Annotated in this window: 58 protein-coding genes and 1 other RNA gene (2 of these 59 only partly in view); 26 read left to right on the top strand and 33 right to left on the bottom strand. The window is 65.9% G+C overall.

What is annotated here, in order from left to right:
• Positions 1-93, top strand: the 3' portion of a protein-coding gene (locus tag C4S73_RS13975) for an aminotransferase (protein ID WP_103873111.1). It extends 1059 nt beyond the left edge of the window; the window shows 93 of its 1152 coding nt (coding positions 1060-1152); its start codon lies beyond the left edge, outside the window; it ends in the stop codon at positions 91-93.
• Between the two features lie 24 nt (positions 94-117).
• Here the strand turns inward: C4S73_RS13975 and C4S73_RS13980 are convergent, their stop codons facing one another.
• The 6 genes from C4S73_RS13980 to hisF form a co-directional block, all read right to left on the bottom strand.
• Entirely contained in the window at positions 118-1512 is a 1395-nt protein-coding gene (locus C4S73_RS13980; RefSeq protein ID WP_103873112.1) for a tetratricopeptide repeat protein, read from the bottom strand.
• A gap of 54 nt (positions 1513-1566) precedes the next feature.
• A complete protein-coding gene (locus C4S73_RS13985) occupies positions 1567-1917 on the bottom strand; it encodes a RidA family protein (protein ID WP_103873113.1) in 351 nt (116 codons plus the stop codon).
• 72 nt (positions 1918-1989) lie between these two features.
• Positions 1990-2436 carry a YqaA family protein gene (locus tag C4S73_RS13990; RefSeq protein ID WP_103873114.1) on the bottom strand — a complete coding sequence of 149 codons (447 nt, stop codon included), beginning with the start codon at positions 2434-2436 and terminating at the stop codon, positions 1990-1992.
• Complete coding sequence (gene coaA, locus C4S73_RS13995; RefSeq protein WP_103873115.1) at positions 2436-3410, bottom strand: type I pantothenate kinase; 975 nt, start codon at positions 3408-3410, stop codon at positions 2436-2438. Before coaA ends, C4S73_RS13990 begins: the two co-directional genes overlap by 1 nt.
• 52 nt (positions 3411-3462) lie before the next feature.
• A complete protein-coding gene (locus tag C4S73_RS14000) occupies positions 3463-3783 on the bottom strand; it encodes a phosphoribosyl-ATP diphosphatase (RefSeq protein ID WP_103873116.1) in 321 nt (106 codons plus the stop codon).
• A gap of 3 nt (positions 3784-3786) precedes the next feature.
• Positions 3787-4551, bottom strand: a complete 765-nt coding sequence (gene hisF / locus C4S73_RS14005) for an imidazole glycerol phosphate synthase subunit HisF (RefSeq protein WP_103873288.1) — start codon at positions 4549-4551, stop codon at positions 3787-3789.
• Positions 4552-4738: 187 nt separating this feature from the next.
• On the opposite strand from hisF, the gene C4S73_RS14010 reads away from it, so the two are divergent.
• Entirely contained in the window at positions 4739-5533 is a 795-nt protein-coding gene (locus tag C4S73_RS14010) for a transporter substrate-binding domain-containing protein (protein WP_103873117.1), read from the top strand.
• A gap of 169 nt (positions 5534-5702) precedes the next feature.
• Here the strand turns inward: C4S73_RS14010 and hisA are convergent, their stop codons facing one another.
• The 7 genes from hisA to argB form a co-directional block, all read right to left on the bottom strand.
• A complete protein-coding gene (gene hisA / locus C4S73_RS14015) occupies positions 5703-6458 on the bottom strand; it encodes a 1-(5-phosphoribosyl)-5-[(5-phosphoribosylamino)methylideneamino]imidazole-4-carboxamide isomerase (protein WP_200828017.1) in 756 nt (251 codons plus the stop codon).
• Positions 6446-7102: an imidazole glycerol phosphate synthase subunit HisH gene (hisH, locus tag C4S73_RS14020; protein WP_103873118.1), complete on the bottom strand. Its 657-nt coding sequence runs from the start codon at positions 7100-7102 to the stop codon at positions 6446-6448. Before hisH ends, hisA begins: the two co-directional genes overlap by 13 nt.
• Positions 7099-7584, bottom strand: a complete 486-nt coding sequence (locus tag C4S73_RS14025) for a DUF2628 domain-containing protein (RefSeq protein WP_103873119.1) — start codon at positions 7582-7584, stop codon at positions 7099-7101. The genes hisH and C4S73_RS14025 overlap by 4 nt, the downstream gene beginning before the upstream one ends.
• Positions 7585-7710: 126 nt before the next feature.
• Positions 7711-8298 (bottom strand): imidazoleglycerol-phosphate dehydratase HisB, encoded by a 588-nt coding sequence (gene hisB, locus C4S73_RS14030; RefSeq protein ID WP_103873120.1) that lies wholly within the window; start codon positions 8296-8298, stop codon positions 7711-7713.
• A gap of 96 nt (positions 8299-8394) precedes the next feature.
• A complete protein-coding gene (locus tag C4S73_RS14035; RefSeq protein ID WP_103873121.1) occupies positions 8395-9591 on the bottom strand; it encodes an O-succinylhomoserine sulfhydrylase in 1197 nt (398 codons plus the stop codon).
• Positions 9592-9712: 121 nt separating this feature from the next.
• Positions 9713-10447, bottom strand: coding sequence for a pyrimidine 5'-nucleotidase (locus C4S73_RS14040; protein ID WP_103873122.1), 735 nt, complete (start codon positions 10445-10447; stop codon positions 9713-9715).
• A 278-nt stretch (positions 10448-10725) separates the two neighbouring features.
• Positions 10726-11622: an acetylglutamate kinase gene (gene argB, locus C4S73_RS14045; RefSeq protein WP_103873123.1), complete on the bottom strand. Its 897-nt coding sequence runs from the start codon at positions 11620-11622 to the stop codon at positions 10726-10728.
• 193 nt (positions 11623-11815) lie between these two features.
• Here argB and C4S73_RS14050 point away from each other — a divergent pair, with 193 nt between their 5' ends.
• Positions 11816-11998 (top strand): YegP family protein, encoded by a 183-nt coding sequence (locus tag C4S73_RS14050; protein ID WP_103873124.1) that lies wholly within the window; start codon positions 11816-11818, stop codon positions 11996-11998.
• A 10-nt stretch (positions 11999-12008) separates the two neighbouring features.
• On the opposite strand, the gene C4S73_RS14055 is transcribed toward C4S73_RS14050, so the two are convergent.
• From C4S73_RS14055 to C4S73_RS14085, 7 genes are all read right to left on the bottom strand, one after another.
• Complete coding sequence (locus C4S73_RS14055; RefSeq protein ID WP_103873125.1) at positions 12009-12392, bottom strand: DUF423 domain-containing protein; 384 nt, start codon at positions 12390-12392, stop codon at positions 12009-12011.
• 106 nt (positions 12393-12498) lie between these two features.
• Entirely contained in the window at positions 12499-13152 is a 654-nt protein-coding gene (gene yihA, locus C4S73_RS14060) for a ribosome biogenesis GTP-binding protein YihA/YsxC (protein ID WP_103873290.1), read from the bottom strand.
• 21 nt (positions 13153-13173) lie between these two features.
• Positions 13174-13806, bottom strand: a complete 633-nt coding sequence (locus C4S73_RS28910) for a CatB-related O-acetyltransferase (RefSeq protein ID WP_103873126.1) — start codon at positions 13804-13806, stop codon at positions 13174-13176.
• A 169-nt stretch (positions 13807-13975) separates the two neighbouring features.
• The gene (yidC, locus tag C4S73_RS14070; protein WP_103873291.1) at positions 13976-15838 is read right to left on the bottom strand and encodes a membrane protein insertase YidC; all 1863 of its coding nucleotides are present in this window, start codon (positions 15836-15838) and stop codon (positions 13976-13978) included.
• Positions 15839-15875: 37 nt separating this feature from the next.
• Entirely contained in the window at positions 15876-16343 is a 468-nt protein-coding gene (gene rnpA / locus C4S73_RS14075) for a ribonuclease P protein component (protein WP_103873292.1), read from the bottom strand.
• A gap of 52 nt (positions 16344-16395) precedes the next feature.
• Positions 16396-16530: a 50S ribosomal protein L34 gene (gene rpmH / locus C4S73_RS14080; RefSeq protein ID WP_103873127.1), complete on the bottom strand. Its 135-nt coding sequence runs from the start codon at positions 16528-16530 to the stop codon at positions 16396-16398.
• A gap of 170 nt (positions 16531-16700) precedes the next feature.
• Positions 16701-17348, bottom strand: a complete 648-nt coding sequence (locus tag C4S73_RS14085; protein ID WP_160115769.1) for a dienelactone hydrolase family protein — start codon at positions 17346-17348, stop codon at positions 16701-16703.
• A 247-nt stretch (positions 17349-17595) separates the two neighbouring features.
• On the opposite strand from C4S73_RS14085, the gene ffs reads away from it, so the two are divergent.
• The 4 genes from ffs (at position 17596) to recR (ending at position 20912) form a co-directional block, all read left to right on the top strand.
• Positions 17596-17692, top strand: an RNA gene (gene ffs / locus C4S73_RS14090) — signal recognition particle sRNA small type.
• Positions 17693-17891: 199 nt separating this feature from the next.
• Complete coding sequence (locus tag C4S73_RS14095; protein ID WP_103873129.1) at positions 17892-19748, top strand: DNA polymerase III subunit gamma/tau; 1857 nt, start codon at positions 17892-17894, stop codon at positions 19746-19748.
• An 81-nt stretch (positions 19749-19829) separates the two neighbouring features.
• Positions 19830-20150 carry a YbaB/EbfC family nucleoid-associated protein gene (locus C4S73_RS14100; protein WP_103873130.1) on the top strand — a complete coding sequence of 107 codons (321 nt, stop codon included), beginning with the start codon at positions 19830-19832 and terminating at the stop codon, positions 20148-20150.
• 156 nt (positions 20151-20306) lie between these two features.
• Positions 20307-20912 (top strand): recombination mediator RecR, encoded by a 606-nt coding sequence (recR, locus tag C4S73_RS14105; RefSeq protein ID WP_103873131.1) that lies wholly within the window; start codon positions 20307-20309, stop codon positions 20910-20912.
• A gap of 27 nt (positions 20913-20939) precedes the next feature.
• Here the strand turns inward: recR and C4S73_RS14110 are convergent, their stop codons facing one another.
• Positions 20940-21647, bottom strand: coding sequence for an outer membrane protein (locus C4S73_RS14110; RefSeq protein ID WP_103873132.1), 708 nt, complete (start codon positions 21645-21647; stop codon positions 20940-20942).
• 290 nt (positions 21648-21937) lie between these two features.
• Here C4S73_RS14110 and C4S73_RS14115 point away from each other — a divergent pair, with 290 nt between their 5' ends.
• The 3 genes from C4S73_RS14115 (at position 21938) to C4S73_RS14125 (ending at position 25227) form a co-directional block, all read left to right on the top strand.
• Complete coding sequence (locus C4S73_RS14115) at positions 21938-22987, top strand: YihY/virulence factor BrkB family protein (RefSeq protein WP_103873133.1); 1050 nt, start codon at positions 21938-21940, stop codon at positions 22985-22987.
• Positions 22988-22994: 7 nt separating this feature from the next.
• On the top strand, positions 22995-24236 hold the full coding sequence (locus tag C4S73_RS14120) for an NAD(P)/FAD-dependent oxidoreductase (protein WP_103873134.1): 1242 nt from the start codon (positions 22995-22997) through the stop codon (positions 24234-24236).
• A gap of 121 nt (positions 24237-24357) precedes the next feature.
• Positions 24358-25227, top strand: a complete 870-nt coding sequence (locus C4S73_RS14125; RefSeq protein WP_103873293.1) for a VOC family protein — start codon at positions 24358-24360, stop codon at positions 25225-25227.
• A 173-nt stretch (positions 25228-25400) separates the two neighbouring features.
• On the opposite strand, the gene C4S73_RS14130 is transcribed toward C4S73_RS14125, so the two are convergent.
• From C4S73_RS14130 to C4S73_RS14155, 6 genes are all read right to left on the bottom strand, one after another.
• A complete protein-coding gene (locus tag C4S73_RS14130) occupies positions 25401-25853 on the bottom strand; it encodes a GNAT family N-acetyltransferase (protein ID WP_103873135.1) in 453 nt (150 codons plus the stop codon).
• Positions 25850-26836, bottom strand: coding sequence for a cysteine synthase A (gene cysK, locus C4S73_RS14135; RefSeq protein ID WP_103873136.1), 987 nt, complete (start codon positions 26834-26836; stop codon positions 25850-25852). The genes C4S73_RS14130 and cysK overlap by 4 nt, the downstream gene beginning before the upstream one ends.
• A gap of 84 nt (positions 26837-26920) precedes the next feature.
• Positions 26921-27373: an RrF2 family transcriptional regulator gene (locus tag C4S73_RS14140; protein ID WP_103873137.1), complete on the bottom strand. Its 453-nt coding sequence runs from the start codon at positions 27371-27373 to the stop codon at positions 26921-26923.
• On the bottom strand, positions 27370-27849 hold the full coding sequence (gene dut, locus C4S73_RS14145) for a dUTP diphosphatase (RefSeq protein WP_200828018.1): 480 nt from the start codon (positions 27847-27849) through the stop codon (positions 27370-27372). The genes C4S73_RS14140 and dut overlap by 4 nt, the downstream gene beginning before the upstream one ends.
• Positions 27850-27854: 5 nt before the next feature.
• Positions 27855-29162, bottom strand: a complete 1308-nt coding sequence (gene coaBC / locus C4S73_RS14150; protein WP_103873139.1) for a bifunctional phosphopantothenoylcysteine decarboxylase/phosphopantothenate--cysteine ligase CoaBC — start codon at positions 29160-29162, stop codon at positions 27855-27857.
• A 117-nt stretch (positions 29163-29279) separates the two neighbouring features.
• Entirely contained in the window at positions 29280-30734 is a 1455-nt protein-coding gene (locus C4S73_RS14155) for an AMP nucleosidase (RefSeq protein ID WP_103873140.1), read from the bottom strand.
• A 168-nt stretch (positions 30735-30902) separates the two neighbouring features.
• Between C4S73_RS14155 and C4S73_RS14160 the strand changes: the two genes are divergently transcribed.
• Genes C4S73_RS14160 through C4S73_RS14180 form a run of 5 tightly spaced genes read left to right on the top strand, consistent with a single transcriptional unit; the run spans position 30903 to position 33326 of the window.
• Positions 30903-31319: an ArsR/SmtB family transcription factor gene (locus C4S73_RS14160; RefSeq protein WP_103873141.1), complete on the top strand. Its 417-nt coding sequence runs from the start codon at positions 30903-30905 to the stop codon at positions 31317-31319.
• Entirely contained in the window at positions 31316-31747 is a 432-nt protein-coding gene (locus C4S73_RS14165) for a VOC family protein (protein WP_103873142.1), read from the top strand. The genes C4S73_RS14160 and C4S73_RS14165 overlap by 4 nt, the downstream gene beginning before the upstream one ends.
• 50 nt (positions 31748-31797) lie before the next feature.
• Positions 31798-32343: an SRPBCC family protein gene (locus tag C4S73_RS14170; RefSeq protein ID WP_103873143.1), complete on the top strand. Its 546-nt coding sequence runs from the start codon at positions 31798-31800 to the stop codon at positions 32341-32343.
• Between the two features lie 43 nt (positions 32344-32386).
• Entirely contained in the window at positions 32387-32869 is a 483-nt protein-coding gene (locus tag C4S73_RS14175) for a DUF1579 domain-containing protein (protein ID WP_103873144.1), read from the top strand.
• 25 nt (positions 32870-32894) lie between these two features.
• Complete coding sequence (locus C4S73_RS14180; protein ID WP_103873145.1) at positions 32895-33326, top strand: VOC family protein; 432 nt, start codon at positions 32895-32897, stop codon at positions 33324-33326.
• Between the two features lie 261 nt (positions 33327-33587).
• Here C4S73_RS14180 and ubiB read toward each other — a convergent pair whose 3' ends face one another.
• Both ubiB and ubiE read right to left on the bottom strand, forming a co-directional pair.
• Positions 33588-35144: a 2-polyprenylphenol 6-hydroxylase gene (gene ubiB / locus C4S73_RS14185; RefSeq protein WP_103873146.1), complete on the bottom strand. Its 1557-nt coding sequence runs from the start codon at positions 35142-35144 to the stop codon at positions 33588-33590.
• 130 nt (positions 35145-35274) lie between these two features.
• Positions 35275-36036, bottom strand: coding sequence for a bifunctional demethylmenaquinone methyltransferase/2-methoxy-6-polyprenyl-1,4-benzoquinol methylase UbiE (ubiE, locus tag C4S73_RS14190; RefSeq protein ID WP_103873147.1), 762 nt, complete (start codon positions 36034-36036; stop codon positions 35275-35277).
• A 105-nt stretch (positions 36037-36141) separates the two neighbouring features.
• On the opposite strand from ubiE, the gene mutM reads away from it, so the two are divergent.
• The 10 genes from mutM to C4S73_RS14240 all read left to right on the top strand — a co-directional run bounded on the left by mutM (position 36142) and on the right by C4S73_RS14240 (position 49935).
• Positions 36142-37032: a bifunctional DNA-formamidopyrimidine glycosylase/DNA-(apurinic or apyrimidinic site) lyase gene (gene mutM, locus C4S73_RS14195; protein ID WP_103873148.1), complete on the top strand. Its 891-nt coding sequence runs from the start codon at positions 36142-36144 to the stop codon at positions 37030-37032.
• 110 nt (positions 37033-37142) lie between these two features.
• Positions 37143-37916 (top strand): enoyl-CoA hydratase, encoded by a 774-nt coding sequence (locus C4S73_RS14200; RefSeq protein WP_103873149.1) that lies wholly within the window; start codon positions 37143-37145, stop codon positions 37914-37916.
• A gap of 335 nt (positions 37917-38251) precedes the next feature.
• Positions 38252-39238 carry a threo-3-hydroxy-L-aspartate ammonia-lyase gene (locus C4S73_RS14205; protein ID WP_103873150.1) on the top strand — a complete coding sequence of 329 codons (987 nt, stop codon included), beginning with the start codon at positions 38252-38254 and terminating at the stop codon, positions 39236-39238.
• 178 nt (positions 39239-39416) lie between these two features.
• The gene (rpsT, locus tag C4S73_RS14210; protein ID WP_103873151.1) at positions 39417-39683 is read left to right on the top strand and encodes a 30S ribosomal protein S20; all 267 of its coding nucleotides are present in this window, start codon (positions 39417-39419) and stop codon (positions 39681-39683) included.
• 851 nt (positions 39684-40534) lie between these two features.
• On the top strand, positions 40535-42022 hold the full coding sequence (gene dnaA, locus C4S73_RS14215; RefSeq protein ID WP_103873294.1) for a chromosomal replication initiator protein DnaA: 1488 nt from the start codon (positions 40535-40537) through the stop codon (positions 42020-42022).
• 142 nt (positions 42023-42164) lie between these two features.
• Positions 42165-43280 carry a DNA polymerase III subunit beta gene (dnaN, locus tag C4S73_RS14220; RefSeq protein WP_103873152.1) on the top strand — a complete coding sequence of 372 codons (1116 nt, stop codon included), beginning with the start codon at positions 42165-42167 and terminating at the stop codon, positions 43278-43280.
• Between the two features lie 13 nt (positions 43281-43293).
• A complete protein-coding gene (gene recF, locus C4S73_RS14225) occupies positions 43294-44421 on the top strand; it encodes a DNA replication/repair protein RecF (RefSeq protein ID WP_103873153.1) in 1128 nt (375 codons plus the stop codon).
• A gap of 109 nt (positions 44422-44530) precedes the next feature.
• Positions 44531-46369 carry a DNA helicase RecQ gene (gene recQ / locus C4S73_RS14230; protein ID WP_103873154.1) on the top strand — a complete coding sequence of 613 codons (1839 nt, stop codon included), beginning with the start codon at positions 44531-44533 and terminating at the stop codon, positions 46367-46369.
• Positions 46370-46489: 120 nt separating this feature from the next.
• On the top strand, positions 46490-48913 hold the full coding sequence (gyrB, locus tag C4S73_RS14235) for a DNA topoisomerase (ATP-hydrolyzing) subunit B (protein ID WP_103873155.1): 2424 nt from the start codon (positions 46490-46492) through the stop codon (positions 48911-48913).
• A gap of 125 nt (positions 48914-49038) precedes the next feature.
• Complete coding sequence (locus tag C4S73_RS14240) at positions 49039-49935, top strand: DMT family transporter (protein WP_103873156.1); 897 nt, start codon at positions 49039-49041, stop codon at positions 49933-49935.
• 37 nt (positions 49936-49972) lie between these two features.
• On the opposite strand, the gene C4S73_RS14245 is transcribed toward C4S73_RS14240, so the two are convergent.
• From C4S73_RS14245 to C4S73_RS14260, 4 genes are all read right to left on the bottom strand, one after another.
• Entirely contained in the window at positions 49973-50902 is a 930-nt protein-coding gene (locus C4S73_RS14245) for a glutaminase (RefSeq protein ID WP_103873157.1), read from the bottom strand.
• 94 nt (positions 50903-50996) lie between these two features.
• On the bottom strand, positions 50997-52190 hold the full coding sequence (locus C4S73_RS14250; RefSeq protein WP_103873158.1) for a diguanylate cyclase: 1194 nt from the start codon (positions 52188-52190) through the stop codon (positions 50997-50999).
• Positions 52191-52342: 152 nt separating this feature from the next.
• Positions 52343-53137, bottom strand: a complete 795-nt coding sequence (locus C4S73_RS14255; protein ID WP_244595595.1) for a class I SAM-dependent methyltransferase — start codon at positions 53135-53137, stop codon at positions 52343-52345.
• Between the two features lie 125 nt (positions 53138-53262).
• Positions 53263-54018, bottom strand: a complete 756-nt coding sequence (locus tag C4S73_RS14260) for a Crp/Fnr family transcriptional regulator (protein ID WP_244595596.1) — start codon at positions 54016-54018, stop codon at positions 53263-53265.
• A gap of 191 nt (positions 54019-54209) precedes the next feature.
• On the opposite strand from C4S73_RS14260, the gene C4S73_RS14265 reads away from it, so the two are divergent.
• Positions 54210-55085, top strand: the 5' end (the start) of a protein-coding gene (locus C4S73_RS14265) for an ABC transporter ATP-binding protein/permease (protein WP_160115770.1). The gene runs 933 nt beyond the window's last position; the window shows 876 of its 1809 coding nt (coding positions 1-876); its start codon is at positions 54210-54212; the stop codon falls past the right edge of the window.

Genomic DNA, 55085 nt, shown 5'->3' on the forward strand with positions numbered 1-55085 from the left:
GTCAAGACCGTCGTCCGCTTCTGTTTCGCCAAGCGAGACGCGACGCTGGACGCCGCGCTCGAACGCCTTGCCGATCGTAAGCAAGGGCGCTGATCGGGCAGTTCAGCACCGAGGCCGTTATTGCGCGCGGCCCAGATCCTGCGCGATGGCGCCTGCCGCAACTAGCTTCTTCTGGAGTTCGGCGATGCCAGACTTGCTGCCGGCGGCACCTGCCGCCTCGACTGCCGTCACCATCTGCGCCAGAGCCTGCTGCGCGAGCACCAGATCCTTGCGGCGCCTCGCGAGCAGCATCATCGCTTCGCCCTGATTGGCCGAGCTGGTAGCCCAGAGCAGCGGCGCTGTCTGCCGCTGGCGTATGTCCAAGGCGCGGCCATAGGCTGCGATCGCCTCCTCCAGCACGACCGTCTCACTGTAGCTGCCGCCCATGGCGACCAGTACCGAGCCCATGCGATCCTGGATATCGGCCCAGCGTTCAGGGCTCGCTTCATGCGTCCAATGTTCCGACGCGGCCTGCAGGGCGTTGAACGCGGCTTCCAGACTGGCCATGCCGTGGGTCTTGCGGCCCAGAACCGAGAGCGCGCGGCCAAGGTCGAACTGTGTCCGCGCCCAGCCCTGCACATCGGCAGCGCGGTCCATCGCCGGCAAGGCCGCGCGAAAGGCCTCGACCGCCTCCTCGATCAAACCGACATCGCCATCGGCCTCGCCGAATTGCAGCGCGAGCGTGCCAAGATGCCGCTGCAGCCGAATCCAGAGCGGCTTTGCGTGATCGGGGCGCAAATCCTCGAGCGTGGTGCGGTAGCAGGAGGCCGCTTGGCGTAGCAGGGCGGAGTCACCGTTCAGAGCGCCGAGGCCGACAAGTGCAAGGCCGAGACGCTCCTGGGTCGCAGCCCAGCGCACGGTGTCGTCGAAATTATCGAGCCCGGTGAGCAGGGTCCGAAGATGGGCGATCGCAGCCTCGTAGCCGGAGCGATCGGCGAACTCCTCGCCGAGGCGCGACAAGGCGTCGGCCTGGCGCAGTGCCAGCTCATGGCTGCGGTCGGGATCGGCGAGCCCGACGATCGCGGCCGCTTCGGCAAATCGCCTGGAAGCTTCACGGCAGCCCTCGGGCGCGAGCTGGAGCAGGCTGGTGGTGCCGCGGTCCGCCCGAGCCTCTCCGGCGGCGATACGGCGCTCGGCGGGGAGCTCGGCCAGGCCGGCAAGACCACCGAGGATATGAAGTTCGGCCTGCGCAAGCGCCTTGTCGAGCTCGGCCAGGCGACCGGCCTCGCAAGCCGCCGCAGCCGCCTGGCGCCAACCTGCAAGCACGGCATCGGCGGAGGGCTGAGCCAGATGTGTCCGCAGGGCCCGGATATCCGGCACCCTGCGGGTCAACTTGCGTTCGAGCCCGTCCGGATCGGCGCTGGCCAGATCCGTTATGACGGGCGCGACAATGGCGAGCAGGATATCGCGCGGAACCTGATATCGCTGCGAAACGCGCGCGATGACGGCCGCGAGATCGTGAGGCTTCGTCACGAGGTGACTATCTCCCACTGCGCGCTCCCGGCCGTCCGGATCAGTTGGCGCGAATCACTTCGCGGCGATGACGGCGATCTCGACCGTGAACTGCGGCGCGGCGAGCTTGGCCTCGACCGTGGCGCGACCCGGGGTCTGGCCGGCGACGATCCACTTGTCCCAGACGCCGTTCATCTCGGCGAAGGTCGACATGTCGGAGAGCCAGATATTGACCATCAGAAGCTTGGTCTTGTCGGTACCGGCTTCTGCCAGCAGGCCGTCGATGATGCCGAGAATGTCAGCGGTCTGCTCGGCGACGCTCTTGCCGGCAGCCTTGTCGGCCACCTGGCCGGCGAGATAGACGGTATTGCCGTGCACGACGGCCTTGGACATGCGCGGGCCGATACCGATACGCTGAATGCTCATGGTCAAATCTCCTGAATTGGGCGCTAGCTGGTAGCCCGAGCCGCCTGCTTTCGCAAACGGTATTGCCGCCCCTCACGCAACAGCCGCCCAGCCTGCCCAAAGCGCGCCATACCGCGTTGCTTTGCCGGCGAACACCAGCACAATGAAGCGTCCGAGCGGGTAATTCAACGTGCCCGCGACGAATGTCAGGGGGTCGCCGACGACAGGCAGCCAGGCGAAGAGCAGCGAGGGCCAGCCGAAACGCTCGAACCAGCCTTGCGCCTTGACGAGTTTTGTCGGGTCGGGCCGCAGACGGGCCGGCAGCTTTTCGATGCCGCCCTGCGCGATCAGCCGGCCAAGCCACCAGTTGAGGAGGGAGCCTGCGGTATTGGCGACGCTCGCGACGGCAAACAGCGCCAGCGGATTGACTGTCCCGGCCGCGAGCAGCCCGACGAAGACGGCTTCAGACTGCGCCGGAAGCAGTGTTGCGGCCACGAAAGCCGCGCCCGCCATCCCGGCGAGCGAGGCAAAAGCCTCCATCACAGCCGGCGCAGCGCGACCTGCTGGATGCGATGGCTCGCGCCCTTGGTCAGGATCAGGCTGGCGCGCTGGCGCGTCGGCAGGATGTTCTCCTGCAGGTTGGGCAGGTTGATCCCGGTCCAGAGCTTCTCGGCGATAGACAGCGCCTCGTCCCCGTCGATCTCGGCATATTTGCGGAAGAAGGAGCGCGGATCGCGGAAAGCCGTCTGGCGCAGTGTCATGAAGCGATCGACGTACCAGCGGTGCAAATCGTTCTCGTCGGCGTCGAGATAGACGGAGAAGTCGAAATAATCGGAGACGAAGGGGATGACCGTGCCATCCCTGGGCATGCGGCTGGGCTGGAGGACGTTCAGCCCTTCGAGGATCAGGATGTCGGGCCGCTCGACCGTGACCTGACCGTCGGGCACGACGTCATAGACCAGATGCGAATAGACCGGGGCGGAAACTGAAGGCTTGCCCGCCTTCACATCCGACAGGAAGCGCAGGATCGCGGCGCCATCATAGCTCTCGGGAAAGCCCTTGCGCTGCATCAGCCCGCGGCGTTCCAGTTCGGCATTGGGCAGAAGGAAGCCGTCGGTGGTGACGAGCTCGACCTTGGGCGTGTTGGGCCAGCGCGACAGCAGCGCCTTCAGCACGCGCGCCGTGGTCGATTTACCGACCGCGACCGAGCCGGCGACGCCAATGATATAGGGAACCTTGACCTCGGCCTCGGCCATCAGGAAGCGCTGCGTCGCCTTGAACAGGCCTTGCGTGGCCGCAACGTAAAGCGAAAGCAGGCGCGACAGCGGCAGATAGATCGCCACGATCTCGTCGAGCGAGATCGGGTCGTTGATCGATTGCAGCTTGGTCAGATCGTCGACCGAGAGCGTCAACGGCGTATCGGCGCGCAGATGCGCCCATTCGTCCCGCGAGAAGGTACGGTAAGGCGAACCCAGATCGGGATCGGCCGGCGCGGGAATCAGACGCTGGTCCATGAGGCGACCCGCATTCCAGGCTTCGAGGTTCAACGCTGACACTTCCTCGACTTCAACGGGGCCGCGCCGCCTTTTCAGCGAGCCCAGATTTGGCGGTGCGGGCCTCAAGCTGGCTCAAGACGTCTTGCAATGCAACATCGCGTGCCCTGAGCACGACTAAGAGATGATAGAGCAGATCGGCGCTTTCGGCGATCAGCTCCTCGCGATCGCCCTTCACGGCGGCGATAACGGCCTCGACAGCCTCCTCGCCGAGTTTTTTTGCAGCGCGCTCCGGGCCGGCGGCGAGGAGCTTCGCGGTCCAGGATTCCTCGGGCGAGGCGGCGGCGCGCTCGGCAATGAGGCGCTCGAGATCGGAGAGGGTGAAGTTGCTCATCGTTCAATCCAGCCGCATCGCCAGGCCCGCCGCCGCCATATGGGCCTTGGCCTGCTGGATCGTGTAGGTGCCGAAATGGAAGATCGAGGCCGCAAGCACCGCGCTGGCATGGCCATCACGGACGCCGGCGACGAGATCGTCGAGATTGCCCACGCCGCCCGAGGCGATCACCGGCACCGAAACCGCATCGGAAATGCGCTCGGTCAGGCCGAGATCATAGCCGGATTTGGTGCCGTCGCGGTCCATCGAGGTGACCAGCAATTCGCCTGCGCCGAGCGAGACGACCTCGCGTGCGAAGGCAACGGCCTCCAGCCCCGTGGCGTTGCGCCCGCCATGGGTGAAGATCTCCCAGCGGCCGGGCGAGACCTGCTTGGCGTCGATGGCGACGATGATGCACTGGGCCCCGAATTTCTCGGCCGCTTCCTTGACGAAGCCGCGATTGGTCACGGCCGCCGTGTTGATCGAGACCTTGTCGGCGCCAGCCAGCAGCAAAGCGCGGATATCCTCGACCTTGCGCACGCCGCCGCCGACTGTCAGCGGCATGAAGCAGGCTTCCGCCGTGCGCGTCACGACATCGAACAGGATGCCGCGATCCTCATGACTGGCGGTGATATCGAGGAAGCAGAGCTCGTCTGCACCAGCCGCGTCATAGGCCTTCGCGGCCGCGACGGGATCGCCGGCATCGACGAGATCGAGAAACTTCACGCCCTTGACGACGCGGCCGTCCTTGACGTCGAGGCAGGGGATGATGCGGGTCTTCAGGGTCATCGGCAGGTTCGGCCAAAGCGAGATGAGGAAGCGGCGGCAAGCCGCCCCGGTCACGCCCCTTTAAAGCATGGCGCGAACAAGTGAAATGCGCGTTTCCGCGACGGCCATGACGCTCGCTTGCCCAGCGCCGCGATCCCTGCTCTGCTGGCCCCCAAGTCGATCGTCGAACCGACAGGGGAATTTCATCATGCCGATCTCGCTGTTCCCGGCCTTGCGCCCGGCCGCCCTCGCCATCACCGCCGGGCTCGCTTTCTCAGGGCTCGCCATGGCGCAGGCTCCGACGAGCCAGCTCGACACCATCCAGAGCCGCGGCGCCCTGCAGATCTGCACGACCGGCGACTACAAGCCTTTCACACTGGCCAAGGACGGCGGCTATGAAGGCATCGACATCGAGCTGGCGAAATCGCTCGCCAAGGCGATCGGTGTCGAGGCCAAGTTCGTCGCGACGAAATGGTCCGACCTGCTGGCCGATTTCACCGCGGGCAAATGCGACATCGCGATGGGCGGCATCTCGGTGACGCTCGATCGGCAGAAGCGCGCGTTCTTCTCGACGCCCTATCTGATCAACGGCAAGGCGCCGATCGTGCGCTGCGCCGACAAGGCGAAATACCAGTCGGTCGCCGATATCGACAAGCCCGATGTCAGGGTGATCGTCAATCCCGGAGGCACCAATGAGCGCTTCGTCCGGGCCAATTTCAAGCAGGCCAAGATCGAGGTCTTTCCCGACAACGTCACCATCTTCGACCAGATCCTGGCCGGCAAGGCCGACATCATAATCGCGGAATCGATCGAGACGAAGGTGCAGGAAAAGGCCAAGCCGGGTCTCTGCGCCGTCAATCCCGACGAGCCCTTGCAATATGGCGAAATGGGTTACCTGCTGCCGCGCGGCGACGTGACCTTCAAGGCCTTCGTCGACCAGTGGCTGCATCTTGCCAAGGCGACCGGCGAATTCGCCGGCATCTACAACCAGTTCGTGCGCTGAGGGCGTAGTACATTGTCTTGGCTCAGAACCACGCCGTCATCCTGGACCAGCGGCGAAGCCGCGCAGATCCGGGATCCATCGTAGAGCTTCGCGTCCCTACGATGGATCCCGGGTCTCCGCTTCGCTACGCCCAGGATGACGACGTGTTTCCACGCAAAATCATCAAGCTCTAGATGGTCGCTATGCTGCCGGCCTTGGCCACCCGCGCCAGCGCCGTGGCCGGATCGATGCGTCCGTCATAGAGCGCCCGTCCGGTGATGGCCCCTTCGAGGATCGCGGCATCAGGCGCGCAGAGCCGCTCGATATCGGCCATCGAGGCCAGTCCGCCCGAGGCGATGACGGGGATCGTCAGGGCATTGGCCAGCCCGATCGTGCCGTCCCAGTTGATGCCCTGGAGCATGCCGTCGCGGGCGATGTCGGTGTAGACGATCGCCGCCACGCCGGCATCCTCGAAGCGACGGCCAAGATCGTCCGCGGCCAGAGCCGAGGTTTCGGCCCAGCCTTCGACCGCGACATAGCCATCGCGCGCATCGATACCGACCGCGACCTGACCCGGAAAGGCCTTTGCCGCCTCACGCACGAAGGCGGGATCGCGGACGGCGGCCGTGCCGATGATGACGCGCCGCACGCCCTTCTTCAGCCAGCCCTCGACTGTCGCCATGTCGCGGATGCCGCCACCGAGCTGGACGGGAAAGGCGACGCGGGCGAGGATCGCCTCGACTGCCGCGGCATTCATCGGCTTGCCCGCAAAGGCGCCGTCGAGGTCGACGACATGCAGCCACTGGAAACCCTGCTGCTCGAAGGCTGCGGCCTGGGCAGCGGGATCGTCATTGAAGACGGTCGCCTGGTCCATATCGCCCTGCTTCAGGCGGACGCACTGGCCGTTCTTGAGGTCGATGGCGGGGAAGAGGATCAAGGCCGCCACCCCAGAAAGTTCGCGATCAGTTTCAGGCCGAGCTTCTGGCTCTTCTCAGGGTGAAACTGTGTGCCGACGACGTTGTCATGCGCCACCATCGCGGTGACGGGACCGCCATATTCGGTCAGCGCCAGCACGTCCTCAGGCCTCTCCGGCACCAGCGCATAGGAATGCACGAAATAGGCGTGCAGCCCATCCGGCCCGGTCTCGATGCCAGCCAGCAGAGCGTGCTCATCCTGCTTGTGCAGGGTGTTCCAGCCCATATGCGGGATTTTCAGGCTTTCATCATCGGGCACGATCAGCGCGACATCGCCGGGAATCCAGCCGAGCCCCTGCGTCACCGTATATTCCAGGCCGCGCGAGGCCAGCAGCTGCATGCCGACGCAGATGCCGAGGAAAGGACGTTGCTTTTGCCGGACGACCTCTTCAAGGGCTTCGACCATGCCGGGAACGGCATCGAGCCCACGCCGGCAGTCGGCGAAAGCTCCCACGCCGGGCAGCACGATGCGGTCGGCGCGGCGCACCTCAGCTGGGTCGCTGGTGACGCGGATGGTCGAGGCGATGCCGGACTCGGCGGCAGCGCGCTCGAAAGCCTTCGCGGCGGAGTGCAGATTGCCCGAACCGTAATCGACGATGGCGACGGACTGGCTCATCGTCCGCGCGCCTCGGGGAAGAGGCCGATGATCGGCGCGGGGCCAGCAGGCTGCTGGCGCGCCGGCATCGGCAGCACCGGACGCATCGGCACCGTCTCGCCCGCCAGCGCGCGCTCGAAATAGCGCCGCTCGGCCTCGGGCAGACCACGCGCCTCGACGACATCGGCAAAACGCCAGCCCTGCCGCGCCAGCTTTCGGACGATCAGGTTCTGGCCTTCAAGGCTGAGGAACAGCGCGATCGTCACATGCGCCAGCAGCACCGCTCCACCGGCAAGGCCGAACCGGTTTTGCGCATAAAGCAGCGCGCCCCAGACCAGCACGAACAGAAAGGTCGCCAGCCAGAGCCGCTTTCCCAGCAGCCAGAGCCCGGTCAAGGCGAAGGCCGACCAGGAGAAGCTCTCGGGCAGCAGCCGTGCCTGCTCGATCTCGTCCCGCGGACCGCCGGAGCCCGGCGGCGGGATCATCACCGTATAGAACGCCATGTCAGATCCCTTCAGATCACGTCACGTTCGGACGGTTCCGTCCCAACGTCGAAGAACGCGATCGATTCCAAAAGCCGAAAGCATTGCTCATGCGGAAAACCGGTTCTCACTTTTTCGCGCAATGTTCTACAGCGCGCCCTTGGTCGAGGGCACGCGCCCGCCCTCGCGCGGATCGACCTCGAGAGCCTGACGCAAGGCGCGCGCCAATCCCTTGAAGCAGCTTTCGGCGATATGATGGGCATTGTCGCCATAGAGCGTCTCGACATGCAGGGTCAGCCCGGCATTGATCGCGAAAGCCTGGAAGAACTCGCGCACCAGCTCGGTGTCGAAGGTGCCGATCTTTTCGGCCCTGAACTGCGTGCGGAAGACCAGGAAGGGTCGGCCGGAGACATCGACCGCGACGCGGGTCAGCGTCTCGTCCATCGGCAGGTGCACGTCGGCATAGCGCCGGATGCCCTTCTTGTCGCCGAGCGCCTGCTTCAGCGCCTCGCCCAGCGCGATGCCGGCATCCTCGACCGAGTGGTGGTCGTCGATATGGGTGTCGCCCTTCACCTTGACGGTGACGTCGATCAGCGAATGGCGGGCGAAGAGATCGAGCATATGGTCGAAGAACCCGACGCCGGTCGCGATCTCGGCCTTGCCGGTACCATCGAGCATCAGCGAGACCGCGATATCGGTCTCATTGGTGCGGCGCTTCACTTCGCCAAAACGCATGCTGGCCTCTACATCTCGCGGAATTCGCGCCGCTTTAGCAGGAGGCCGGCCGGAAGGCCATCATCTCCGTCCGCTTTCGGTCAGGCTGTTTTCAGCTCAGAGCGCGGCGAGCCCCTGTTTGAGATCGGCGATCAGGTCGTCGGGATGCTCCAATCCGATCGAGAGCCGGATCATCCCGTCGGTCACGCCCATGCTGGCGCGTACCTCCGGCGTGAAGCGCTGATGCGTCGTCGTCGCCGGGTGGACAATCAGGCTCTTGGCGTCGCCGAGATTGTTGGAAATCCGGATCAGCCTGAGCGCATTGAGCAGGCGGTAGGCGGCGGCCTTGCCGCCGGGCACCTCGAAGGCAATCAGCGTCGACGGCCCGCTCATCTGCCGGGCGATGATCTGCGCCTGCGGGTGGTTCTTGTGGCCGGGGAAGATGACTTTCGAGAGACTCGACTGGCCGGCGAGCCAGTCGGCGACGACGGCCGCGCTCTCGGCCTGGCGGCGCACGCGCAGCGGCAGGGTTTCGAGCGCCTTTAGCATCACCCAGGCGTTGAAGGGCGAGATCGCCGGGCCGGTCTGGCGCAGGAAGGTCTGGATATTGGTCTCGATGAACTCCTGCGAGCCGAGAACCAGCCCGCCGAGACATCGTCCCTGCCCGTCGATATGCTTGGTCGCCGAATAGACCACGCAATCGGCGCCGAGTTCGAGCGGGCGCTGGAAAAGCGGCGTGGCGAAGACGTTGTCGACCACGAGCGTGGCGCCGACTTCCTTCGCCAGCGAGGCGACGGCGGCGATGTCGATCACCTCCAGTGTCGGATTGGACGGGCTTTCGAGGAAGAAGACTTTTGTCTGCGGGGTCACCGCCCTGCGCCAGGCTGCGATGTCGGGGCCATCGACCAGTGTCGAGGAGACGCCGTAACGCGGCAGATGATCCTCCACCACATAGCGGCAGGAGCCGAACAGCGCCTGCGCTGCCACGACATGGTCGCCGGCGCGAACCGAGCCCATCACCGCGGCGGTGACGGCGGCCATTCCGGTCGCGGTGGCGCGACACGCCTCCGCGCCCTCGAAGGCGGCCATGCGCTGCTCGAGCATGGTGACGGTCGGGTTCGAGAAGCGCGCGTATTGGAAACCCGGATCCTTGTTCAGGAACCGCGCCTCGCATTGCTCGGCGCTGTCATAGACATGGCCCTGCGTCAGGAAGAGCGCCTCGGACGTCTCGCCGAACTGCGAGCGCATCGTGCCGGCATGGACCAGTCGCGTCTCAGGATGCAGGCTGGCCGGGTCGCTCTCGAATGCCGACATGATAAGTCCTCAATTCGTTCGTTATAACGGACAAAGGGAATATCAGCTTCGCGACCGTTCGTAAAGACGAACGAATTTCCTCTCAAGGGGACGATGCCCGGCACGCGTTTTGCGCCTGCGCCTATTTCCCAGCGCGGCCCAGTGGCCCGAGAAAGCCGGTGAGGTCCGACGTGACGTGGTGGACATGGCCGGCCTCGATCGCCGTCTGTTCCCAGGCCTCGCGGAACGGGTCCGGCGTCTGCGGGATGATCAGCACCGTCTTCATGCCGAGCGCGCTGGGCACGATCAGGTTTTTCTCGATGTCCTCGAACATGGCGGCGCGGCCGGGATCGACCGCATGCTTCGCCAGGAAATTCTCATAGGTTGCGCGCTCGGGCTTGGGGCAGAAGCCGGCCTGCACGATGTCGAAGATATCCTCGAAATGCTGGAGAATGCCGAGCTTGCCAGCGACATTCTCGGCATGCCCACGCGAACCATTGGTCAGGATCAGCTTGCGGCCCGGCAGTGCAGCGATCGCGTCGCCGAGCGCCGGGTTGGGCTCGAGCAGGCTCAGGTCGACGTCATGCGCGAAGGCGAGGAAATCATCGGGATCGATCTGATGCTCCTCCATCAGGCCGTTCAGCGTCGTGCCGTAGCGATGATAGAAATACCCCCTCAGCGCGTGCGAGGAGAGACCATCCAGACCGAAAAGCTCCTGCAAAAACAGCGTGATCCGCTGATTGACCTGCGGCCAGACCCTGCTCTCATGCGAATAGAGCGTGTTGTCGAGGTCAAAGATCCAGTGATCGACATGTGCAAAGGCCTCCACCTGAAGCGGTGGGACGGCGACGGGAGCAATGGTGGCATGCGTGTTCATGGGGACTCAAGGATGTGGCGAGTCCAGCGGGAGATGCAAGTCTCTTGCGAGAAGAGGACTTCGCCGGAGGGCTGAAAGCAGACCGTATCGGCCGGGCAACGCGCCGTCATTCCGGGGCGCTGCGCAGCAGCGAGCCCGGAAGCCATGAACACGGATGGAGAAGGACGAGCTCGGCGCGAACAGCGCCTTCTCGCTGAAACGCAGCGGTTATGGGTTCCGGGCTCTTCGCTCCGCGAAGCCCCGGAATGACGGGATGTTTCCGTACGTACGCCCCAAGCTCAGCGCCGAATGATCGTGCCGGAGCCCGTATCGGTGAAAAGCTCGATCAAGGCGGCGTGCGGCACCTTGCCGTCGAGGATGACGACGGCCTCGACGCCCTTCTCCAGCGCGTAGATGCAGGTCTCGATCTTCGGGATCATGCCGCCGGAAATCGTACCATCCGCGATCAGGCGGCGACATTCCTCCACCGTCAGTTCCGGGATGAGTTCCTTGTCCTTGGTCAGGACGCCCGGCACATCGGTCAGCAGAAGCAGGCGCTTGGCGTTGAGCGCGCCCGCGATCGCGCCGGCGAAGGTATCGGCATTGACGTTATAGGTCTGGCCGTCCGAGGCCGAGCAGACCGGCGCGAGCACCGGGATCAGTTCCGCCTTCAGCACCGCGTCGAGGACGGAGGTATCGACCGTCTCGGGCTCGCCGACGAAGCCGAGATCAAGCACCTGCTCGATCCGGGAATCGGGGTCGACGATGGTGCGCGTCACCTTGCGGGCGGTGACCATGTTGCCGTCCTTGCCGCACAGCCCGATCGCCTTGCCACCTTCGCGCGAGATGTAGCCGACGATTTCCTTGTTCACCGAACCGGCCAGGACCATCTCGACGACATCGACGGTCGCCCGGTCGGTGACGCGCAGGCCCTGCTTGAACTCCGATTTGATACCGAGCTTTTCCAGCATCCGCGCAATCTGCGGGCCGCCGCCATGGCAGACCACGGGCTTCAGGCCGGACTGCTCGAGCAGCACGATGTCTTCGGCGAAATCCTCGGCAGTGGCGGCATCGCCCATGGCGTTGCCGCCATATTTGATCACGATGATCTCCTGATCATAGCGCTGCATATGCGGCAGCGCCTGGACCAATAGGTCGGCGGATTGCGACGGCGTCAGATGGGGAGGCGTGATCATCGGGCAGGCTCCGCATGTGCGCGTTTCAGTCCGCGCCGGATCGGGCTTCTAAAGGAAGCGATGCGCGACCGGAAGAGCGTCCGTCAAACGCGCAGGCTTGAAGAGGCATCAGGAGCAAAAATACAACCTATCCGTGCATATTCGGGCATGCGATACCTTGGAGGCCGAATGATTCGAGCGCGGGGATAGCAAAATGTCGAGCTGCACTGATCAGAATGGAGACAAGTGGGAAATCTACGCGTCTGGGAGCGAGTGGCGCTGGCGCCGCACGGCCTCGAACGGGCGGATCGTGGGCGCTTCGACCGAAGGCTATGCCAGCCGCGCGAACTGCATAGCCAATGCACAGCGCAACGGCATGACCTGCAATCCCGCCTGACGGCAACCGTTCAAGCCGCCCTTCTGTCGCCGCGCGGCGCGAACAGCGCCGACAGCGCCAGCACCAGCCAGCCTCCCAGCATCAGGAAGCCGCCGGCGGGGGCTGCGCCCTCGAACAGCTTTTCGCTGCCGAAACCGCGCCGGGCCAGGTCGGCTGCGAAAAGCGCGACGCCGAGGATCATCGCCGACAGCGCGACGCGCGCCACGACGTCCTGCAGTAGGCCGGTCCTTCGGGCGACGGTCGCGCCCAGAATGACCGGCGCGTGGAAGAGCAGCATCTGACCGGCGGTCTGGACATTCGTCGTGCCGGTGACATGAGCCGCTGCGGCCAGAAGCGCCACGCCGGCAAGGCCCATCAGGGCCGCGAGCGTCAAATGGATCCTCGCGGCGGTCATGTCTCGTCCCTTGCATCATGGGCCGGCCTTGCCGACCATCTCGGGGAGGGAGAAGCAATGAAGCGCCGCAGCGGGTCAAGCCGGCTGCGGCATGGCCCGACGCGGTCTATTGACGCTCCGCCAGCACGCGCCCGACGGCCGCGCGCAGTTCGGGAATGCCGAGGCCGGTCTCGCTCGATGTCAACAGCACTTCCGGGAATGCGGCCGGGCGGCGCTTGATCTCGTCATAGGTCGCCTCCAGCATGAACTGCTGGTCGGATTTCTTGATCGCATCGGCCTTGGTCAGCACGACCTGATAGGACACCGCCGCCTTGTCGAGCGTCTGCAGAACGGCGCCGTCGACATCCTTGATGCCGTGGCGGGCGTCGATCAGCACGTAGACGCGCATTAGGTTCGAGCGGCCGCGCAGATATTCGTGGATCAGATTGGTCCAGGACGCGACCTTGGCCCGGCCCACCGCCGCATAGCCATAGCCGGGCATGTCGACGATGGTGAGGCTGTCCTCCTCGCCGGTCTTCCGGAAGAAATTCAGCTGCTGGGTGCGGCCGGGCGTATGCGAGGTCCGCGCCAGCGCGTTGCGCCGGGTGATGCCGTTGATCAGGCTGGACTTGCCGACATTGGAACGCCCGGCAAAGGCGATCTCCTGGCCGACCATGGGCGGCAGGTCGTCGACATGGGTCGAGGCCCAGACGAAATCCCACGCCCCCTCGAAGAGCTTGCGGGCGGATTCGATCTCGTCCTCGGTGAAGGGCTTGGTCATGCTGCTGGTCATGGACCCTGCCTACACGGCTGCGCGCAATGCGTCGATGTCGGCGCTGGCGATGACGGCAATGTTGCGCGCGATTTTCCCGGCGTCCCAGTCCCACCAGCGGATTGTAAGCAGCTCGGCGACGATCTCCGGCGGAAACCGCGTCTTCACGATGCAGCCGGGATTGCCGACCACGACAGCATAGGGCGGCACGTCGCGCGCAACCTGCGCCCGCGTGCCGATGATCGCGCCATCGCCGATCGTGACGCCGGGCATGATCACCGCCTCGCGGCCGATCCAGACGTCGTTGCCGATAATGGTATCGCCGCGATGGCCGAGCGATCCCGGCGTTACGGCCGGCGCGTTCTCGACGCCGAACATCTGGAACGGAAAGGTCGAAAAGCCACCCATCGGGTGGTTGGCGCCGTTCATGATGAACTGCGCGGCTTGGGCGATCGCGACGAATTTGCCGATGATCAGCCGATCGCCGATGAAATCGAAATGATAGCGCACGCAGCGCGCGACGAAATGCTCAGGCCCGCGCGAGTCGTCGTAATAGCTGTAATCGCCGACCTCGATCAGCGGATTGTCGACGATCGCCTTCAGGAAGGCCGTACCCTTCCAGCCGGGGATCGGATGGCGGGTCAGGGGATCGGGAAGCGGCACGGGAACCTCCGGTCATCGCGCTCCGGGAAGCGCGAAGGAGCCCCGGAGTGCAGGCTGGCCGGGCGCAGGCCCGGTCGGCAATTCCGGCACCGCGGCCCGGATGACGGGCCCAGGCACCGTGGAGCACGTCGCCGCTCGCGACGTTCGCGCTCCCGTGTAGCGTGCGGGCTTACTTTTTGTTGGTGTTGGCGGGCTTGCCCGGAGCGGGGACCACCTCTGTCGTCGCGGGCTTCTTGCTGAACATGCCCTTGAGATTGTCGAACAGCTCGATCTTGACGCCATGCTTGCGCATGATGAAGCCCTGCTGGGTCACGGAGAGCAGGTTGTTCCAGCTCCAGTAGATCACCAGGCCAGCCGGGAACGAGCCGAGCAGGAAGGTGAAGAACACCGGCATCCAGGTGAACATCATCTTCTGCACCGGGTCCGGCGGCTCCGGGTTCATCTTCATCTGCACGAACATCGTGATGCCCATGATGATCGGCCAGATGCCGATATGCAGGAACGCGGTGAGGCCCAACGGCAGCCAGCCGAACACATTGGTCGGATCGGGCGCGGCAAGATCGTGGATCCAGCCGAAGAACGGCGCATGCCGCATCTCGATGGTGATGAACAGGATCTTGTAGAGCGCGAAGAAGACCGGGATCTGCACCAGCACCGGCCAGCAGCCGGCGAGCGGGTTGATCTTCTGGGTCTTGTACAGCTCCATCAAGGCCTGCTGCTGCTTCATCTTGTCGTCGGCATAGCGCTCGCGGATGGCAACCATCTCCGGCTGCACAGCCTTCATCTTCGCCATCGACGCGTATGACTTGCTGGCGAGCGGGAAGAATACGCCCTTCAGGAGCAGCGTGACGATCAGGATCGCGACACCGAAATTGCCGACATGCTTGTAGATCCAGTCGAGCAGGAAGAACATCGGCTTGGTGATGAAGTAGAACCAGCCCCAGTCGATCAGCAGGTCGAAGCGCTTGATCCCGAGATTGCGCTCGTAACCGTTGACGGCAGCGACTTCCTTGGCGCCGGCGAACAGCTTGGAGTTGCTCGCAACCGTCGCGCCGGGCGCGATGGTCACGGCCTCGGCCAGGAAGTCGGCCTGATAGGTGCGGGCGCTGCCGGTCTGGACCGACGAGAAGCGGCCTTCATATTTGCGCGCCTGATCGGGAACGACCGAGGCAGCCCAGTACTTGTCGGTGATGCCGACGAAGCCGCCGAGCGCGTCCTTCCAGACCCGACCATTCGTGCCGGGCGACAGCAGCGGCTCCTTGTCGACATGGTCATAGGTGAATTCCTGCAGGCCATGATCGCCGAGATAGCCAATCAGGCCTTCATGCAGCACGTAGTAGCCGAGCGTGGTCGGCCGGCCGTGGCGCACCACCTGGCCATAGGGGAAAAGCGAAACGGGCGCGCCGCCCTTGTTCTCGACCTCGTCGCGGATCGTGAACATGGCGTTGTCGTCGACCGAGATGGCCCGCTTGAACAGCAGGCCCTGGCCATTGTCCCAGCTCAGCGTCAGCGGCGTCCCGGCGCGCAGCACCTGGGCATCGGCGCTCCAGACCGTCGTCGCATTCGGCAGCGGCACATTCGTGCCGGGCGCGGCGACCCAGCCGAAATCGGAATAATAGGCGTTGGGGCCGCCCAGCGGCGAGAGCAGCACGATGATCGGGCTGTTGGGGTCGACAGTCTCGCGATAGGCCTTGAGCGAGACGTCGTCGACGCGCGCGCCGGTTAGCGAGATCGAACCGGCGATCTTGGGGGTGTCGATCTTGATGCGCGGGCTGCGGGCGAGCGCCTGCTCGCGGGTCTCGACAGCCGGCGTTGCCGGCAGGGCTGCAGGCAGGACAGCGCCGGGCTGGCCGGGAACGGAGGGCGAGCCGGCGGGCGTCGACTGGCCCTGCGCCTGCTGCGTCTGCTGCGTCTGCTGCGCGACCTGCTTCTGCTTGTCCATCTGCGGCACGGCGTAGAAGAACTGCCAGCCGAGCAGCACGACCACGGAGAGCGTGATCGCGAGAAGCAGATTGCGGTTGTCTTCTTTCATCATGATCGGAAACAGATCTCGCTGACGCCCGTCGGGCTTAAGGTTTTGAAGGCGCGCTGCGGATGTCCGGCGAGCGGCGCTTATCGGGGGAAGAAGATTTGCCGCCGGGAGAAGATTTGCTGGCCGCGAAAGACCTGCGGCCGGGCCGCGCCGGGCGGGCGCGATCGAGCGCCACCGACAGATCGGCGATGAGCAGCTGGAAATCGGCAGCAAGCGTCTCGGGGCGCGCGACGATTACCACGTCGCAGGGGCGGCCGGCCTGCTCGGCCAGGGCAATACCGGCAGCCGCACGCAGGCGTCGGCGTATGCGGTTGCGCTTGACGGCATTGCCGACCTTGCGCGACGCGGTCAGGCCAACGCGCAGGCCGTCGTGCCCGCCCTCGTCGACGGTATCGCGCGGCTGCGTATCGAGAACCTGCACGGTGAATGCAGACGAACGAAAACGGCGGCCGTGTTCGGCCGCCGCCAGAAACTCTTTGCGTTGCGTCAGACGGGCGAGGCGCATGGCGATTGGCCAGTCTTCCGAAAAAGGCGCGCGAACCTCACGCGCCTGCAGCTCAGGCCGACAGGCGCTTGCGGCCATGCGCCCGACGGGCGGCGATGACCTTCTGGCCACCCTTGGTCGCCATACGAGCGCGGTAGCCGTGGCGGCGCTTGCGAACCAGCTTGCTGGGTTGATAGGTTCTCTTCACGATCCGTCTCCGGGGCCTTGGTCAGCGTGGCGGCAACGGCCTTCCGAGGAAAGCGTGGCCAGCCGAGCCTGTCATGCAAAAGGTTCTGCGCAGCCCGAGGTGCTGCGCAAGTGGCGGGCTTATGACGGATGGATCCGTCCAAGTCAATGCCGAAGGTGCGGGCTCAGTCGCTATCGCATCAGTTGCGAAACAAGGAACTGCGCCGCGGCCTGCTGAGCGGAAGCAGCCTGCGCCGAGCCCGGGCGGATGAAGAAATCATGGGCCGCGCCAGTATGCATATCGAGCCGAACCGCTCCACCTCGCGCTGCCACGGCCTGTTCAAAGGCGCGCGCCGTTGCGGGCGGAAAGACGCGATCGTCGCGCCCCCAGACGAGGAGCAGCGGAGGGAGTCTGGCGGAGGTCGCACCCACGCCTCCGTCGACAAGGACAAGGGCGCCGGGCGGATCGTCGCCCTGCGCGCTCGCTGCAGCGACATTGGCGCCGAGCGAGATGCCGAGCAGACCGACCGGGCGATCAGCACGCAAATAGGCCGCCACGGCGCGAACCGACGCGATCCAGCGGGGCATTTGCGCAGCTGAATAGCGTTTGCGGCTCGCCGCATCTTCGGCTTCTTCCAGAACCTGGAGATCGGCCGCCGAGAGGAAGTGGACGAGAAACACATCGAGCCCGGCCGTCACGAACCGGCTAGCGATCTCGTCATAAGCGGGCGAGGCCAAACCCTTGCTGCCGCTCAAGACGATGATCGCGGGCCGGGCTGTCGGCCGCTGCACGTCCGGCATCTCGACCCGAACCGGGCCATACGCCGCTGCAATCGTCATTATTCGGCGTGGCCGTTCATCAGCCACCAGAGGCAGCGCGAAAGCGAATAGCAGCAAGGGCAGGATCAGGAGCGACTTCACGGCAGCAGGCCTCAAAACGCGAAATGCGGGTTCGAATGCGATCCATGGTCGCACCGCCGGTGATAGCGACATTGGCGACGCACCCCTATCCCGACGACCTGCGATGTTTCGTTTCGGCAATGGGAGCCCGCTTGCACTCGGGCGCGACATCCACGATATAGCGCCCGGGAGGTTGGCGAGGGACGTCTCACTCGCCAACCGGGTCAGGTCCGGAAGGAAGCAGCCCTAACGAGACCGAACGGGTCTTCGTCCAGCCTCCCACCTTTTGCTTTCACGGCGAAGGTCCAGCGCATCTGCTCCGCGTTCCCGGTGAGCCGTTTCCTCGAAGCGGCATCGTACGGGATGCTTCGGGAACGCGTCACGCCCGCAGGCGAGCTCGCGCCGCGTATGGGAAGCGCCGCATAGGGGCACCTTCCGGCAAGAGCATTGACCACCGCCTTCCGATTGGCGAAACCAGTCCCCATGACCGACGAGATCGACGCCGCTTCCGCAGATGACGAACCGGGCTTTGCCGGCTTCGACCCGGCTCCCCCGCCGGCCGCGGCAGCGCCGACGCCCTATCGCGTGCTCGCGCGGAAATACCGGCCGGCCCATTTCGGCGACCTGATCGGCCAGGACGCGATGGTGCGGACCCTGACCAACGCCTTCGCGGCCGGCCGCATCCCGCAGGCCTGGATGCTGACCGGCGTGCGCGGCGTCGGCAAGACGACGACGGCCCGCATTCTGGCGCGCGCACTGAACTTCCAGACGGAGGATGGCGGCGGCGCGCCGACGACCGATCTCGTGCGCTTCGGCGTGCACTGCAAGGAGATCATCGAGGGCCGCCATATCGACGTGATGGAGATCGACGCCGCCTCCAACAACGGCGTCGACAATGTCCGCCAGATCAACGACGCGGTGCGCTATGCGCCGGTGTCGGCGCGCTACAAGGTCTATATCATCGACGAGGTGCACATGCTCTCGGCCGGTGCCTTCAACGCCTTCCTGAAGACGCTCGAAGAGCCGCCGCCGCATGCGCGCTTCATTTTCGCGACGACGGAAATCCGCAAGGTGCCGGTGACGGTTCTGTCGCGCTGCCAGCGTTTCGACCTGCGCCGCGTCGATTCCAGCCTGCTCGTGGGCCATCTCGGCTCGATCTGCACGACGGAGAGTGTCGAGGCCGAGGAAGAGGCGCTCGCCGCCATCGCCCGGGCCGCAGAGGGCTCGGTGCGCGATTCGCTTTCGATCCTCGACCAGGCCATCGCCCACGCGGCCGGCAAGATAACGCTCGACGATGTCCGGTCCATGTTGGGGCTCGCCGACCGCGCTCGCGTCATCGACCTGTTCGAAGCGCTGATGAAGGGCGATATCGCGGCTGCGCTCGGCGAACTCAGGGCGCAATACGACGCCGGCGCCGACCCTGTGGTGGTGCTGACCGACCTCGCCGAATTCACCCATCTGGTGACGCGCCTGAAGCTCGTGCCCGATGCGCTCAAGGACAACAGCCTCAACCAGGCAGAGCGCGTGCGCGGCGGCGATTTCGCGCAGCGCCTTTCGGTGCGGGTGCTTGCCCGCGCCTGGCAGATGCTGCTGCGCGGCATCGCCGAGGTGAAGCAGGCCGACCGGCCGGTCATGGCGGCCGAGATGGTGCTGGTACGTCTCGCCCATGCCGCCGATCTGCCGACGCCCGACGAGGCGCTGAAGATGCTGCGCGACGGCTCCGGCACGGTTTCGTCGGGCAATGGTGCGCCCGCGCCGCGCCCGCCCTCAGGCGGCGGCAATACCGCGCTCGCGGCGCGCCCGATCCTGGCCAGCGCCAATCCGATGCCAATTCCGGCGCCCGCGCCGCGCGCCGTGGCCCAGCCGCTGGTTCAGGTGGCCTCGCTGGAGGATGTCGTGGCGCTTGCCTCGCAGCATCGCGACATCACGCTGAAACTGGCGCTGGAGCGCGATGTCCGCCCCGTACGCTTCGAGCAGGGGCGCATCGAATTCGCGCTGGCCGAGGGCAGTTCGCGCACCGTCGCGACCGACCTCTCTCGCCGTCTGAAAGAGTGGACCGGCCTGACCTGGATGGTTGCCGTGGTCAATGCCGAGGGCGGCGCGACGCTCCGCGAACAGGCAGAGGCCGAGAGGGAGCGGCGCGAAAGCGACGCCGCCTCCCATCCCGCCGTGATGGCGGTGCTGGAAAAATTCCCCGGCGCGCGCATCGTCAGCGTGCGCGATCCGCGTGCGGCCGAAGCACAGGCTCCCGCGGCCTCTGCGCCCGAGGATGAATATATGAACGATGGCGAGCCGCTCTTCGACGACAGCGAGCCGGATTTCGACGGCATCGATTTCTGAGGGCTGACGCGCCCCGCATCGGCGGGCTGCAAGGCCGATCCTGCAAGACCAGACTGCAACACCAAACCTGGGAGACAGTTCATGCGCGACATGATGGGCCTGATGAAGCAGGCGCAGGAAATGCAGCAGAAGATGGCTAATGTTCAGGCCGAGCTCGACATGATCGAGGTCGAGGGCGCAGCCGGCGGCGGCATGGTCACGGTGACGATGACGGCCAAGGGCGCGCTCAAGGCGGTCAGGATCGACCCGGCCCTGATGGTCGCCGACGAGCGCGAAATCCTCGAGGACCTGATCGTCGCCGCCAGCACCGACGCCCGAAATCGCGCCGAACGCGTGATGCAGGAGCGCATGGCCGAGATTACCAAGGGCCTGCCGATCCCGCCGGGCATGAAGCTGTTTTGACGCTTCGATCATCCTCGACGTCATCCCGGACGGAGCGAAGCGGAGATTCGGGATCCATCGATGGGCGCAGGCGCTCTAGGATGGATTCCGGCTCTGCCCTGCGCTTGCCCGGGATGACGGCGCGGGTTTGATCGAGCGATCGCGAAAGTCCTTCCCATGTCCCGCGCCATCGCCGGCCCCGAGATCGAACGGCTGATCCAGCTCCTGGCCAAGCTGCCGGGGCTAGGGCCTCGTTCGGCAAGGCGCGCGGCCCTGCATCTCGTCAAGAAGCGCGAGCAGCTGCTGGGCCCGCTCAGCGAGGCCATGGCGGTCGCACGCGAGCGCATCGTCGTCTGTTCGAGCTGCGGCAATATCGACACCAGCGACCCCTGCTCGCTCTGCCGCGACCCGCGACGCGATGACGCGCTGATCGTCGTCGTCGCCGATATCGCCGATCTCTGGGCGCTGGAGCGTTCGGGCGCGGTCTCGGGCCGCTACCATGTCCTGGGTGGCGTGTTGTCGGCGCTCGACGGCATCCGGCCCGAGCATCTCTCGCTCGACGCGCTTGTGACGCGTGCCTCCGAGCCTGCGGTCAGGGAGGTCATCCTGGCGCTCAACGCGACCGTCGACGGCCAGACTACAGCGCATTTCATCACCGACGTGCTGGCGCATCTACCGCTGAAGGTGACCAAGCTTGCCCATGGCGTGCCGGTCGGTGGTGAGCTCGACTATCTCGACGACGGCACGCTCGCCGCGGCTATCCGGCAGCGGACGGGCTTCTGACGCGCCGGAGCCTTGGTCTGTAGCGCCTCAGAACTTGTAGGCGACGCTGGCGCGGACCGTGTGCAGCTTCGGCTCCAGCTCGGAGACCAGGCCCGGCACGGCGCCGCGTCCGAGATGATCGACCTTGCCGTAATCCGTGTAGCGATATTCTGCGCCCAGGATCAGGTTGTCGGTGAAGGCAAAGTTGACGCCGGCGCCGATATTCCAGCCGGTGGCCGAGTTCTGCATTCTCTCGCCAAGGCCGGTGGCGGGGTTGAGGACGCGGTAGTCGAACTCGGTGAAGGCCGCACCGCCGGTGCCGTAGATCATGAAACGGTCAAAGGCATAGCCGATGCGCCCGCGAACCGAGGCCTGCCAGTCCCGCTGGACACGGCCGACGACGCCCGCATCGCTGAACCCGCCGCGCGCATTCACCGCCTCGACATCACCCTCGATGCCAAGCACGATCGACCCGAACTGATAGTTGAAGCCGACATGGCCACCGCCGAGCGCGGTGCTGTAGCTCGATGTCGCTCCGACGCCGTTTCCGTTCAGGAACCGGCTGACCCTGTCGTTGCCCCAGGAATAGCCGCCCTGGACGCCGGCATAGGCGCCGGTCCAGGAGTAGAATGCCGGCAGGTCCGGAGCGGGCGGAAGCAGGCGGGACGAGCCCAGATCGGCAGCGACAGCGGTACCGCCCGCAAGAAGCGCGAGGCTTGCCAGGGCTGCCAGGGCGGCTTTCAGCTGCGTTTTCATGGCGATCTCTACTGGTGCACCAAACTATGGTCCGCTCTGCGCCGATCGGCAGTTCGGACCCTTTCGGCGCGACCATCAGCGACGCGCCAGTTGCCCATGATAAGAAAGCGTTAGGGTTAACAATCGCCTAAGGCGCCCCATTCCGGTGCCCGACCGGCGTTGTCCTCAGGCCTCAACTGGCCGGAAGCACGGAACAATTGCGGCGATGGACTGTTGCCGCCACGCTGTCTCTGCGCCGCGATCGATCGGCGATCGGAAGTGCCCGGCGCGGCAGCGGAGACGATCTCGAGATGTCTTTCCTGAAACGGATTACGGGAGCGGCAGGAGCCGGCGTAGCGCTTGGCTACGTCTATGGGCTTGTGTCCAAGCGCTTCGTCCGTCCGGCACAGGAGGCCGCCCGGGGCCGGCTGGCCGCGACTCCGCTGCAGATGACCTGGCTCGGCTGGAAGGACGTGCTGCTGCGCTTCGCCGGGAATGTCGGCGAGAATCGCCTGACGTCGCTTGCCGGCGCGGTTGCTTTCTTCACCCTGCTCTCACTGGTGCCGGCGCTCTCTTTGCTGGTGACGATCTACCGCTCCTTCACCGACCCCTGGACCATCGCCGACCAGATCGATGCGGTGACGACAGTGCTGCCGCAGGCCGCGCGCGAACTGATCCATGAACAGGCGATGCGGCTGGCGACGCAGACGGTATCGGCGATCTCGCTGACCTTTCTGATCAGTTTCCTCGTCGCGGCATGGTCGGCGAATGCGGCCGTGAAGGCGCTTTTCGACGCGCTCAACATCATCTATCGCGAGACCGAGAAGCGCAGCTTCCTGAAGCTCAACGCGATCTCGCTGTTGACCACGATCAGCGGCGTCGTGCTGCTGGCGATCGCCCTCATCGTGATCGCCAGCGTGCCGGTGATAACCGCGCTGTTTCCCTTCGCCTTCGAGCTGGAACGGCTGGCGCGGCTGGTGCGCTGGCCCTCCTTCTTCGTGGTCGCGACGCTCTCGATCGCCTGCCTCTACTGGATCGGACCGAGCCGCGAGCGTGCACGCTTCATCTGGGTGATGCCTGGAGCGGTTGCCGCTGCGCTGCTCTGGGCCGCCGCCTCCTTCGCCTTCTCCTGGTATGTCGGCACGCTCGGCAATTACACCGCCGCCTATGGCTCGCTCGCGACCGTCGTCGTCTTCATGACCTGGCTCTGGCTCTCGGCCACGATCGTGCTCGCCGGCGCCGAGCTCAACGCCGAGCTGGAGCACCAGACGGCTCACGACACCACGACCGGAAAAGCCAAGCCGCTCGGCCAGCGCGGCGCCACCATGGCCGACCGTGTCGGGCGCGGCATAGCGGATTGAACACAACATGCTCGACGCCGACACGACACGCCATGACGATCTGCACAGCGGGCGCAGCCCATGGCTCGCCGGTCCGGTCAGGCCGCCGAGCGAGCGGCTTTCGGCCGATACAAGCTGCGATGTCGCCATCGTCGGCGGCGGTATAACCGGAGCCTTGGTCGCCGAACACATGACGGCGCTCGGCCATTCCGTCATCCTCGTCGACCGGGAGCGCGAGGGTTTCGGCAGCACCGTCGCCAGCACCGCCATGCTGCAATGGGAGATAGACCTGTCCTTGAGTCGGCTGGCCGCGCTCTACGGCCTCGACCGGGCGACGGACGTCTATCGCCGCAGTTTTCGTGCCGTCGCCGGTCTGCGCGAGCTCATCGACCGTCTCGAACTCGGATGCGCCTTCCTGCCGCGCGACTCCGTCTATTTGGCTGCGGGCGACACCGGCCCGCGGGAGCTTGCCGAGGAGCATGAGCTGCGCGAACGGGCCGGCCTGCCCGGCGCATTGCTCGATCATGCGACGCTATTGCGGACCTATGGTTTCGACCGCGCGGCCGCGATCGTCTCGCCCGGCTCGGCTGAGGCCGATCCCTTGAGCCTGTGCCATGCCCTGCTCGACAGGGCGACCAGGCGTGGCGCGCGGCTGATCCGCGATGAAGCGGTGGCGTTCGAGGCCACCGCCCACACATCCGCCGTCACGCTCGAGAGCGGGCGCACGATCGAGGCCGGCCATATCGTGCTCGCGACCGGCTATGTCATGCCCGATTGCGTCAACAGCGCGCTGCACCGGGTCGCATCGAGCTGGGCGCTTGCCACGTTGCCACAGGCGCGCCACGTGCTCTGGCCGGGTCCCGCGCTCGTCTGGGAAGCGTCCGAGGATTATGTCTACTGCCGCACGACCCGTGATGGCCGCATCATCATCGGCGGCGAGGACGAGGAAACCGACGATCCCGCACTGCGCGAACGTCTCAGTCGCGAGAAGACGAAAGCGCTGCTGGGCAAGCTCGCGGCGCTGCTGCCACCGGCGGAGCCGAGCCTTGGCTATGCCTGGTCGGGCGCCTTCGGGCAGACCAGCGACGGCCTGCCGCTGATCGGACGTGTGCCGGGCCACCCGCGCATGCTCGCGGCCTATGGCTATGGCGGCAACGGCATCACCTTCAGCTTTCTGGCGTCGCGCATTCTGGGCTCGCTGATCGGCGGGGCGGAGGCACCGTGGTTCGGACATTTCGCCATCGATCGCCCAGACCCGACGCGCCCCTGAGCGCCCAGGTCATTGCAGCCGCGCAATCGCGGTTTTGCCCGGCCCAGGGGCGACAAATCCCGCGGATATCGCCATGTCTATCGGCAGGCGGCAGCTTGGCCGCATCGAAAGGGAGGCCGCCATGCCTGCGATCCTGGACACCAAAACCGCCTCGCCTTTCCGGCTCGAAGCCTATGATGCGCCCTACCACATCGGCGCTGTCGCGCTGAATGTTCGCGACCTGCCCGGGCTTACCGCCTATTATCGCAATTCGATCGGCCTTACCGTGATCAGCGAGGCCGCTGAGGCTGTCGAACTCGGCGTCGACGGCGAGGTTCTGGTGCGACTGGAGGCGGGCGCAAGCCAGCCCGGTTCGGCGGCCGGACTGTTCCATCTCGCAATCCTGCTGCCCTCGCGCGCCGACCTCGCCAATTGGATCGGCCACGCCGCGAGAGCGCGCATCCCTCTGGAGGGCGCATCCGATCATCTCGTCAGCGAGGCGCTTTATCTCTCCGACCCTGAGGGCAACGGCATCGAGATCTATCGCGACCGGCCGCGCGCGGAATGGCCGCGACGCGAAGGGGCGATCAAGATGGCGACCGAACGGCTCGATCTGGACGCCCTGCTCCGCGAGGCCCGGCAAGGCGATTATCCGGGGATGCCGAGTGGTACCCGCATGGGTCATATCCATCTGCGCGTCGGCGATACCGCCGAGGCCGAGGCCTTCTATGCCGGCGCGCTCGGTTTCGACCTGATGGTGCGCTACCCCGGCGCGAGCTTCCTTTCCAGCGGCGGATATCACCACCACATCGCCGGCAATGTCTGGAACAGTCGCGGGGCGGCACCGCGTGGCGAGGGCGAGGCGGGCTTGAGCTTTTTCGAGCTGGTCGCCCGCGATGCCGGCGATTTCGAGACGATGCGCCAGCGCATTCTGGCAGCCGGCGGGCGCGAGGATGCCGGCAGGCCGGCCCTCTCCGATCCGTGGGGCAACAGGATCGTGCTGCGGCGCTGAGCGAGCGGTCTCAAAGTCCGTTCGAGATTTCCTCAGCCCTCGTCCTTGAGGAGCCAATCCGTCAGGAGTGGCGTCTCGAAGGATGCTTGAGGAGGTTCAGGAGCCATCTGGAGCATCCTTCGAGACGCCGCTTCGCGGCTCCTCAGGATGAGGGCTCGAACTCCCAAATAGTCTCAGCGCGCCAGCAGATGCGTGCGCTGGGCATCGGTGAGATCGCGCGCGAACCCTTCAGCCTCCCAGAAGGCGGCGGCACGGTCGTCGGCGGCGCGCAAGGACAGGCGCGCCGCGATGACAAAACCCTGCTGGATCAAGGCCGAAGCGATGGCGCGCCCGACGCCAAGGCGGCGACTGGCTGCCCGCACATAGACGTGCCGCAGCCGCGCGATATCAGGCGCGGGATCGTAAGGGTCGGGCGTGATGCCGCCCATTCCAGCCAGCTCGCCCTCCGCAAAGACCGCGAAGAGCACAGGCAGGTCGGCAGCCCCGGCATAGTCGCCGCGTTCGATCTCCTGCGCCAACCGGTCAAGGAAGGCGTAGCCTTCCTCAGCCGCTTCCTGCCGCAAGCGCTCGAAACCGTCTGGCAGCGTGTCGGTGACGCGGACGGTCTGGATCGCAGCTGGCGTCACAGCCCCTCGAACAGCGCGCTCGAAATATAGCGCTCGGCGAAGGAGGGGATGATCACGACGATCGTCTTGCCGGCATTCTCGGGCCGCGCGCCAACTTCGAGCGCCGCCGCAACCGCCGCGCCCGACGAAATGCCGGCCGGGATGCCCTCAGCCTTGGCCAGCGCACGCGCCGTCTCAAAAGAGGTCTGGTTGCCGACAGTGACGACCTCGTCGATCACCGAGCGGTCGAGGATGCCCGGCACGAAGCCCGCGCCGATGCCCTGGATCTTGTGCGGGCCGGGCGCACCGCCCGACAGGACCGGAGAATCCTCGGGCTCGACGGCGATGATCTTCACGTCCGGCTTGCGCGCCTTCAGCACCTGGCCGACGCCGGTGATGGTGCCGCCCGTGCCGACGCCCGAGATGAAGATGTCGACATTGCCGTTGGTGTCGTTCCAGATCTCCTCGGCAGTCGTCTTGCGATGGATTTCCGGGTTGTGCGGGTTCTCGAACTGCTGGGGAATGATCGAGCCGGGAATCTCGGCCTTGAGCTCCTCGGCCTTGGCCACCGCGCCGCGCATGCCGCCGGGGCCGGGCGTGAGCACGAGTTCGGCGCCGAGCAGCGCCAGCATCTTGCGGCGCTCCAGCGACATCGTCTCGGGCATGACCAGGATCAGGCGGTAGCCGCGTGCAGCGGCGACGAAAGCGAGCGCGATGCCGGTATTGCCCGAAGTCGGCTCGATCAGCGTGCCGCCGGGCTTCAGCGCGCCCGAAGCCTCCAGCGCATCGACCATGTTGACGCCGATGCGGTCCTTGACGCTGGAAATCGGGTTGAAGAATTCGAGCTTGGCCAGGATCGTCGCCTTGACGCCGCGCTCGGCCGGTAGGCGGTTGAGCTTGACCAGCGGGGTGTCGCCGATGGTGTCGGTGATCGATTCATAGACCCGGCCGCGGCCCGGCGCCTTGCTCGGAGCGGAGTTGGGATTGCGCGCAGCTTCAGCCATGGGATCCTCCTTGGAACGGCATCGATTTCAATCGAGGCTAGATCAATTCACAGAAGATGTCGATTAAGCAGATAATTCACATTCCTATATCGTAAAATCACCATCGAGGCCGGATTCGCCGAAGACGGCCTTCGCCTGCGCCCTGCGGCAGAGCTCCTCGACGGTCACGCCATCCAGCACCGCGAGGAACGCCTCCGACGCGCTTGCGACCTCCGGCCCGATGACGTCGTCAATCAGGCGCGACTGCGGCAGCGGACCAAGCGCATCCTCGCCGGCATCCTGCATCGCGGCGCGCGCGATGTCGCCAGCGGTGATCTTACGACGTTCGCGCGCCAGTTCGTAGCCGCCGCGCGGACCGCGCACACCCTTGAGGATGCCGACCCGGACCAGCGCCTGCAACAGCGTCTCCAGATGGCGCGGCGGCAGTTCGTGCCGCGCCGCCAGCAGTTTCGCTGCGACAGGCGAGGGGCGCGCGTGCAGGGCGATATCCACGACGGCCGCGATGGCGAGAAGGCTTCGGCGCTGGAGCAGGATCACGAGGCCCGCTCCTTCGCTGGCGTCCCCGCATCGAAGATGCCGGTCGAACCGAAACCGCCCTCGCCGCGCGTGGTCTGGTCGAGCGCATCTACCTCGACGAAGACGCCGCGTGTCACCGGGGCGATCACCATCTGCGCGATACGGTCGCCGCGGCCGATCGTGAAAGGTTCCTGGCCATGGTTGATCAGGATGACCTTGACCTCGCCGCGATAGTCGCTGTCGACGGTGCCGGGCGCATTCAGCACGGTGACGCCGTGTTTGGCGGCGAGGCCGGAGCGGGGGCGCACCTGCGCCTCGAAACCTTCAGGCAGTTGCAGGGCGAGACCGGTGGGCACCAGCGCCCGGCCTCCGGGGGGTAGCACCAGCGGCGCATCGACGGCGGCGCGCAGATCCATTCCGGCCGCGCCGGTGCTCTCATAGGCCGGCAGCGGCAGGTCGGCGCCATGCGGCAGACGGAGGAGCGGAATATCGACCATGCGGATCAGTTTGCCTTTGGGGCCTGCGCCAGACGCGCGATATGGGCGATCAGGCGGTTTGCGACCTCGTCCTTCGCCAGGGTCGGCCAGGTCTCGACGCCTTCTGTGGTGACCAGATGCACGGTGTTGGCGTCGCCGCCCATCACGCCGGTACCGCCGACATCATTGGCAACGATCAGGTCGCAGCCCTTTTTCGCGAGCTTGGCGCGGGCGTATTCGATGACATGCTCGGTCTCGGCTGCGAAACCGACGACGCATGCTGGCCGCCCGGCCTTGCGGTGAGCGATCGTCGCGAGAATGTCAGGGTTCTCGACGAGGGACAGCGCAGGCGTGCCGCCCGCGCCCTTCTTCATCTTCTCGGGTGCAGCGTCCGCAACGCGCCAGTCGGCGACAGCTGCAGCGAAGATCGCGATGTCGGCCGGAAGCGCGCTTTCGACCGCAGCCAGCATCTCGCGGGCCGATTCGACATGGATCGTGGTGACGCCGGCAGGATCGGGAAGGCTGACGGGGCCCGAGACCAGCGTCACGCTGGCGCCGGCCGCAGCGGCGGCGGCGGCGATGGCGTGGCCCTGCTTGCCCGAGGAGCGGTTGGCGATGTAGCGCACCGGGTCGATCGGCTCATGCGTCGGGCCCGAGGTGATCAGAACATGCTGTCCGGCCAGCGGCTTGGACCCGGTCGCGGCGCCGCCGGGCAGCCGCCCGAGGAAGCCGATGGCGCGAGGCGTTTCGCCGGCAAGCGCCTGCTCGATCGCGCCGAGAATCTCGTTGGGTTCCGCCATGCGGCCGGGTCCACTCTCGCCACGCTCGGCCATCGCGCCGGAATTGGGGCCGACGACGAGCACGCCGTCCTTCTCCAGCTGCGCCATGTTGCGCTGTGTCGCCGGATGCTCCCACATTTTCGGGTTCATCGCGGGCGCGATCAGGACGCGCTTGTCGGTGGCGAGCAGCGCAGTCGAGGCCAGGTCATTGGCAAGGCCGGTCGCCATCTTGGCGATGAGATCGGCCGTGGCGGGCGCCACGACCAAAAGATCTGTCGAGCGCGACAGGGCGATGTGGCCGATATCCGCCTCGTCGGTCAGCGAGAACAGGTCGGTGAAGCAGCGCTCCCCGGCCAGCGACGAGACGGAGAGCGGCGTGATGAACTCCTCGCCCGCCTTGGTCAGGATGCAGCGCGAGGCAATGCCGCGATCCTTCAGCCGGCGGATCAGTTCCAGCACCTTGTAGGCGGCGATGCCGCCGCCGATGATCAGAAGAATGGAGCGGGAGGCGGACAAGGGCGGGCTCCGGAGGCTAGGTCGTGGCTTTCCTAGCATCGCCGGGTTGCAACTGTCATGGGGGGCGAGCCGTCATGCTCGGGCTTGCCACGAGCATCTCTGGCAGGATTATCTCCGGGAGATTCCCGGGTCGAGCCCGAGAATGACGGCAGAGCCTCACCGGAATGGCGGCTCGTCGAAGCTGCGCAGCTTGCGCGAATGGATCGTCGAGCCCGCCTCCTTCAGCTTTTCCAGGGCGGCAAGGCCGATCCGCAGATGCTCGCCGACCGCGCGCTCGTAGAAGGCGTTCGCTGCACCCGGCAGCTTGATCTCGCCATGCAGCGGCTTGTCGGAGACGCAGAGCAGCGTGCCGTAGGGCACGCGCAGCCGGTAGCCCTGCGCCGCGATCGTGCCCGATTCCATATCGACCGCGATGGCGCGCGAGAGGTTGATGCGCCGACGCTCCTTGGTCCAGCGCAGCTCCCAGTTGCGGTCGTCCTGCGTCACGACCGTGCCGGTGCGCAGGCGGTTCTTCAGCCGGTCGCCCTTTTCGCCGGTGACCTCGGCCGCGGCCTGCTGAAGCGCGACCTGCACCTCGGCGAGCGCCGGGATCGGGATATCGGGCGGCACCAGCTCGTCGAGGATACCGTCCTGCCTGAGATAGGCGTGAGCGAGCACGTAATCGCCGATGATCTGGGTCTGGCGCAGGCCGCCGCAATGGCCGACCATCAGCCAGCAATTGGGCCTGAGCACCGCGAGATGGTCCGTGATGTTCTTCGCATTGGAGGGACCGACCCCGATATTGACCAGCGTGACGCCCTCGCCGTTCTCGCGGATCAGATGGTAGGCCGGCATCTGGAAGCGGTGCCAGGGCGCCGCCATCACCCGCTCGGCGGCGCTGACATCGACGCCTTCACGATCGATGCGAACCCCACCCGGCGTCACCAGCGCGAGAGCCGTCCCGGCCTCGATCTCGGCCAGAGCGAGGCGGACGAACTGGTCGACATAGCGGTGATAATTGGTCAGCAGCACCCAGGGCTGCACGGAGCGCCAGTCGGTGCCGGTGTAGTGCACCAGCCGGCGCAGCGAGTAATCGACGCGCACCGCGTCGAACAGCGAGAGCGGGCGTGGCTCCCCGTCGATCAGGTCGAAGGTGCCGTCGGCGATCTCGTCGCCGACCAGCGAGAGCAGGGGCGTCGGGAAATGCCGGGCGAGCTCGGCTGCCGTCACCTTGCCGCGCCCGAGCTCGTCGCCGCCGTCCAGCGCATAGGGATAGGGGATTTCCTGGCTGCTGATCCCGGTCTCAATCGTCGCGCCGTATTCCTCGACCAGCGGCCTGAGCTGGTCGAGCAGATAGCCGCGAAACTCGCCGGGCTGGGTCACCGTCGTCGAGTAGATGCCGGGTGCAGCGAACTTGGCATAGCCGCGCCGCGTCGCCGCCGGCAGCTTCGAGGGCTCGTAGGTCACGCGCAGCAGCGGATAGCGATAGCGCGCCCGGTCCTCGGCGCTGGGCGGCACCGCCGTATCGAAGAAATGCTGGAGGTCGTGGCGAAGGGCAGCCTTGGCCTCGGCATAGAGCGCCTCGAGCCGGTCGATGGCGGCTTCGGGGGTGGCGGCTGTCTCGAAGCTCATGGGGTGAACGCGTCCTCTCGTTCGGTCGAGTTTCTAACCGTGTGCGGGTCGTCCTGACAATAACGGGCACAGCTTCACGTCAGATTGACGGATATCGGGCCGTGCTTGACAGCGCGAGGAACCGGAGATACTAAACCATTTCGTTAATTAACCGATCGGCTTTATACGATGTCGACCGACCCGCTCAGCCTCACACTTTCCGCCCTCGCCGACCCCACGCGGCGCGCCATCCTGGCGCGGCTGTCGCTCGGCGAGACCTCGGTCAAGGCGCTGGCCGAACCGTTCGCGATGAGCCTGCCGGCCGTCTCGAAACATCTGAAGGTGCTGGAGCGCGCCGGGCTGATCACGCGAAGTCGCGAAGCACAGTGGCGACCCTGCCGGCTCGACCCGGGGCCGCTGCAGGAGGTCTCGCAATGGCTGGAGCATTATAGCCGGTTCTGGGACCAAAGCCTGAACCGGCTGGACGACATGCTCCAGGCGCTCAAGGTCGAAGGCAAAATCGAAGGAAAGACCAGCGGCAAGGACGGCAGCATGAACCACGGACCGTCATTGAAGGCGGCCGATCAGGAGGAGATCATCTCGTGACCACTCAACAACAGGGCGTGATCCCGCACCTCGTCATCGACGGCGCCAGCGCCGCGATCGATTTCTACAAGGCAGCCCTGGGCGCGACCGAGACATTGCGGATGCCGGCGCAGGACGGCAAGCGGCTGATGCATGCCGAACTCGCCATCAATGGCGCGCGAATTTTCCTGATGGACGATTTCCCCGAACATCGCGCCACTTGCGGCGACGGCGCAATCGGCTCGGCACGGCAGCTCGGCGGCACTCCGGTGATGCTGCATCTCGAGGTCGAGAATTGCGATGCGGCCGTCGCACGCGCCGAGGCAGCGGGCGCCAAGGTGATCCTCCAGCCTTTCGACGCGTTCTGGGGCGCCCGCTACGGCCAGGTCATCGACCCATTCGGCCATGGCTGGAGTTTTGCGCATGCCCTGCCGGGCCAGCAAAGCTGAACACAACCAGATCTTCCTTTTCACCTAAAGATACCGGGCGGAGCCCACCCATGCTCAAGACCACCCTGCTTGGCCTGTTGGCCATCGCCACCATCGCCGTTATCGTCGTGCTGGTGCTGGCAGCGATGAAGCCGAACACCTTCAGCGTGCAGCGCTCGATCGCGATCAATGCGCCGCCGGAGCGGGTGTATCCGCTGATCAGCGACTTCAAGGCCTGGGGCGCATGGTCGCCCTGGGAGAAGAAGGATCCGAACCTGAAGCGCAGCTTCAGCGGGCCCGACAGCGGCATCGGCGCAGCCTATGCCTGGGCGGGCGACAAGAATGTCGGCGAAGGCCGCATGGAGATCGTCGAAGCCAACGCGCCGAGCAGGATCGGGCTGAAGCTCGATTTCATCAAGCCGTTCGAGGCCCATAACGACGTCGTCTTCGCCCTCCAACCACAGGGGGCGGCTACTAATGTCAGCTGGACCCTGACCGGACCGGCGCCGTTCTTCGCCAAGATCATCCACGTCTTCTTCAACATGGACAGGATGGTCGGCGGCGATTTCGAGGCCGGGCTCAAAGCCCTCAAGGCGCAGGCCGAGCGCCCCGCCTGATTGTCAGTCGCCATATTCGAGAAAACCGGAAAGGAGACGTCCCATGAACGCAGAACCACAGAAGGAACACGAGTGGCTCGCAGAACTCGTCGGCGAATGGACCTCGGAGATGAATTGCTCCATGGGCCCCGACCAGCCGCGCCAGACATTCAAGGGCAAGGAAAGCGTGCGATCGCTGGGCGGGCTCTGGACGCTCGGCGAGGGCCAGGGCGAAATGCCCGACGGCGGCACGGGCAGGACGTTGATGACGCTTGGCTTCGACCCCGCCAAGGGCCGCTTCGTCGGCAGCTTCATCGGCTCGATGATGACGCATCAATGGCTCTATGACGGAGCGCTCGACGAGACCGGAACAGTGCTGACGCTGGACAGCGCAGGGCCCAGCATGAGCGGCGACGGCTCGACCTCGCCCTATCGCGACATCATGACCATCGTCAGCCCGGACCACCGGATCCTGACCTCGTCCGTGCCAGACGGAAACGGTGGCTGGACCGAATTCATGACCGCCCACTACCGCCGCACATCCTGAAACAGCCGATGACAAGGAGATTCCGATGAAAATCGCTCCCTATCTCTTCTTCCCGGGCAACTGCAAGGAAGCCTTCACCGCCTATGAGGCGATCTTCGGCGGCAAGATCGTGGCGATGCTGAGCCATGAGGGCACTCCGGCCGAGAGCCAGGTGGCGCCCGACTGGATCCCCAAGATCATGCATGCCTGCCTCGACATGGGCGGTGGGCAGATGCTGATGGCCTCGGATGCGCCGCCCGACCGCAGCGAGGGACCGATGCAGAGCGTTTCGGTCTCGGTCAACGTCAAGGAGGTCGCCGAGGCCGAGCGCATCTTCGCGGCCCTGTCGCAGGGCGCGCGCATCAAGATGCCGCTGGAGGAGACCTTCTGGGCGCCGCGCTTCGGCATGCTGCAGGATCGTTTCGGCACGCATTGGATGATCGGCGCCGAGCCGGCGGACGCTCACCGGCCGGCTTGAGTGCCTCCTTCGTCAGGCCGGCCGTGTGCCGGCCAGCCGTCATCCTGGGCGACCGAAGGTCGACCCGGGATCCATCGGAGGGCCAGTCCCTGCAAGACTTGGCGCCCCATGATGGATCCCGGAGCTGCGCGGCTTCGCCGCTGGTCCAGGATGACGGTGTATTTCCAGCTTGGATTATCGCGCTCCGGATGTGAAGGAAGCGAAGATCTGACTGTCGGGAGTAGACCCGAGTGCGCTGGTACAGCTTCGGCGGCGTCTGGGCTAACCTAGCACCGCATAGGCGATCAGCGCCGCGATCACCCACAGCGCCCAGTTGCCCCAGCGATTGCGCTGGGCTTCCGCCCGGCCCACCGCCTGGATGCTGCGCTCGTCGAGCGCAAAGCCATTGCGGGATGCGTCCTCGAGCTGGCCGAGCACGCGCTCTGCCCGGCCGATCGTCTCGGGCAGCCGCGCCAGGCTGAACAGCAGCGAATGCGCGCCGCGCCCGGCCTCCTGGATCCTTCCGAGGGGCCCGAGATTCTGGGTGATCCAGTCGCGCACCACCGGTTCGGCCGTCGTCCACATGTCGAGATGTGGATCGAGGGTGCGCGCCACGCCCTCGACGACGACCATGGTCTTCTGCAGCATCACCAGTTCGGTGCGCGTTGCCATGTCGAACATGCCGGTGATCTCGAACAGCAGGGTCAGGACCTTGGCCATCGAGATCTGGTCGGCGCTCCTGTCGTGGATCGGTTCGCCGACGGCGCGGATCGCCTGGGCGAAATCCTCGACAGCATGATGGCCCGGCACATAGCCGGCTTCGAAATGCACCTCGGCCACGCGACGATAGTCGCGGGTGATGAAACCGAGCAGGATTTCCGCGAGGAATCGGCGCTCCTTCAGGCCGAGCCGGCCCATGATGCCGCCGTCGACCGCCACCAGCCGCCCCTGCGCATCGACGAACAGGTTTCCCGGATGCATGTCGGCATGGAAGAAGCCGTCGCGGATCGCGTGCTTCAGGAAGGACTGGATGACGTTGCGGCCAAGCTCGGGCAGGTCATGGCCGGCCGCGCGCAGCCCCTCGATATCCGAGAGCCGGACGCCGTCGATCCATTCATCGACCAGCATTTCGCGGGCGGTGAGCTGCCAATCCGGCTCGGGCACACGGAAATCCGTGTCCCCCTTGGTATTCTCGGCGAATTCGGAGAGCGCGGCAGCCTCCAGCCGCAGGTCCATCTCCATCGTGACCGAACGCGCCAGCGTCTCGACCACCCCGGAAAAACGCAGGCGCCGCGCCTCGGCCGAACGGCGTTCGGCAATCTCGGCGCCGAAGCGCATGGCGGCAAGGTCGCGGTGGAAGCGGTCTCGGATGCCCGGCCTGAGCACCTTGACCGCGACCTGCGAGCCGTCCTTCAGCCGGGCGCGGTGGACCTGCGCGATCGAGGCGGCGGCAACCGGCTCGCCGAATTCGGCGAAGATCGTCTCCAGCGGCGCATTATGAGCGGCCTCGATCGCGGCACGCGCCTGGCTCATCGGAAAAGGCGGCATCCGATCCTGCAGGGCCGAGAGGTCCGAGGCGATCTTCATGCCGACGACATCGGGGCGCGTCGCCAGGAACTGTCCGAACTTGACGTAGGACGGCCCAAGCCGCGTCAGTGCCGCAGCCAGCCGCGTCGCCGAGGTACCGGCTCCGCGACGTTCGATCAGACGCCCGAGCCTTATCAACCCGCGCATTACGGGCGGCAATACGGAGGGCTCGACCAGCGCAAGCGCGCCCTCGCGGGCCAGCACGAAGCCGACCCGGGCGGCGCGAAACATGTGAAAGAGAGAGGTGATCATGCGGGCAGAAATCCGGGGAGGAACCGCGACGTCATGCTCGGGCCTGTCCCGGGCATCCACGTCTCCCCTTCATCCGCGTCGCAAGACGTGGATGGTCGGCACAAGGCCGACCATGACGGGTGGAAATCCCTCACAGCTTCCAGCCGGAATGCAGCGCCACGACCCCACCCGTCATCGGCGTGAACTTCGCCCGACGGAAGCCGGCATCCTCGATCATGCCCGCGAAAGCCTGCGGCTTAGGGAATTTGCGGATCGATTCGACCAGATACTGGTAGGGCTCGGCCTCGCCCGTCACCATCTTGCCCATCGGCGGGATGACATTGAAGGAATAGGCCTCGTAGACCTTGTCGAGCAGGGGCACGTCGACATGGCTGAATTCGAGGCACAGAAACCGGCCGCCCCGCTTCAGCACGCGATAGGCCTCAGCCAGCGCCTTGTCGATGCGCGGCACGTTGCGGATGCCGAAGGCGATCGTATAGGCGTCGAAATGGTTGTCGGGCAGGCGGAGTTCCTCGGCATTGCCCTGGACGAAGCGGATGCGGTCGTCGCCGGGAAAGCGCTTGTCGGCGCGATCGCGGCCGACGGCGAGCATCTCCGCATTGATGTCGAGCACGGTGACATCGGTCTCGGGACCACCTGCTTCGAGCACGGCGAAGGCGACGTCGCCCGTGCCGCCGGCCACGTCGAGATGGTGGAAGGGGCGGTCCTTCGCTGGATTAAGCGTCGTGAGAAGGGCGCTCTTCCAGGCCCGGTGCAACCCGGCCGACATCAGGTCGTTCATCAGGTCGTAGCGACCCGCGACCTTGTGGAAGACATCGTCGACCTTGGCCTGCTTCTCGGCGAGCTTCACGGTCTCGAAGCCGAAATGGGTGGTGTCGGAGGCTGCTGTCACGGCTCGGCTGCTCTTGTGTTCTGATGGAGCGATGAATAGCGAAACGAGCCGGGCTTGTCGCGGCCCGTCTCGACGCAGGCTTTACGACGATAAGAGTGGACGAGGATGCCCGAACTTCCCGAGGTCGAAACCGTCCGCCGCGGACTTGAGCCGGCCATGCTCGGCCAGCGCTTTGCCCGCGTCGAGCAGCGCCGGCCCGACCTGCGCTTTCCCCTGCCGGATCATTTCGTCGAGCGCCTGACCGGCCGCACGGTCGAGGCCCTGTCGCGCCGCGCCAAATATCTGATCGCCGACCTCGATGACGGACAGGCGCTGATCATGCATCTGGGCATGAGCGGGCGCTTCGTGGTCGAGGCGCCCGGCACGCCGCCGGTGGAGCCCGGCGCCTATTACAACGAGATCGGCCGGCATCTGCAGCACGACCATGTCGTCTTCCATCTCGGCTCCGGCGCGCGCGTCACCTATAATGACGTGCGCCGCTTCGGTTTCATGGATCTGGTCTCGCGCCAAGACCTGGCGACCTCGAAGCACTTCGCGGGCATGGGCATCGAGCCGCTCGGCAACGAGCTCTCGGGCGAGACGCTGGCGAAACTCTTCGCGGGGAAGTTCGCGCCGCTCAAGGCGGCCTTGCTCGACCAGCGCCTCGTCGCGGGGCTCGGCAACATCTATGTCTGCGAGGCGCTGTTCCGGGCAGGGCTGCATCCGGAGGCAGAGGCAGGGTCGATCGCGACTGCGACCGGCCGGCCGCGCCCGGCGGCGCATGCGCTCTCCCAGATCATCCGGGACGTCCTGGAGGAGGCGATCGCGTCCGGCGGGTCGACCCTGCGCGATTTCGCCCATGCCGACGGCTCGCTCGGCTATTTCCAGCATCGTTTTCGGGTTTATGACCGCGAGGGCGAGGCCTGCACGACGCCAGGCTGCGGCTCTATGGTCAAGCGGCTGGTGCAGTCGGGCCGCTCGACCTTCTATTGCGAGACCTGCCAGCCGCGGCACTGAGCCAGAGCGGTGCGTGTGAGGCTTCGGATGCGGTCTTCGTTCCCGCGCGCATGGACTTGAGCCCCTCGCGCCCGCTAAACCTGCCGCAACGAAGCATCCGGGAGGCCGCCATGGCTTATGAGACCATTCTCGTCGAGGTGAAGGGCAAGGTCGGCGTGATCACGCTGAACCGTCCCCAGGCGCTGAATGCGCTGAACGGCCAGCTCATCGGCGAGGTCAATGCGGCTATGGACGGTTTCGAGAAGGATCCTGCGATCGGCTGCATGGTCGTCACCGGGTCGGAGAAAGCCTTCGCTGCCGGCGCCGATATCAAGGAGATGCAGAGCCGCACCTTCCCCGAGACCTATCTCGACGACAAGTTCGAGCCCTGGGAGCGGATCGGCCAGCGTCGCAAGCCGATCATCGCGGCAGTCGCGGGCTTTGCGCTCGGCGGCGGCTGCGAGCTCGCCATGATGTGCGATTTCATCATCGCCGCCGACAACGCCAAATTCGGCCAGCCGGAAATCAATCTCGGCGTCATCCCCGGTGCCGGCGGCACGCAGCGCCTAACTCACGCGATCGGCAAGGCCAAGGCGATGGATCTGTGCCTCACCGGCCGGTTGATGGATGTGAATGAGGCCGAGCGCGCCGGGCTCGTCGCCCGCATCGTGCCGCTTGCCGATCTGATGGCCGAAACCATGAAGGCGGCCGACGCCATTGCGGCCAAGTCGCTGCCCTCCGTGCTGATGGCGAAGGAATCGATCAACCGCGCCTTCGAGGTGACGCTGGCCGAGGGACTGCGTTTCGAGCGCCGCGTCTTCTCCTCGCTGTTCGCCACCCAGGACCAGAAGGAAGGCATGGCCGCCTTCACCGAGAAGCGGAAGCCCGATTTCAAAAACGGGTGATCACGTTCATCTCTACCCGCTGGAGGCGCGAGGCACCCGCTCCCGCAGGGAAAGCGCAGGGTGAGGGGTCGGCCGTTTGACGTTTGGTCGTGACCCTCACCACGGCCTTCGCATTTGAGCCAGCGCTTGACTGGTCCAGGGGCCTGCACCTCACCGGGCCTACACCTCACCCCTGCCCCCCTCCTTACAGGAGAGGGCTTCCCCGCGTCCTTCGATGGCGTGTGAGGCTTATCGTTCAACTTCGCGCATGGCCGAGGTCACTGTAGCCTGACTTGAAGCGCGGCTGCCTGTGCTGGCAGATAGTGTGACAGGATCACGCCGCAGGACACGCTTCCATGACCGACGCCGCCACCAAGCCCGCCCTCCCGACCTATGCCGATGTCGAGGAGGCCGCCGCGCGCATCAAGGGCATCGCCCATCACACCCCGGCGCTGACCTCGGCCACCGCCAACCGCCGCACCGGGGCCAGCCTCGTCTTCAAGGCCGAAAACCTGCAGCGCATGGGCGCCTTCAAGTTCCGCGGCGGCTATAATGCGATTGCAGCGCTCTCGCCGGCGCAGAAGCAGGCCGGCGTCGTGACCTACTCGTCGGGCAACCACGCCCAGGCGATCGCGCTGGCCGGCAAGCTGCTCGGCGTGCCCACCACGATCATCATGCCGGAGGATGCGCCTGCAGCGAAAGTCGCGGCGACGCAGGCCTATGGCGGCGAGGTCGTGCGCTATGACCGCTATACCCAGGATCGGCTGGCGATCGGCGCTCAGCTGGCCTCCGAGCGCGGGTTGACCGTGATCCCGCCTTACGACCACCCCCATGTCATCGCCGGCCAGGGCACGGCGACGAAGGAGCTGATCGAGGATGCCGGCCCGCTCGACATCCTGCTGGTCTGCCTCGGCGGCGGCGGGTTGCTGGCAGGTGCAGCTCTGGCTGCCAAGGCGCTGAACCCGGCCTGCCGCGTCTTCGGCGTCGAGCCGGAAGCCGGCAATGACGGCCAGCAGTCGCTGCGTTCGGGCAAGATCGTCAAGATCGCGGTGCCCAAGACGATCGCGGACGGCGCGCAGACGCCTTTTCTGGGCGAGCTGACCTTCCCGATCATCCAGGCCCTCGTCGAGGATATCGTCACGGTCAGCGACGAGGCCCTGATCGATGCCATGCGCTTCTTCGCCGAGCGGATGAAGCTCGTGGTCGAACCGACCGGCTGTCTGGCGGCGGCGGCAGCCTTCACGGCCGCCGTGCCCGTGGAGGGCAAGCGCGTCGGCGTCATTCTCAGCGGCGGCAATGTCGATCTGGCGAATTTCGCGCGTTTCATCGCGCCTTCGAGCTGAAAACCGTGGCTCGCGTATTCCGGCGTTGACGCAGGGCGCCCGAGCGACTATAGCCTCGCCACTCGCGACGGCCTGCGCAAGCATCGGCCGCCGCTCATGCATTTCCATCACGGTAGCGGTCCAGTTCCGCCAGGCACAATGCCAGGCGGGCTGACGCGATGAAGACGAGGACGTTCCGATGGCCAATACGACGTCGGCCAAAAAGGCCACGCGCAAGATCGAGAAGCGCACCGAGGTGAACAAGGCGCGTCGTTCGCGCATGCGCACCTTCCTGCGCAAGGTCGAGGAAGCGATTGCCTCCGGCGACAAGACCGCTGCTGCCACGGCTCTGAAGGCCGCCCAGCCCGAGATCATGCGCGCTGCTCAGAAGGGCATCGTTCACAAGAACACAGCGTCGCGGAAGGTTTCGCGACTGGCTCATCGGGTCGGCGCACTCGCCTCCTGATCGCGCATTCCGCAGAGCGGTTTTCTGCTTGAAAAGCCCGGCCTCACGGCCGGGCTTTTTGCGTTGTCGCGAGGGCTAACAGGACGCCGGCTGTTGCAGCATCGCGACACTGCTCCGCGGAAGAAAAAACTTCGCGCCGCAAGCCAAATACGCAATCTTTCCACGGCCTTATCCGCTTGACTCCGGGGGCCGCTTCAGGGCCCGGAATCGACTTGTGGCGACATTGAGACCGCGCAGGGAAAGCGCTTATTTTTCATGAGTTTAGCGGGCAAAGGAATTCTCCGAAGAGAATCACCGTGACTCCAGGTGAGCGCACCCCCTGCTGAAAAAAAAAAGAATCAGGCAGCGGACAACCCCCTCTCCGTAAAGAAAATCTTAAGTTCCCCAACCAATTGCACCATAGATGCCGGTAGGTCAGTACAGGGCCTGCGGGCCTCGACTCTCGGAAGCCGGCTGAAGGGGATATTGCAGCCCTTCGAGCACGCCCTGTAAGGTCCCTTTCATCGCCGGTCGGACAGCAATGACCGCCCGGCATTTCCAGAAGATTATCTGTGTTTTGGCTCACGACCTAGAGGTTGGAGAATGCGGCACTCTGTCTTGTTACGCTGAGATGAAGTGCGGCACCGCCTGAGGCGAGCCTACCAAGTGTAATCGACCATAACGGGTCAGGAAGCCGGCGAACGGAGGCGTTCGCTGGAACACTGACTTATTGACCGGACAACAGCGCCGGTACGGTGGCCACCTCACGGCCGCCGTACCCAAGGTGCGTCAATTTTTCAGAAACGGGGCAATCGATGTTCGAGCGGCGGGAATTGGGCGAAGCGGTCGAAGCGGCGTCGATGGTGGTGACCATGGCTGCAGCGGGTATCCCCGCTGGCGAGGCGGCCGACCATGCCGTCTCCGGGAAGAGCTCGCTTGTGGACGCCTGGGAGCGCGTGCGGCGGCGTCTGCGGGCCGAGCTCGGCGAGGATGTGTTCTCGAGCTGGTTCGCGCGTGTCGAGCTCGCGGGGATCATCGACGGCGTCGCCTATCTGACCGTGCCGACCCGCTTCCTGAAAAGCTGGCTCGAGGCACATTACGCCGAGCGGCTGCGGGTCAACTGCATCGCCGAGCTGCCCGCTCCCAACGGCATCATGCTGTCGGTTCGACAGGTCTCCCGCGATTCCTCGCAGGCCGTCGTGATCGAGCCCGCCGCCTTCCGTGCCCGGCCGGCAGCGGCCGCCACGAATGCAGCTACAGCACAGGCTCCGAGCACGGCCGGCAGCGGCGCCCCGCCCTGCGAGCGCGATCTCGTCGACGCTTGCGGCACGGTGCTCGACCGGCGCCTGAACTTCCAGAACTTCATCGTCGGCAAGTCGAACCAGCTCGCCTTCGCCGCGGCCGAGCGGATCGCTGCGGCTCCGGCCGGCTCGACGCCCTACAACCCGCTCTATCTCCATGCCGGCGTCGGCCTGGGCAAGACGCATCTGCTTCAGGCGATCGCGCAAGAAGCCCGCCGCCAGGGCAAGCGCGTCGCCTATTTCACAGCCGACCGCTTCATGTACGGCTTTGTCGCGGCGCTGAAATCGCAGACCGCGCTCGCCTTCAAGGAGAAGCTGCGCGGCATCGACCTGCTCGTCGTCGACGACGTGCAGTTCATCCAGGGCAAGTCGATCCAGCAGGAGTTCGGCCATACGATCAATGCGCTGATCGATGCCGGCAAGCAGATCGTCGTCGCCGGCGACCGTCTCGCCAACGATCTGGAGGCGCTGGACGAGCGCATCCGCTCGCGGCTCGGCGGCGGGCTCGTGGTCGAAGTCGGTGAACTCGACGAGGCGCTGCGCGCCAAGATCCTCGGCAGCCGTCTCGAGACGCTGCACGCGGCTCACCCCAATTTCCACGTCAATCCCGATGTGGTGACCTATGTCGCCCGGGTCGTGGCCACCAATGGCCGCGATCTCGACGGCGCCGCCAACCGGCTGCTGGCCCATGCCACGCTTTCGGGCCAGCCCGTGACCCTGGAGACGGCGGAGGCCGCTATCCGCGATCTCGTCCGGACCCGCGAGCCGCGCCGCGTCAAGATCGAGGACATCCAGAAGCTGGTCGCGACACGCTACAATGTCAGCCGGGCCGACATCCTCTCCGAGCGCCGCACCGCCGCGGTGGTGAAGCCGCGCCAGATCGCGATGTATCTCTCCAAGGCGCTGACGCCGCGCTCGCTGCCGGAAATCGGCCGCCGCTTCGGCGGGCGCGACCACACCACCGTGCTTCATGCCGTGCGCAAAATCGAAAAGGCGATCACCGAGGATCGCTCGCTGCATGACGAGGTCGACCTGCTGAAGCGCATGCTGCAGGAGTGACCGCGGCAGCTCCCTTCATTTTGGTTGTGATCACCGGCGCTTGCGCCCTTGCGCCGGTGACGCGCCTCCGGCAATGTCGCGGGCCATTCCGCCGCCCGCGCATTCGTCGCCTGGGCGAAAGCACGCCAGAAGACTTGAGAATATGAAGGTCACTGTCGAACGTTCCACGCTGCTGAAGTCGCTGGGCCACGTGCATCGCGTGGTGGAGCGCCGCAACACGATCCCGATCCTGTCGAACCTGCTTTTGAGCGGCACCGAGGCCGGGCTGAAGCTGAAGGCGACCGACCTCGATATCGAGGTGGTCGAAACCGTCGCGGCCGATGTCGCCGAGCCCGGCGCCACCACCGTCCCCGCCCATACGCTCTACGACATCGTGCGCAAACTGCCCGATGGCGCGCAGGTCTCGCTGGAAACGACCGGCGAAAGCGGGTTGGTGCTGCGTTCCGGGCGCTCGCGCTTCCAGCTGCAGACACTGCCCGAGAGCGACTTCCCCGACATCACGGCAGGCGAGATGGCGCATCGCTTCGCGCTTCCGGCCGGCGAGTTCAAGCGCCTGATCGACAAGACCCAGTTCGCGATCTCGACCGAGGAGACGCGCTATTACCTGAACGGCATCTATCTCCACACCATCGATGTCGAAGGCCGCACCGTCCTGCGCGCGGTCGCAACCGATGGACACAGGCTGGCGCGCGTCGATACGGCCGCTCCCGCGGGCGCTGCCGGCATGCCCGGCGTCATCGTGCCGCGCAAGGCCGTCTCCGAGATCCAGAAGCTGCTGGAGGATGGCGACACGGAAGTCACGATCGAGCTGTCGGCCACCAAGATCCGCGTCGCGACACAGGATGTGGTGCTGACTTCGAAGCTGATCGACGGCACCTTCCCGGACTATCAGCGCGTCATTCCCAGCGGCAACGACAAGCGCCTCGTCGTCGACAAGGGCGATTTCGCTGCGTCGGTCGATCGCGTCTCGACGATCTCGTCGGAACGTGGCCGTGCCGTGAAGCTCTCCATGGCCGATGGCCGCATGACCCTCTCGGTGACCAATCCGGATTCCGGCTCGGCGACCGAAGAGATCGAGGTCGACTATGATTCGAGCCCGCTCGATATCGGCTTCAACGCGCGCTATCTGATGGATATCGCGGCGCAGCTCGATGGCGACACCGCCCTGCTGAAGCTCGCCGATCCGGGCTCGCCCACCGTGATCCAGGATCGCGAAGGAGCTTCGGCGCTCTATGTGCTGATGCCGATGCGCGTCTAGGACAGCATCGTCCGTGGCCGCCGTCGGGCGCCTCATCCTCCAGGATTTCCGTTCGTACGAGGCCCTCGATCTCACGATCGAGGGCCAAATCGTTGCGCTGATCGGAGAGAACGGGGCCGGCAAGACCAATATTCTCGAAGCGCTGTCGCTGTTTGCGCCCGGTCGCGGCCTGCGCCGGGCCGACCTGTCGGATATGGCCCGCCAGAGCGGCACCGGCGCCTTCGCCGTATCGGTTGCGCTCAGCGATGACGGCGCCCGGCTCGGCGTCGGACTCGGCCCCGCCGACGCGGACGGCAAGCGAGCGCGACTGGCGCGGATCGACGGCACCCAGGCTGGCTCGGCGCTCGCCTTCAGCGACTACCTGCGCATCGTCTGGCTCACGCCGGATCTCGACGGGCTGTTCCGGGGCTCGGCCGGGGACCGGAGGCGCTTCCTCGACCGGCTGGTGCTGGCGGTCGACCCGGCACACGCCGCCCGCTCCAACGCGCTCGAACGGGCGCTGCGATCGCGCAACCGTATCCTCGAGGACACGCCGGGACAGGGACAATGGCTCGATGCGATCGAGCGCGAGATCGCCGAGCTGGGCGTTGCGGTCGCCGCCGCCCGGGCCGAAACGGTGGCGCGGCTGGCTGCGATCATCACCGACACGCGCGACGATGCCTCGCCCTTTCCCCATGCCGCGCTGGCGCTCGCAGGCGAACTCGATGCGCTGGTAGCCGACCTGCCGGCGCTCGACGCGGAGGACGCCTATCGCGCCTTGCTGCGGCAGGCGCGCCCCCGCGACCGGGCGGCCGGGCGGACACTGATCGGCCCGCAGGCCTCCGATCTCGTCGTGCGCCATGGCCCCAAGGACATCCCGGCGGGGCTAGGCTCGACCGGCGAGCAGAAGGCCCTGCTGATCGGCCTCGTGCTGGCCCATGCGAGGCTGGTCGCGGCGATGAGCGGCATCTCGCCGCTGGTGCTGCTCGACGAGATCGCGGCCCATCTCGACCCGCGCCGGCGCGCCGCGCTCTATGACGGGCTGACGGGGCTGGGCTGCCAGATCTGGATGACCGGGGCCGATCCCGCGCTGTTCATGGATCTGCCCCAGGGGTCGGAGCGCTTCATGGTCAGCTCGGGGCGGATCGAAGCGCTGCCTTAGCCGTCGGCGTGTGGCGGGACGGCGGCGGCATAACCGCCGTCCCGCTGCATCTGGCAGCCGGCCTGCTCTAAAGCTGGCAATCCGGGCTCCGCTCGGGCAAACCGTTCCCATGCCGCAGCCCTACGAATCAGACGCCCGCGCGATCCTCAAATCCGTCTTCGGCTATGACGATTTCCGCCCGGGCCAATGGGAGGTGATCGAGGCTGCCCTGTCGGGCCAGGATGTGTTCGCGGTGATGCCGACGGGCTCGGGCAAATCGATGTGCTACCAGCTGCCGGCGCTGGTCGCAGGCGGCCTGACGCTGGTCGTTTCACCCCTGATCGCGCTGATGCGCGACCAGGTCGGGCAATTGACGCGGGCCGGCGTCGCGGCCGCGTCGCTCAACTCGATGAACAGCGAGAGCGAAGCGAGCGAGGCCTGGGACAAGCTGAATTCGGGCGATCTGCGCCTGCTCTTCGTCTCGCCGGAGCGGCTGGCGGGCGATGGGCTGGTCTCGCGCCTGCGCAGGCTCGGCGTGACCCGTCTCGCCATCGACGAGGCCCATTGCGTCTCGCAATGGGGACATGATTTCCGCCCGGAATACCGGCTGCTCGCCAGGGCGCGCGAGGCGCTGGGCGGCGTGCCGGTGACGGCGCTGACCGCGACCGCCGACCGGCAGACGCGCGAGGACATCGCCCAGCAGCTTTTTCCGAAGCCGCCGCATCTCGTCGTCCATTCCTTCGACCGGCCGAACCTGAAGCTCGCCTTCGCCGCCAAGGACCAGCCGCGCCGGCAGATCGCCGATTTCCTGACCCGCCATCGCGGCGGCAGCGGCATCGTCTACTGCTCGTCGCGCGGGCGCACCGAGCGTCTCAGCGAGGGCCTGCGCGAAAAGGGCTACAACGCGCTACCCTATCATGCCGGGCTGGACCAGACCGTCCGCAACCGCAACCAGGACGTCTTCCTGCAGGAGGACGGGGTCGTGATTTGCGCGACGATCGCCTTTGGCATGGGCATCAACAAGCCCGATGTCCGCTTCGTCGTTCATGCCGACATGCCCGGCTCGATCGAGAGCTACTATCAGGAGATCGGCCGCGCCGGCCGCGACGGGCTGCCGGCGGATACGCTGACGCTCTACGGCATCGAGGACATGGCGCTGCGCCGCCGCCAGATCGACGAGAAGGCCGTCGACGACGAGCGCCGGCGCATCGAGCACAAGCGCCTGAACGCCATGATCGATCTGTGCGAATCCGCGCTTTGCCGCCGCAGCGCGCTCCTGGCCTATTTCGGCGAGGAGACGCCGGCCTGCCGGCATGGAGACGCGCCGTTTCGCTGCGATCTATGCGGCACGGAGGCCCCCGGGCTCACCGACGCCACGCTCGACTCGCGCAAATTGCTTTCGGCGGTGGCGCGCTCGGGACAGCGCTTCGGCGCGGCCCATCTTGCCGACATCCTGACGGGGACAGTGACGGAGACGATCCGGCGCCAGAATCATGACGGGCTGAAGACCTTCGGTGTCGGCCAGGACAAGCCCAAAAGCGCCTGGACGGCGCTCGCCCGCAAGCTCTTCGCCGCCGGCGCGCTGGCCGAAGCCAGCGTCGAGCATGGCGGCTTCTGCCTGACGGCAAAGGGCGAGGACATCCTGTTCGGCCGCGAGCCGATCGCATTGCGGGCCGACCCGCATGCCGACAGGCGGACGCGCCGGGCCGGGCGGGAGGCCGCACGCGCCGACGGGCTCGACGAGGGCACGGCGGCGATGTTCGAGCATCTGCGCCAGCTGCGCCTCTCGATCGCCCGCGAGGAGGGCGTCGCGGCCTATATCATCTTCACCGACCGCACGCTGATCGCGATGGCGCGCGAGCGGCCGCTTGGGCTGGAAGAGATGCGCGCGATCGAAGGTGTCGGCGAGCGCAAGCTGGCGCAATATGGCGAGGCCTTCATCGATGCCATCTCGGGCTTTTCGGGCTGATTTCAGCCGCACTCGCGCACGCACGCGCAAACGCGTGAAAAAGCCGCAGTGAGCCGCTATATTCGTGATACGAATCAAGACGATCGCGGGCGCCCTTAGCGCCCGCCGAAGGACCACAACATGAACGAAGCTGCCCGCGACCTTGAAGACGCCGCCTATGGCGCCGATTCCATCAAGGTTCTCAAAGGCCTGGATGCGGTGCGCAAGCGGCCGGGCATGTATATCGGCGACACCGATGACGGCTCCGGCCTGCACCACATGGTCTATGAAGTCGTCGACAACGCCATCGACGAGGCGCTTGCGGGGCATGCCGACATCGTCACAGTGACGCTGAATGCCGATGGCTCGGTCACCGTGACCGATAATGGCCGCGGCATCCCGACGAATATCCACAGCGAGGAAGGCATCTCGGCGGCCGAGGTCATCATGACCCAGCTCCATGCCGGCGGTAAGTTCGACCAGAATTCCTACAAGGTCTCGGGCGGCCTGCACGGCGTCGGCGTCTCCGTCGTGAACGCGCTGTCGGTTTCGCTCAAGCTGCGCATCTGGCGCGGCGGCAACGAGCATTTCATGGAATTCCGCCATGGCGATGCGGTGGCGCCGCTCGCGGTCGTCGGCCCTGCCGGCGACAAGCGCGGCACGGAGGTGACTTTCACCCCGTCCCAAGAAACCTTCACGATGATCGAGTTCGACTTCAAGACGCTCGAGCATCGCCTGCGTGAGCTCGCCTTCCTCAATTCAGGCGTGCGCATCATCCTGACCGACGCCCGCCATTCCGAGGTGGTGCGCGAGGAGCTGATGTATGAGGGCGGCGTCGAGGCCTTCGTGCGCTATCTCGACCGCGCCAAGACGCCCATCATCTCCAAGCCGGTGATGCTCTCCAACGAGAAGGACGGCATCACCGTCGATGTCGCGCTGTGGTGGAACGACAGCTACCACGAGAACGTGCTCTGCTTCACCAACAACATCCCGCAGCGCGACGGCGGCACCCATCTCGCCGGCTTCCGCGCTGCTCTGACGCGCCAGATCACCGGCTATGCCGAGACCTCCGGCATCCTGAAGAAGGAAAAGGTCGCGCTGACCGGCGACGACTGCCGCGAAGGGCTGACGGCTATCGTTTCGGTCAAGGTTCCCGATCCGAAATTCTCCTCGCAGACCAAGGACAAGCTGGTCTCCTCGGAGGTTCGCCCCGTCGTCGAGAACGTCGTCAACCAGGCGCTCTCGACCTGGCTGGAGGAGCACCCGCCCGAAGCCAAGCTGATCGTCGGCAAGGTCGCGGAAGCCGCCGCCGCCCGCGAAGCCGCCCGCAAGGCGCGCGACCTGACCCGGCGCAAGGGCGCGCTCGACATCGCCTCGCTCCCGGGCAAGCTGGCCGATTGCCAGGAGCGTGATCCCGCCAAATCCGAACTCTTCATCGTCGAGGGTGACTCGGCCGGTGGCTCCGCCAAGCAGGGCCGCGCCCGCGAATACCAGGCGGTTCTGCCTCTGCGCGGAAAAATCCTGAACGTCGAGCGGGCACGCTTCGACAAGATGCTCTCCTCAGAGCAGGTCGGCACGCTGATCACGGCGCTGGGCGCCGGCATCGGGCGCGAAGAGTTCAACATCGAGAAGCTGCGCTACCACAAGATCATCATCATGACCGACGCGGACGTGGACGGTTCCCATATTCGCACGCTGCTGCTGACCTTCTTCTACCGGCAGATGCCGGAAGTAATCGAGCGCGGGCACCTCTTCATCGCCCAGCCGCCGCTCTACAAGGCGGCGCGCGGCAAGAGCCACGTCTATCTCAAGGACGAGCGCGCACTCGAGGATTACCTCGTCGAGACCGCGCTGGACGGCGCCGTCTTCAGGATGAGCGGCGGCTCCGAACGGGCCGGGCAGGATCTGCGCGCCCTGATCGAAGAGTCGCGCGGCGTCCGCCACACGCTCTCGCAGCTGCATTCGCGCTACGACCGGCGTGTCGTCGAGCAGATGGCGATCGCCGGCGCGCTGCATCCGCTCAGCGATGACAGCGATGAGCAGTCCAACGCGAAGGCGGCTGCCGTTGCCGTCCGCCTCGACGCGATCTCCGACGATCTGGAGCGCGGCTGGGAGGGCAAGGTGAGCGAGGGCGGCTTCCTGTTCTCGCGCATGGTGCGCGGTGTGAAGCAGGTCGCAGCGCTCGATGCCGGCCTCCTCGCCAGCGCCGAGGCCCGCAAGCTCGATGCCGCGAGCGCCTCCCTCCAGGAGGCCTATGCCAAGCCCGGCGTGCTCAGCCGCAAGGGCGACGACCACATCGTCAACGGGCCGACCGACCTGTTCGAGGCGGTCTCGGCCATCGGCAAGAAGGGCGTCTCGCTGCAGCGCTACAAAGGGCTGGGCGAGATGAACCCCGACCAGCTCTGGGAGACCACGCTCGATCGCGACGTGCGCTCGCTGCTGCGGGTCAAGAACGACCAGAACGACGAAGCCGACGACCTCTTCGTCAAGCTGATGGGTGATGTGGTCGAGCCGCGCCGCGAGTTCATCCAGAGCAACGCGCTGAACGCGACGGTCGATACCTGAGGCGGCTCGCGCATCGAGTGCTGGAACAGGACACGAAAAAGCGGGAACCGGTTTCTCGCAAGAATTCTGCTCCAGCACTTTGATGAGAGACGGCGACAAAGATCCGATAACCCGAAGGGCCTAGCATGGCGCCGGGAGACAAGAGTCCCGGTTCCAGTTTGCTGCTCGGCTTTGTCTGGGCAGGGATCGCCGTGGCGATCTTTGGCGGCTGGTTCGTCGTGACGCGCTTCAGCGTCACCCGGGAACTCAACGTCTGGGACATCACCGCGATCCGTTTCGGCATCGGCGCGCTGATCCTGCTGCCCGTGCTGCTCGGATCCAGGCTCCGCTTGCGCGCGTGGGGGCTTGGTTTTGTCTTTGCGCTGTTATGGGGCGCGCCCTTTGTTTTGCTCGTGGCGCTCGGCCTGCGGCTGACCAGTGCGGCCGAGGCGGCTTCGACGACACCGACGCTGATGCCGGTCTTTTCCGGGTTGATGGCCTGGGGCGTCATGCGCGAATGGCCGGGCTGGCCACGCCTGCTCGGCTATGCCGCGATCGTTGCCGGGCTTGTCGTCCTAACTTTCGCCAGCATGCCCGGCGGCCATGCTTTCCAACCTGCGGGGCTCGGCTCGCTGGCGCTGGCGGCGGCGATGTGGGCGGCCTACACGCTGCTGTTCCGCCGGGCGGCGCTTTCGGCGCTTCAGGCGGCCGCGCTGATCTGCTTCTGGTCCGCGCTGCTATTCGTACCGGTCTATCTCTGGTTCGGGCTCGGCCACCTCGGCCACGCCTCGACGCAGGAGCTGCTTTTGCAGGGCATCTATCAGGGCGTCCTGATGAGCGCGGTCGCCATCGTCACCTTCAACAGGGCCGTTGCCCAGCTCGGGCCGGGCGCCGCGACGGCGGTGATCGCGCTGATCCCGGCCGTGTCCTCGCTGATTGCGATTCCGGTGCTCGGCGAGGTGCCCGGCCCGCTTGCTGCCATGGCGATCGCGGTCATCATTTGTGGTGTCGTGCTCGCTGCCAGGCCGCGCCCGCTGGCTTGAGGCGGCCGCGACGGCGTCCGCTTTGCGGGCCGATATTCTAGCGATCGAACACCGACCAGCCAGTCACCTCCGCGATCTTCTCCAGCGCCAGCGTTCCGAGTTTCGAATTGCCGTTCTCGTTCAACCCCGGTGACCAGACCGCTATCGAGGCCTGACCAGGCGCGATCGCGAGGATGCCGCCGCCGACGCCGGACTTGCCGGGCAGCCCGACCCGGAAGGCGAAATCGCCCGACGCGTCGTAATGCCCGCAGGTCAACATCAGCGCGTTGATCCGGCGCGCCCGCTGGGGCGAGACGACACGCGCACCGCCGGGCTCATAGAGGCCGCCATGCATCAGATAGCGCCCGGCCATCGCGAGCTGCCGGCAACTCATCGCTATCGCGCATTGGTGGAAATAGACGCCCAGCGTCAATTCCGGCGGATGCGTCAGATTGCCGAACGCCTTCATGTAATTGGCCAGCGCCACATTGCGGAAGCCCGTCGCTTGCTCGGCGCGCGCAACCTTCTCGTCGATGGCAATCGTGTCGTCATCGGCCAGATAGCGGACGAAACGCAGCAATTCGCCGATCGCGACGCGCGGCTCATGTCCGGAGAGGTTGACGTCGGCGACGACCAGCGCGCCTGCATTGATGAAGGGGTTGCGCGGAATGCCCTGCTCGCGCTCGAGCTGGACGATCGAATTGAACGGCGTTCCCGAGGGCTCCCGGCCGACGCGTCGCCAGAGCGTGTCGCCGATCTTGCCCAGAGCCTGCGTCAGCGCGAACACCTTCGAGACGCTCTGGATCGAGAACGGCTCATCGGTATCGCCGGCAGCATGAACCGCACCATCGACTGTCACGATGCACAGGCCGAAATGGCCGGGATCGATCGTCGCCAGCGGCGGGATATAGGTCGCGACATCGCCACGCTCTGGGATGGCGGCGATCTCGTCGGCAATGTCACGGACGAGCCGCGCGATGTCTGCCACGCTGTTCCCGCTCCCCACGAACCGCCCACTGGTTGCGAACAAGCCCGAGCCGCCCCCGCCGGTCAAGCGGCTGATCGCGCAGGGGGCGCGAGGTCTACTGCAATTGCGGGACAGGCCTGGAGGTCGCGAAGGTCAGCTCGCTCTCGCCCTGGCGTGCCACCACGCAGCGCGATTTTCCCTTCGACTTGGCCTGATAGAGCGCCGCATCGGCCGCCGTGAGAAGGCTGGTCATGTCCGTGCCGTGCTCGGGCGCCAGGGCGATGCCGATGGACGCCCCGACCGTGACCGCGTGCCGGTTGTCGAGTTCATAAGGCAGCGAAATCTCGCGGATCAGTCTTTCCCCGAAACTCAGCAGCTGCGCGGTCTCGGTCTGCTCGGACAAGACGATGAACTCGTCGCCGCCGATCCGGGCCGCGAAGTCACCGGCGCGAACGAGCCCGCGCAGGCGCTCGGCGACCAGCTGCAGCAACCTGTCGCCCGCCATATGGCCGTGGGTGTCGTTAATCGCCTTGAAGCCATCGAGATCGAGATAGATCAGGGCAAGGCGGCCTGCCCCGGCCTGTTGCGGCGAGCGCGCGTCGAATGTCTTGGCCAGGCCGGCGCGATTCTGCAGGCCGGTGAGCATGTCGTGCCGGGCGTGAAACTCATGCTCGCGCTCGGCTCGCATGGTTGAGACGAGCATGGCATTCAGCTTGTAGGTCGCCCGGCTCATGCTGAACAAATAAAACGGGATCTGCATGAAGACGATCAGCATGATCGGCTCGCCCAGGAACGGCGCGGCGAAGCAGCAGGCGCCAAGCGTCAGGAAGATCATCACCCCGGCCATGCGCGGCGCGCCGAAATTGCGGAAGCAGATGCCGCCGACCATTGCTGCAGCCGAGAGGCAGGCAAGCGTCGCCACGACCCAGTCGCCGCTGGTCAGGCTGATGAAGGTGCCGAAGCCGACGCCGGCCGCCCAGGCCACTCCCAGCAGAAGGTAGAGATCGGTCGGTGTCGGCAGCCCCTTCGCAGCCTGGCGCTGGGACACCAGCAGGACAGCTAGCCGCATAACGCAGCAGACGACCTCGAAGGCGCACCAGAGGATGAAGGGGAGCGTCGGAATGCGGAGCGCGATCAGCAGCGAGACAGCGACCGTGTTGATCACGCCGCCGGCGAAGATCGGCAACGTGCCATACAGGCTCCCGATCAGCGCGACCCTGATCTCATCGGGCACATCGGCACCGGCATCGGCGAGCCAGCGCGTGATGCGCCAGCGCGGGAGGCTGAAACGCGGTGCCACCTCACTCATGCGCCTGCCATCGCTCCTGGGTTGCCAGCTTCGAAGCAAACCGCCATCCGGCCAACGCCTCGCTGCAGGGGCTCATAGACCGCAGGGGTTACGATTCGGTTGGGACGTTCGGGGATTTTGCGAGGAATCGTCGAGGCGCGCAGCCGAAGGGCTCACAGAACCTGGCGGTACACCCAGACGCGCGCGGGCGGGATGTTGCGCAGCACCCAGTCCGAGACGAAGGCCTTCAGGTGAGAGCCCTTGCGCGGCACCGGCGAGATCACCGAATAGGTGAACTGGATGAAGGGCGCGCCCTCGATCAGCAGGGTGAAGGCATCCTTGGCCAAGGCGGTTCGCATCGGCGGCGGCTGCGTGAACAACGGCAGGCTGGAGACCAGCGCGATCGCCTTTTCGTTCAGGTGGCCGGCAAGCGTCTTCGAGAGCGCATAGGCGTCGCCCTCGACCACCGTCGCACGGGGAAAGCGCTCGCGCAGCAATTTGCAGAATTCGGGGCTGTATTCGACCAGGATCAGCCGGTCCTCACTGATGCCGCGTTCGATCAGTGCCTCGGTCACGGGGCCGGTGCCGGGGCCGATCTCGATGACCGGGCCGGGAAGATCGGGATCGACGAAGGACGCCATGCGCCGCGCCAGCGCCGGGCCCGATGGTGTCACCGAGCCGGTGCGCAGCGGAGAATCGATCCATGACTTGATGAAGCGCGCCTCGTCGCCGAGCTTCGTCTTGGCCTCGTTGACGCGCGTCTTGAATTTTTCGGCGGTGTTGCGAACCTCGCCCTCGACCTTGTAGCGCACGGCCGCAACCTTGAGCTTGGCTTCGGAGACGCTGTCGACGAGATCGGCCGCCGTCACCCGCATCTCACCCTCGATGCGCGCCGCGACCCGGGACTGGCCGAGGCGTGCCGCAAGCGATGTGCCGCGCGTGGGGCGAGGGCGGACCGTCGAAGACATGATACCTCTGACATCGTCGCGACATGCGGCGAGCTTGACGCTGCGGTTAAACGTTACCTACGCGGCATATGGGGTCAAGAGATGCGTGGAGCCAAGTCTTTCCGTCAGCTTGAGCGAAATTGATCTCAGATCAGCGGCCGCGGCTCGAATTCCCGCTCGAATGCCGAGGCCATGCGGGCGGTCAGGCGCGGATTGAGCAAAGTGAGCCGCCCTGCCGATATCGAGAACAGGCCTGAGCGCCGCAGCCGCGACCAGGTCTTGCTGGTGTGGACGAGCGATAGACCCAGTGCATCGGCCAGTTGCTGCTGCGAGAGCGGGAACAGGAAGCTGCGCTCGCTGACGAGCCCGAGCGCATCGGCGCGGCGGTAGAGCGAGATCACCAGCGCCGCGATGCGTTCGCCCGCATTGCGCTGGCCGACCGAGGTCAGATTCTCGTCAATGAGACTTTCCTCGCGCGAGCCGAGCCAGGCTATCTCATAGGACAGGCTCGGCATCCGCACGAACAGGTCCCAGACGCGACGACGCGGAAAAACGCAAAGCTCGACATCGGTCAACGCCTCGATGCCATGCTGGGCGGCGCTGAGCAGCGAGGCCTGCAGGCCGACGAGATCGCCCGGCAGCAGAAAATTCAGGATCTGGCGGCGCCCGTCCGGCAGGGACTGATAGCGGAACGCCCAGCCCGAGAACAACGTGTACAGCTCGGCATCCTCCTGGCCAGGATGGATGATGTCGGAACCGGCCGGCAAGGCGCGATGGTCGAACTTCATCGCCTGGATGAAGCGGACCTCATCATCCGTCTTGTCCTTGAAGGCTGGCTTGAGCCGTAGCGGGCAAGCAAGACAGGGAACGCCGACCCGGCCCTGCTTCATGGTCACTGTCATGGTCTGGAACGATTCCCAAAAAGCCTGGGCCACCATGCCCCTGAGGATCGTGGCGACTCAATATCAAATCACTTGTTTTCGTTTTTGTGCGACGCAACATGTTCTTCGCACATCAGGAACTTGCGGGTACTTCGCGACGTTTCCTTTCAACGCTGTTGCCGCGCCACGACCTGCTCCGGAGTTGCCCGCCTATGACCGACACACCGCGTGTGGCCGAACGCTCGCGCATGCGCCGCTTTTTCGCCAACGCCCTGCCGTTCTGGAGCGGCAGGACGCGGATGCGAGCCTGGGGCCTGACTTTGGCCGTGCTCGCCTTTGTCGCTGCGCAGACCGCGACGGCAGTCGGCGTCAACACGTGGAACCGCCTCTTCTTCGACGCGCTGGAAAAGCGCGACGTTCCCGCCGTCTGGAGCATCGTCGCCTGGCTGCCGTTGCTCGTCGTCGCCTCGGCATTGACGCTGTCGGCGCTGGTGATCAGCCGCATGCTGCTGCAAACCCGCTGGCGCGAATATCTCACGCGCCGGCTGGCCGGCTGGTGGATCGCCGATCAGCGCTATTACCGGCTGCAGTTCATCGCCAAGGAGCAGGCGGCGCCGGAATATCGCATCGCCGAGGATGTGCGCCTCGCGATCGAGCCGCTGGTCGAATTCGCGATCGGCCTGATCACCGCCGTGGTGACCGCCGCCACCTTCGCAGCGATCCTGTGGCACGTCGCGGGTTCCGCCCATTTCACCCTGGGCGGGGTCGAGATCGTGATTCCCAGCTACATGGCGCTTGCCGCGATCGGCTATGCGCTCATCGCCTCTCTCGCCGCCTATCTCACCGGCCGACCTCTCGTCGCCAAGATCGCGGCGAAGAACGAGGCGGAGGCGCAGTTCCGGGCAGAGATGACCCGCCTGCGCGAGAATGCCGAAAGCATCGCGCTGATCCGGGGCGATGCCGACGAGCGGGGCTCCGTCGGCGGAAATTACAGCCGCGTCGTCGCCGCCTGGCTGAATGTGATTCGCCAGCAGGGAGTGATCGCGCTGGTGCTCAACACGAACGGCGCGCTGTTTCCAATCGTTCCG

It is taken from the genome of Allobosea lathyri, assembly GCF_900108245.1.
Taxonomy (GTDB): domain Bacteria; phylum Pseudomonadota; class Alphaproteobacteria; order Rhizobiales; family Beijerinckiaceae; genus Allobosea; species Allobosea lathyri.

What these genes read in the sequence shown, in the direction of transcription:
- C4S73_RS14095 (WP_103873129.1), top strand. Translation starts at nt 17,892, where the DNA reads ATGACCGACGAGATCGACGCCGCTTCCGCAGATGACGAACCGGGCTTT.
- C4S73_RS14180 (WP_103873145.1), top strand. Translation starts at nt 32,895, where the DNA reads ATGAAAATCGCTCCCTATCTCTTCTTCCCGGGCAACTGCAAGGAAGCC.
- C4S73_RS14055 (WP_103873125.1), bottom strand. Translation starts at nt 12,392, where the DNA reads ATGACCGCCGCGAGGATCCATTTGACGCTCGCGGCCCTGATGGGCCTT.
- C4S73_RS14175 (WP_103873144.1), top strand. Translation starts at nt 32,387, where the DNA reads ATGAACGCAGAACCACAGAAGGAACACGAGTGGCTCGCAGAACTCGTC.
- hisF (WP_103873288.1), bottom strand. Translation starts at nt 4,551, where the DNA reads ATGACCCTGAAGACCCGCATCATCCCCTGCCTCGACGTCAAGGACGGC.
- recR (WP_103873131.1), top strand. Translation starts at nt 20,307, where the DNA reads ATGTCCCGCGCCATCGCCGGCCCCGAGATCGAACGGCTGATCCAGCTC.
- C4S73_RS13985 (WP_103873113.1), bottom strand. Translation starts at nt 1,917, where the DNA reads ATGAGCATTCAGCGTATCGGTATCGGCCCGCGCATGTCCAAGGCCGTC.
- C4S73_RS14040 (WP_103873122.1), bottom strand. Translation starts at nt 10,447, where the DNA reads ATGAACACGCATGCCACCATTGCTCCCGTCGCCGTCCCACCGCTTCAG.
- C4S73_RS14155 (WP_103873140.1), bottom strand. Translation starts at nt 30,734, where the DNA reads ATGAGCTTCGAGACAGCCGCCACCCCCGAAGCCGCCATCGACCGGCTC.
- C4S73_RS13990 (WP_103873114.1), bottom strand. Translation starts at nt 2,436, where the DNA reads ATGGAGGCTTTTGCCTCGCTCGCCGGGATGGCGGGCGCGGCTTTCGTG.
- C4S73_RS14250 (WP_103873158.1), bottom strand. Translation starts at nt 52,190, where the DNA reads ATGAGTGAGGTGGCACCGCGTTTCAGCCTCCCGCGCTGGCGCATCACG.
- C4S73_RS14255 (WP_244595595.1), bottom strand. Translation starts at nt 53,137, where the DNA reads ATGTCTTCGACGGTCCGCCCTCGCCCCACGCGCGGCACATCGCTTGCG.
- C4S73_RS14170 (WP_103873143.1), top strand. Translation starts at nt 31,798, where the DNA reads ATGCTCAAGACCACCCTGCTTGGCCTGTTGGCCATCGCCACCATCGCC.
- C4S73_RS14025 (WP_103873119.1), bottom strand. Translation starts at nt 7,584, where the DNA reads ATGGCGTTCTATACGGTGATGATCCCGCCGCCGGGCTCCGGCGGTCCG.
- C4S73_RS14115 (WP_103873133.1), top strand. Translation starts at nt 21,938, where the DNA reads ATGTCTTTCCTGAAACGGATTACGGGAGCGGCAGGAGCCGGCGTAGCG.
- C4S73_RS14205 (WP_103873150.1), top strand. Translation starts at nt 38,252, where the DNA reads ATGACCGACGCCGCCACCAAGCCCGCCCTCCCGACCTATGCCGATGTC.
- C4S73_RS14125 (WP_103873293.1), top strand. Translation starts at nt 24,358, where the DNA reads ATGCCTGCGATCCTGGACACCAAAACCGCCTCGCCTTTCCGGCTCGAA.
- C4S73_RS14010 (WP_103873117.1), top strand. Translation starts at nt 4,739, where the DNA reads ATGCCGATCTCGCTGTTCCCGGCCTTGCGCCCGGCCGCCCTCGCCATC.
- cysK (WP_103873136.1), bottom strand. Translation starts at nt 26,836, where the DNA reads ATGGCTGAAGCTGCGCGCAATCCCAACTCCGCTCCGAGCAAGGCGCCG.
- dnaA (WP_103873294.1), top strand. Translation starts at nt 40,535, where the DNA reads ATGGCTGCAGCGGGTATCCCCGCTGGCGAGGCGGCCGACCATGCCGTC.
- dnaN (WP_103873152.1), top strand. Translation starts at nt 42,165, where the DNA reads ATGAAGGTCACTGTCGAACGTTCCACGCTGCTGAAGTCGCTGGGCCAC.
- C4S73_RS14260 (WP_244595596.1), bottom strand. Translation starts at nt 54,018, where the DNA reads ATGACAGTGACCATGAAGCAGGGCCGGGTCGGCGTTCCCTGTCTTGCT.
- mutM (WP_103873148.1), top strand. Translation starts at nt 36,142, where the DNA reads ATGCCCGAACTTCCCGAGGTCGAAACCGTCCGCCGCGGACTTGAGCCG.
- coaBC (WP_103873139.1), bottom strand. Translation starts at nt 29,162, where the DNA reads ATGCTAGGAAAGCCACGACCTAGCCTCCGGAGCCCGCCCTTGTCCGCC.
- rnpA (WP_103873292.1), bottom strand. Translation starts at nt 16,343, where the DNA reads ATGCGCCTCGCCCGTCTGACGCAACGCAAAGAGTTTCTGGCGGCGGCC.
- coaA (WP_103873115.1), bottom strand. Translation starts at nt 3,410, where the DNA reads ATGGACCAGCGTCTGATTCCCGCGCCGGCCGATCCCGATCTGGGTTCG.
- rpsT (WP_103873151.1), top strand. Translation starts at nt 39,417, where the DNA reads ATGGCCAATACGACGTCGGCCAAAAAGGCCACGCGCAAGATCGAGAAG.
- C4S73_RS14000 (WP_103873116.1), bottom strand. Translation starts at nt 3,783, where the DNA reads ATGAGCAACTTCACCCTCTCCGATCTCGAGCGCCTCATTGCCGAGCGC.
- recQ (WP_103873154.1), top strand. Translation starts at nt 44,531, where the DNA reads ATGCCGCAGCCCTACGAATCAGACGCCCGCGCGATCCTCAAATCCGTC.
- hisB (WP_103873120.1), bottom strand. Translation starts at nt 8,298, where the DNA reads ATGCGTTTTGGCGAAGTGAAGCGCCGCACCAATGAGACCGATATCGCG.
- C4S73_RS14240 (WP_103873156.1), top strand. Translation starts at nt 49,039, where the DNA reads ATGGCGCCGGGAGACAAGAGTCCCGGTTCCAGTTTGCTGCTCGGCTTT.
- C4S73_RS14160 (WP_103873141.1), top strand. Translation starts at nt 30,903, where the DNA reads ATGTCGACCGACCCGCTCAGCCTCACACTTTCCGCCCTCGCCGACCCC.
- C4S73_RS14120 (WP_103873134.1), top strand. Translation starts at nt 22,995, where the DNA reads ATGCTCGACGCCGACACGACACGCCATGACGATCTGCACAGCGGGCGC.
- argB (WP_103873123.1), bottom strand. Translation starts at nt 11,622, where the DNA reads ATGATCACGCCTCCCCATCTGACGCCGTCGCAATCCGCCGACCTATTG.
- C4S73_RS14200 (WP_103873149.1), top strand. Translation starts at nt 37,143, where the DNA reads ATGGCTTATGAGACCATTCTCGTCGAGGTGAAGGGCAAGGTCGGCGTG.
- dut (WP_200828018.1), bottom strand. Translation starts at nt 27,849, where the DNA reads ATGGTCGATATTCCGCTCCTCCGTCTGCCGCATGGCGCCGACCTGCCG.
- C4S73_RS14100 (WP_103873130.1), top strand. Translation starts at nt 19,830, where the DNA reads ATGCGCGACATGATGGGCCTGATGAAGCAGGCGCAGGAAATGCAGCAG.
- ubiB (WP_103873146.1), bottom strand. Translation starts at nt 35,144, where the DNA reads ATGATCACCTCTCTCTTTCACATGTTTCGCGCCGCCCGGGTCGGCTTC.
- yihA (WP_103873290.1), bottom strand. Translation starts at nt 13,152, where the DNA reads ATGACCAAGCCCTTCACCGAGGACGAGATCGAATCCGCCCGCAAGCTC.
- C4S73_RS14035 (WP_103873121.1), bottom strand. Translation starts at nt 9,591, where the DNA reads ATGTCGGCATTCGAGAGCGACCCGGCCAGCCTGCATCCTGAGACGCGA.
- C4S73_RS14110 (WP_103873132.1), bottom strand. Translation starts at nt 21,647, where the DNA reads ATGAAAACGCAGCTGAAAGCCGCCCTGGCAGCCCTGGCAAGCCTCGCG.
- C4S73_RS14050 (WP_103873124.1), top strand. Translation starts at nt 11,816, where the DNA reads ATGTCGAGCTGCACTGATCAGAATGGAGACAAGTGGGAAATCTACGCG.
- yidC (WP_103873291.1), bottom strand. Translation starts at nt 15,838, where the DNA reads ATGAAAGAAGACAACCGCAATCTGCTTCTCGCGATCACGCTCTCCGTG.
- C4S73_RS14085 (WP_160115769.1), bottom strand. Translation starts at nt 17,348, where the DNA reads ATGACGATTGCAGCGGCGTATGGCCCGGTTCGGGTCGAGATGCCGGAC.
- hisH (WP_103873118.1), bottom strand. Translation starts at nt 7,102, where the DNA reads ATGAGCCAGTCCGTCGCCATCGTCGATTACGGTTCGGGCAATCTGCAC.
- gyrB (WP_103873155.1), top strand. Translation starts at nt 46,490, where the DNA reads ATGAACGAAGCTGCCCGCGACCTTGAAGACGCCGCCTATGGCGCCGAT.